This window comes from Paenirhizobium daejeonense (assembly GCF_014280875.1).
Classification (GTDB): Bacteria; Pseudomonadota; Alphaproteobacteria; order Rhizobiales; family Rhizobiaceae; genus Allorhizobium; species Allorhizobium daejeonense.
Genome location: NZ_JACLAL010000008.1, coordinates 154,979 through 212,649, shown reverse-complemented (window position 1 = coordinate 212,649; position 57,671 = coordinate 154,979). Strand labels below are relative to the sequence as shown.

Here is a 57,671-nt window from a genome sequence, read left to right as displayed (position 1 = left end):
TGCATTCGCGCGTCGCGCGCTCCAACATCCTGCTGCTGAACGCCATGGGCGCGCGGGTGCGGGTGGTGGCTCCGCCGACCCTGCTCCCGGCCGGCATCGCCGACATGAGTGTCGAGGTCTACCACGACATGAAGGAAGGCCTGAAGGACGCAGATGTCGTGATGATGCTGCGCCTGCAGCGCGAACGTATGTCCGGCGCCTTCGTGCCATCGGTGCGCGAATACTTCCACTTCTACGGCCTCGACGCCGAGAAGCTGAAGGTGGCGAAGGAAGATGCGCTGGTCATGCACCCCGGCCCGATGAACCGCGGCGTCGAGATCGCCTCTGAAGTGGCCGACGGCCCGCAGAGCGTGATTGAACAGCAGGTCGAGATGGGCGTCGCAGTGCGCATGGCCGTGATGGAAGCGCTGCTCATTTCCCAGAACCAGGGTTCGCGCACGGAAGGAATGGGCGCATGAGCAGGCCTCTCGTCTTGAAGAATGTCCGGATCGTCGATCCTTCGCGTGATCTCGACGAAACCGGCACGATCATCGTCGATGCTGACGGCCGCATCGCGGCCGCGGGCAGCGACGCGCTGAACCAGGGCGTGCCCACGGGTGCGGAGGTCCGAGATTGCACCGGCCTCACCGCCATTCCGGGTCTTGTCGATGCCCGTGTCTTCGTCGGGGAACCGGGAGCCGAGCACCGCGAGACCATCGCGTCGGCCAGCCGCGCGGCTGCCGCCGGCGGTGTCACCTCCTTCATCATGATGCCGGAGACCGATCCTGTGATCGACGACATCGCGCTGGTGGAATTCGTCCGCAAGACCGCCCGCGACAAGGCCGTCGTCAATGTCTACCCGGCAGCGGCCCTGACCAAGGGGCTCGACAGCAACGAGATGACGGAGATGGGCCTGCTGCGCGAAGCCGGCGCCGTCGTCTTCACCAACGGCCGCCACGGTCTTCACGACACGCAGGTTCTGCGTCGTGCGATGACCTATTCGCGCGAATTCGGTGCGATCATCGCGCTTGAAACGCGCGAGAAGTACCTCGCCGCAAACGGCGTAATGAACGAGGGGCTTCTGGCGAGCTGGCTCGGCCTTTCCGGAGTGCCGAAGGAGACCGAAGTCATTCCGCTGGAGCGTGATCTGCGGATTGCCGGCCTCACCCGCGCAAAATACCATGCGGCCCAGATTTCCGTGCCGGAATCGGTCGAGGCAATCGAGACAGCCCGCAAGCGCGGCACCATCGTCACCTGCGCGGTCTCGATCAATCACCTGACGCTGAACGAAAACGACATCGGCGAATACCGCACCTTCTTCAAGCTCTATCCGCCGCTTCGGTCCGAGGACGACCGGGTGGGCATGGTTCAGGCTCTGGCTGAAGGCAAGATCGACATCATCGTTTCGTCGCACGATCCGCAGGGTGTCGATACCAAGCGCCTTCCCTTCAGTGAGGCGGAAGACGGCGCCATCGGCCTCGAGACCATGCTGTCGGCTGCGCTGCGGCTGCATCACAGCGGACAGGTTTCGCTGATGCGGCTGATTGACGCAATGTCGACCCGACCCGCCGAGATTTTCGGCCTCGAAGCCGGCACATTGAAGCCCGGTGCACCCGCTGACATCACCCTTGTCGATCTCGACGAGCCTTGGCTGGTGTCCAAGGATCTGCTGTTGTCGCGCTCCAAGAACACGCCGTTCGAGGACGCCCGTTTCTCGGGTCGAGCCGTTGCGACTTATGTCGCCGGAAAGTGTGTGCATTCGCTCTAAGACGTAGCCAAGGGGGAGAAGAACGTGCCTGAAGTGAACTACCTCGCCATCGGCTGGCCAGCCCTCATCGCGGTGCTCAGCCTCGGCTATCTCCTAGGTTCCATTCCCTTCGGCCTCGTCCTGACGCGGCTCGCCGGCCTCGGCGATCTGCGCTCCATCGGCTCGGGCAATATCGGTGCGACCAATGTTCTGAGAACCGGAAACAAGAAGCTTGCCGCCGCGACGCTGCTGCTCGATGCGCTGAAGGCGACTGCAGCCGCGGTGATCGCGCAGGCCGTGTTCGGTCACAATGCCGGGCTGCTCGCGGGTTTTGCCGCCTTCATCGGCCACCTCTTCCCGGTCTGGCTCGGCTTCAAGGGCGGCAAGGGCGTCGCCACCTATATCGGCACCCTGCTCGGGGTCGCGCCGTTGATGGTGCTGGTGTTCGCCATCGTCTGGCTATCGATCGCCTATCTTTCCCGCTACTCTTCATTGTCCGCATTGGTTGCAACCCTTGTCATTCCGGTTGCACTGTGGATACTGGGCGCTTACGAAGCTTCCCTCGTTACCTCGGCCATGACCGTCATTACCTACTGGCGGCACAAGCCGAATATCGAGCGGCTGATCGCCGGCACGGAAAGCAAGATCGGGCAAAAGGGATGACTGCATGCCGGCCAGCAGCGCAAGACGAAAAGGGATTGCGCTGACAGACCGGCAAAGGATCGCCTGGTTAAGGCTGATCCGCAGCGACAATGTCGGGCCTGCGACTTTCCGTGATCTCATCAACCATTTCGGTTCGGCCGAAATGGCAATCGAGGCACTGCCGGAACTCTCACGCCGCGGCGGTTCCACCCGTTCAGTCCGGATCGCCTCGGAAGGCGAAGCCATTCGGGAACTCGAGACGGCCAGCCGCTTCGGCGCCCGTTTTCTCGGCATCGGCGAACCGGACTATCCTTTTGCCCTGAGACAGATCGACGCGGCGCCTCCCCTTCTCGCGGTCAAAGGCGACTTGACGACGGCTTCGTTGCCGAGCGTCGGTGTGGTCGGTTCCCGCAACGCCTCTATCAGCGGGGCGAAATTCGCCGCGATGATATCCCGCGATATCGGCCGCGCGGGTTACTCCATCATCTCGGGTCTGGCGCGCGGCATAGATACGGCTGCCCATCGTGCAACTCTCGAAACGGGAACGATTGCCGCCATGGCCGGCGGGCTCGATCAGCCCTACCCTCCCGAAAACCTCTCCCTCTACCGTGATATCTGCGACGGCCGGGGACTTGCAATCTCCGAAATGCCGTTCGGATGGGAGGCCCGCGCACGGGACTTCCCCCGGCGCAACCGACTTATCGCCGGAGTTTCCCTCGGTGTCGTGGTCATTGAGGCCGCGGCGCGCTCGGGTTCGCTCATAACGGCACGTCTGGCCGGCGAATTCGGGCGACTGGTCTTCGCCGTTCCCGGCTCCCCGCTCGACCCGCGATGCGAGGGCACCAATGGCCTGCTGAAAGACGGCGCCACGGTGACAACGCGCCCGGAAGATGTATTGCAGGCACTCGCCCCGATTTCGGAAATCGACTTGTTTACGCCACAGCAGGCAAATGAGCCCGATAATGGAGAGCATGACCGCCCCATGACACCGCCACCCAGTGAAAGCGATCGGACACGCATCATCGATGCGCTCGGACCGACCCCGGTGGAGGTGGATGACATCATCCGTCATACGGGACTGGCCGCCCAGTCGGTTTATCTGGTGCTTCTGGAACTTGATATTGCAGGCCGCCTACACCGGCATGCGGGTGGCCTTGTTTCCATTTCCATGATGGATTGACAGCGAACGGCGGCCGGCCTGCACGTCACCGGCCTCCACGTAGGCCATCTCGATAAGATAGCAAAGCATCTCGGCACCCTCGCTTTCAGCGACCGAGCGCAACTCGCCAAGCATCTGCCGAATATAAGCTATGTTTTCCCGTGTATCGGCGCCGCCTGCGCCGTTTATTTTCGAAACCATTCCATTGCTCGCAATTTGTGTCCGGAGCCCGCCGAACACCCTCAAATCATCTGGAGAAAACGATAGCCCATTTATCTTAAATTGCAATCTCAAGTTAATCCCTCATTGGTTGCATCGCGTTGCATACTGCAGAAAATATGCGTTACCTCTTGACCGCGACCGAATCCCTGTCCATTTCGGGGAACCGGTTTTCGAGGCGCAGTTCTCGAGACAAGGCAGCAAGAACGCTGCCGAATTAGAAGCACTGATTGAGGTGCAGAGAAAAACAATGAATGTCGTAGTCGTAGAATCTCCTGCCAAGGCCAAGACGATCAACAAGTATCTCGGTTCCGGATACAAGGTGCTGGCTTCGTTCGGCCATGTGCGGGATCTGCCGGCCAAGGACGGTTCGGTGCGGCCGGAAGAAGATTTCGAGATGCTCTGGGAGGTCGACAGTGCCTCACAGAAACGCATGAAGGACATTGCCGACGCGGTCAAATCGTCCGACGGCCTCATTCTCGCGACCGACCCGGATCGCGAGGGAGAAGCGATTTCCTGGCATGTGCTCGACCTGCTCAAGAAGAAGCGGGTTCTGGGCGACAAGCCGGTGAAGCGCGTCGTCTTCAACGCGATTACCAAGAAGGCCGTGCTCGACGCGATGGCGCATCCGCGCGATATCGACATTCCCCTGGTCGATGCCTACCTCGCCCGCCGTGCGCTGGACTATCTTGTCGGCTTCAACCTTTCGCCGGTGCTGTGGCGCAAGCTGCCCGGCGCCCGATCCGCCGGCCGCGTGCAGTCGGTGGCGCTTCGCCTCGTCTGCGACCGTGAAAACGAGATCGAGCTCTTCGTCGCGGAAGAGTACTGGAACATCTCGGCGCTGCTGAAGACGCCTCGCGGCGATGAATTCGAAGCGAAGCTCGTTTCCGTCGACGGCAAGCGCATCCAGCGCAACTCCGTTACCAACGGCACGGATGCCGGCCGGATCAAGGAAATGCTGGAAAGCGCGCGCTATGCCGTCGACAGCGTCGAGGCCAAGCCGGTCAAGCGCAATCCCGGCCCGCCCTTCACCACCTCCACCCTGCAGCAGGCAGCATCGTCGAAGCTTGGCTTCTCCGCTTCGCGCACCATGCAGGTCGCCCAGAAGCTCTATGAAGGCATCGACATCGGCGGCGAGACGGTGGGTCTCATTACCTATATGCGTACCGACGGCGTGCAGATGGCGCCTGAGGCCATCGACGCTGCCCGCGCCGCCGTCGCCGACCAGTTTGGTGCGCGTTACGTGCCGGATAAGCCGCGCCTCTATTCCACCAAGGCGAAGAATGCCCAGGAAGCGCACGAAGCCATCCGCCCGACCGATTTCAACCGGTCGCCCGATCAGGTGCGCCGCTTCCTAGACGCCGACCAGTTGAAGCTCTACGACCTCATCTGGAAGCGCGGCATCGCCAGCCAGATGGCTTCGGCCGAAATCGAGCGGACTACGGTCGAGATCCTCGCGACCCGCGACGGCGAGAAGGCAGGCCTTCGCGCCGTGGGTTCGGTCATCCGTTTCGACGGCTTCATCGCGGCCTATGTGGACCAGCGGGAAGATGGCGAAGGCGGAGATGACGACGAAGACGGCCGCCTGCCCGAGATCAATGCCCGCGAAGCGCTCGCCAAGCAGAAGGTCAATGCCAGCCAGCACTTCACCGAGCCGCCGCCGCGCTACTCGGAAGCCTCGCTGATCAAGAAGATGGAAGAACTCGGCATCGGCCGTCCTTCCACCTATGCCGCGACGCTGAAGACGCTTTCCGACCGCGAATACGTCGTGACCGAAAAGCGCAAGTTGATCCCGCATTCCAAGGGCCGGCTGGTGACGGCTTTCCTCGAAAGCTTCTTCACCAAGTATGTCGAATACGACTTCACTGCCGATCTCGAGGAAAAGCTAGACAAGATCTCGGCTGGCGAACTCGACTGGAAGCAGGTTCTGCGTGACTTCTGGAAGGACTTCTTCGCACAGATCGAGGACACCAAGGAGCTGCGTGTCACGAACGTGCTGGACGCCCTGAACGAGGCTCTTGCTCCGCTCGTCTTCCCAAAGCGGGAGGACGGCTCGGACCCGCGCATCTGCCAGGTCTGCGGCACCGGCAACCTCTCGCTGAAGCTCGGCAAGTACGGCGCCTTCGTTGGCTGCTCGAACTATCCGGAGTGCAACTACACCCGCCAGCTTTCCTCGGAAGGTGGGGCGGAAGCCGAAGCCGGTGGTGGCAACGAGCCGAAGGCGCTCGGCAAGGATCCCGTCACGGACGAGGAAATCACGCTGCGGACCGGCCGTTTCGGACCCTATGTGCAGCGTGGCGACGGCAAGGAAGCCAAGCGCTCATCCCTGCCGAAGGGCTGGACGCCGTCGATGATCGATCTGGAGAAGGCGCTCTCGCTGCTTTCGCTGCCGCGCGAGGTCGGGGCGCATCCCGAAAGCGGCAAGATGATCTCGGCCGGCCTTGGCCGCTACGGACCTTTCGTGCTGCATGACGGCACCTATGCCAATCTGGAAACGATCGAGGACGTTCTTTCGATCGGCCTCAATCGTGCTGTCACGGTTCTGGCTGAAAAGCAGAGTAAGGGCCCGGGTGGACGCGGACGGGCAGCCCCCGCCGCGCTGAAGGAAATGGGCGAGCATCCCGATGGCGGCGCGATCACCGTTCGCGATGGCCGTTACGGTCCCTATATTAACTGGGGCAAGGTCAACGCCACGCTGCCGAAGGGCAAGGACCCGCAGTCGGTGACGATGGAAGAGGCGCTTGCGCTGATCGCTGAGCGGGCCGCCAAGGATGGCGGCAAGCCGGCCAAGGCCAAGAAGGCTCCTGCCAAGGCGACAAAGGCCAAGGCTGCGGATGCCGACGAAGCCGCGCCGAAGAAGAAATCCGCTGCCAAGCCTAAGGCCAAGGCGGCACCGAAGACGAAGAAGAGCTGAAATTGACAAGACCACCGCGCGATACCGACACTGACACCGCCCCCCGCAACCGGCGGGAGCGGCGCGCGGAAAGGGCAGCAGGCGCTGCAAAGAGCGGCAAGCAACCCATCATCCATGGGGCTGTTCCGCCACGCGAGGTGCTGCTGGAATTCATCGCCGACAATCCCGACCGCGCCTCCAAGCGCGAAATCGCCAAGGCGTTCGGCCTGAAGGGCGATGCACGCGTCGAACTCAAGGACCTGTTGCGTGCGATGGAGGACGACGGCCTCCTGCAGAAGAGCCGCAAATCGCTTGCACGTCCCGGCTCACTGCCGCCGGTCACCGTTCTTGACATCACCACACGCGACAAGGACGGCGAACTGATCGGCCGGCCTGCGGAGTGGGACGAGGAGCTGGGTGTTGCGCCTGCGGTAGCAATCCGCCAATCGAGCGCGGACCGCGCCAAGGGCAAGGCCCCGGTCGGTGGTCTCGGCGACCGCGTTCTCGCCAAGATATTCCCGTCGAAGGATCGGGCCGGCCCTGCCTATACCGCCCGGATCATCAAGGTCATCGACAAGCATCGTAACGCCCTGCTCGGCGTCTACCGCGAAATGCCCGGCACCAGCGGCGGACGGCTGATGCCGATCGAACGGCGCGGTGAGGAATTGCAGATCGATGGAGCCGATCTCGGGGACGCCAAGGATGGCGATCTCGTCGAGGTGGAAGTGCTACGTTCCGGCCGCTTCGGCCTGACCCGTGCCCGCGTGCTTTCGGTGATCGGCTCGGTCGCGTCCGAGAAGGCGATCTCGATGATCGCCATCCATGCGCATGGTATCCCCTACATCTTCCCGCAATCGGTCATCGCCGAAGCCGAGGCGGCAAAGCCCGCGACCATGCCGCATCGCGAGGACTGGCGCGACCTGCCGCTGATCACCATCGACCCGGCGGACGCCAAGGACCACGACGACGCGGTCTATGCCGAACTGGACCCCTCTCCCGACAATCCGGGTGGCGTGATCGTCACCGTCGCGATTGCCGACGTCTCCTGGTATGTGCGGCCGAAATCCGCGCTCGACCGGGAAGCTGTGAAGCGCGGCAATTCGGTCTATTTCCCGGATCGCGTCGTACCCATGCTGCCGGAGCGGATTTCCAATGACCTCTGCTCGCTCCGCGAAGGCGTGGATCGGCCGGCACTCGCCGCCCGCATGATCTTCTCCAAGGAAGGCCGCAAGGCGGGTCATACCTTCCATCGCATCATGATGAAAAGTGCGGCCAAGCTCTCCTACCAGCAGGCTCAGGCCGCCATCGACGGCAAGCCCGACGACAAGACCGGCCCGCTGCTGGAACCGATCCTGAAGCCGCTGTGGCATGCCTATGAGATCCTGAAGCGCGGACGCGAACGCCGCCAGCCACTGGAACTCGACATGCCGGAACGCAAGATCATCCTCAAGGAAGACGGTACCGTCGACCGGGTGCATGTGCCTGAGAGGCTCGATGCGCACAAGCTGATCGAGGAGATGATGATCCAGGCGAACGTCGCCGCCGCGGAAACGCTGGAGAAGAAGCGCCAACCGCTGGTCTACCGTGTTCACGACGCGCCGACGCTCTCCAAGCAGGAAGCGTTGCGCGAGTTTCTCGGCACCATCGGGCTCTCGCTGGCCAAGGGCAACCTACGCTCCAATTCCTTCAACGGAATTCTCGCGAAAGCGCTCGACACGCCGCATCAGACCATGGTCAACGAGATGGTGCTGCGCTCCCAGAGCCAGGCGATCTACAGCCCCGAAAACATCGGCCATTTCGGTCTGAACCTCTTGAAATACGCCCATTTCACTTCACCGATACGCCGTTATGCCGACCTGATCGTGCATCGGGCGCTGGTGGGCTCTCTCGGGCTCGGCGAGGGCGGCATCACGCCCGAAGAGGAAGCAGCTCTCGACGATATCGCGGCGGAAATCTCGACCTTCGAGCGCCGCGCCATGGCGGCCGAGCGGGATACCATCAACCGTCTGATCGCCCATCATCTGGCTGGTCGCATCGGCGATGAATTCGCCGGTCAGGTTTCCGGCGTCACGAAGGCCGGCCTATTCATCGCCCTGCCGCAATTCGGCGCCGACGGCTTCATTCCGGTTTCGACGCTTGGGCGCGACTATTACATCTATGACGAGGCGCACCAGGCTCTGTCCGGCGAGAAGACGGGCACGGGATACCGTCTCGGCGATTCCGTCGAGGTGCGGCTTGTGGAGGCCATTCCGCTCGCCGGCGCTCTGCGCTTCGAAATGCTGAGTGAGGGCCGGCCCATGCCCGTTGCCGTGCGCTCCTTCCACAAGTCGACACGGCGCGGCGCGATGAAGAAGCCCGGGACAAGGCCCAACCGGCCACGGAGGTAAACACATGGAGGGTGTGAGGATGGAGGCAGGAAGCACACAGGAGCCGACGAGGTTCGGTGGAGAGGCATTGCCGGAGCGTCGTCTCGGACAGTCGATCAAACGTGGCCTTCTCAACACTTGCCCGGCCTGCGGTAGCGGCAAGCTTTTCCGCGCCTATCTGAAGCCGGTCGATAACTGCGCGGCTTGCGGCGAGGAAATGTTTCATCACCGCGCCGACGACCTGCCGCCCTATCTCGTCATCATCGTTCTCGGCCATGTCCTTCTCGGCGGTTTCATGATGACGGACCTCATATTCCCGGCATCCGACTGGGTGCATCTGACGATATGGGTGCCAATTGCGATCATCACCTCGCTGATCACCATCCAGCCGATCAAGGGCGGGGTCATCGGCCTGCAATGGGCGCTGAGGATGCACGGCTTTGGCGGAGACGCCAGCGAGCCGGGAGAATTCCGCCAGAAGACCGGCTCATGACATCCCATCCCTTCGAGGCGCAGGACAAGGCTTCCGCTTCGAAAGCGAAGCTGCGGCCCAGGGATGCGGCATCGCTGATCCTCATCGATCGTACCGGCAGCTGCCCGAGGGTGCTGGTTGGCAAGCGCGGCAGCAAGCATGCCTTCATGCCGGATCTCTATGTGTTTCCCGGCGGCAGGCGCGACCCTCAGGACCGCAACCTGCCCTTCATGCGCGACCTGCACCCCACGGTGCTGGCGCGGCTGGCGGGCGGCGCAACAGACCCGTCTCTCGCCGGACGCTGTCGCGCGCTTGCGCTGGCTGCGCTACGCGAACTCGATGAGGAGACGGGCCTCGTCATCGGCAGCCTCGAAACCGGCAGCAGCCGGCACAGCCGCTTCAGCGCCGATCTCGGCGCGCTCCGCTACGTGGCGCGTGCGATCACGCCGCCCGGCAATGTGCGCCGCTTCGACACCCGTTTTTTCCTGACTTTCTGCGACGAGACCGGGATCGACCCCGGTGCTATCCGCGATTCCGCCGAACTCCAGGACGTCCGGTGGCTTGACATGCACGATGTTTCCGGTCTGAACATGCCGGCCATCACCAGGACGATCCTGGAAGATGTCAGGACGCAGATGAAGGACGATCCGTCTTTACCTTTTGGAAGCGACGGACCGTTCTACTTCTCCCGGCGCGGGCGATTCTTTCGCGATACGATTTAAGGGCCAACTCATGACCAAGCCGTCCAACGGCGACAACTGCCATCGCGAAGAGATCCATTGGCCGTCTCTCATCGCTGCCGTCGTCTCCATTTCCTCGGTCGGCATCGCCATAGGTCTCGGACTGCCACTGCTGTCCATCATTCTTGAGAAGCGCGGAATTTCGTCCACCATGATCGGGCTTAATTCCGCAATGGCCGGCATTGCCGCCATGATCGCCGCTCCCGTGACCATGAAGCTCGCCCACAGCTACGGCGTTGCCAGGACCATGCTCTGGGCCGTCCTCGTATCTGCGCTAAGCGGTCTCGGCTTCTATTATGCCGAACAGTTCTGGATGTGGTTTCCGTTGCGACTGGCATTTCATGGCGCAACCACCACGCTCTTCATCCTATCCGAATTCTGGATCAATGCCGCCGCTCCTCCTCGACGTCGAGGCCTCGTACTCGGCATCTACGCCACGGTGCTTTCGGTTGGCTTCGCCACCGGTCCCTTGCTCTTCTCGCTGATCGGCAGCGAGGGCGTGCTGCCGTTCATGGTAGCAGCCATCGCGATCCTGGCTGCGGCAGTACCGATCTTCATTGCGCGCGGGGAAAGCCCTGCCCTCGACACCGAGCAGGAGCGCCACTTCTTCCGATACATTTTCTTGGTGCCCACAGCGACGGCTGCGGTCTTCGTCTTCGGCGCGGTGGAGGCCGGTGGCCTTTCGCTCTTCCCCATCTATGCCACGCGCTCCGGCTTCACCGAGTCACAGGCCGCGCTGCTGCTGACGGTGATGGGGGTCGGCAACATGATCTTCCAGATCCCGCTCGGCATGCTGTCCGACCACATGAAGGATCGTCGCATCCTGCTCGGCGTGATGGCCACAGTCGGCCTTGCCGGCTCACTCGCGCTCCCCTGGCTCTCCCAGAACTGGCTCCTGATGGCCGCCGTTTTGTTCTTCTGGGGCGGCAGTGTCTCGGGGCTTTATACGGTTGGCCTCAGCCATCTCGGCTCGCGACTCACCGGATCGGATCTTGCAGCCGCCAATGCAGCCTTCGTTTTCTGCTATGCAGTGGGCACCGTAGCCGGGCCGCAAGCCATCGGCGCTGCCATCGATATTTCGGGCAATCACGGATTTGCATGGGCGATTGCAGGTTTCTTTGCACTCTATGTGCTTGTTTCGCTGGGCAGATTGTTTTTTAAACCCAAACGGACTTGACTTTTCGGGCGCGATTTGTAGTTTCGCGCCAGATTTGCCGTGGGCCTTTGATCGTCCGCGGCTTCGTTTATTAAAGGCAGGACGACCATGGCCAAGGCTACAACCATCAAGATCAAGCTGCTGTCGACGGCCGACACGGGCTTCTTTTACGTCACCACGAAGAACAGCCGTACGATGACGGAAAAGATGACGAAGACGAAGTACGACCCGGTCGCTAAGAAGCACGTCGAATTCAAGGAAACCAAGATCAAGTAATCCTTGATCTGACCGGTTTCAGCGGAACAGGCGCGTTGCCAATGCAGCGCGCTTTTTTCGTTTGCTAGTTTGTCTGAAATTGGAAAAGGCGGCCCTTAGGAGATCCGGACCTTCCCACCCGAGCCGAGGGCTCCCGCGAAACACGTGCAACAAAAAAGGCACCGCGCCTGCCCGGCTGCGGTGCCTTCTTGTATTCGGGGGCCGGTCAACATGCAAAGACGGCACGAGGAACCGCTAAATATTGCATGTCAACCGACCGACCCCACGACCCAGGAGATGCGGCGGACCTGAGCATCATGGGGTATCACTTGCCTCTCTCGAAGGCGTTTTCTTTATTGAGTACAACTTCCCTCAAAACGAATTGAAAATCAACATTTTCTTAACCGTTTTACAGATCCGTTGCCGCTATGGTTAAGATCACCGTCGAACGCCTTGTTCTTCCGAACCACGAAACATCGGTATATTTGAAAAAATTCCAAATATTCTAAAAATTACTTCGACTTTAGCAAAATAAAACCAAGACCCACAGGGCTTCAGGCGCACGAGCACCGCAGGATTTCAATTACTCAACGCTCGATTCGAACCGTCGACAGCATGTAAAGACCGCCCGATCCCGAACAGCGCAAGACAAAGAAACTTTGGATTCGATCGAAATTGAAAATCAGGTCGCAAATCAACCTGAAAATGGCTTCATATTACTAGAGCCGTCAGATTCGCATGCGCGACAGCAAAAGCTGTGAAGCGCGAAACCGATAATGCCAAGGATAGTGTTTCAGGCCGCTATTTCGCGCAATCCCCCAATACGGGAGGTTGACAGCTTCGCATAAGTCAAATCCAGCGGGCAATCACGCCGATGGAACCACCCGTCTATCAGGCAGCAGAGGCCACCACGCGGTTCCGGCCGCCTTCCTTGGCCTGATAAAGAGCCCGGTCGGCCTGCTTCATCAACTGCTCAGGCGTATCGATATCCGGCCCCAGCGTTGCAATACCCATGGAGGCGGTTACCTCAAGGGCTCCCTCGGCCGATTTAAGGACGAAGGGCCGGGATTCTATGATTCCCCGTAGCCGCTCGGCGATCATCGACGCGATATCAGCCGAGGTATCCGGCATGACCACTACGAATTCCTCGCCGCCGTAGCGGCAGGCAAGATCCGCCCCACGAACAGTCGAACGAATTCTGGTGGCGAACTCCTTCAGGACGTCATCGCCGGCGTCATGGCCATTGCTGTCGTTCACCTGCTTGAAGCGATCGATATCGACCATGCAGACGGAAAGCGGGCGACCACGCGTCTTTGCCCGCGCGAAGAGCATCTTGAGATGGTTATCGAGATAGCGCCGGTTATGAAGGCCAGTCAGGCCATCAGTCACAGCCAGTTCGATCGTCTGCTTGACGCTGTTGCGAAGCCGGTCATTCAGGCGCTTGCGGCGGATCTGGGTCAGCGAGCGGGCCACGAGTTCGTTCGGGTCCAGCGGGCGCATGATGTAATCGTTCACACCGAGGTCCAGCGCGCGAATGACGGTCGCCTCATCGTTATGCTCGGTGATAAGCAGCAGCGGGATGAAACGGGTGCGCTCCAGCGAGCGAAGCTGCGAGCAGAGGCGCAAGGGATCGTAATCGTCGAGGTTTCCATTGACGATCACAAGGTCGAAGGGATTTTCCGCAGCCTCGAAGACGGCCGCCTGCGGGTCCGACATGGCGCTGACGACGGCAATCGGCTTCAGCGTCTTGATGATGCGTTCCTGGGATGCCGCGCGGCTGTCGACAAGCAGGATCTGAGCCGGCTCTTCCAGTCGTCCGTCAGTCAGGCGCATCGGATCTTCGACGCCGATATTATGTGCGGTCTCGGCACGAATCCGAAGTTCGTCGCTCAGCGTCTTCAGGCGTACGAGGCTCTTTACGCGGGAGATGAGCTGCAGGTCGTTGACCGGCTTGGTCAGGAAGTCATCGGCTCCGGCCTTCAGGCCACGTACGCGATCGGAGGGCTGATCGAGCGCGGTCACCATGACAACCGGAATATGGGCGGTGCGCGGATTGGTCTTCAGCCGCTCACAGACCTCGAAGCCGTCCATGCCGGGCATCATGATGTCGAGAAGAATGACGTCGACCTGAGTACGGTCGCAGATATCAAGGGCGTCGCGACCGTTATCGGCCGTCAGGACGTCGAAATACTCCGCGAGCAGCCGAGCCTCCAGCAGCTTGACGTTCGCAGGAATGTCATCGACGACAAGAATTCTCGCAGTCATCCCTTACCCTTCCCTCAAGCGTCGCCGAGATAGGTCTTGATCGTCTCGATGAATTTCGGCACCGAGATGGGCTTGGAGACATAGGCCTCGCAGCCACCCTGACGAATGCGTTCCTCGTCACCTTTCATGGCAAAGGCCGTGACCGCAATGACAGGGATCACATGCAGTTCCGGATCTTCCTTCAACCACTTGGTCACTTCCAGTCCGGAAACCTCCGGAAGCTGAATGTCCATCAGGATCAGGTCGGGACGGTGCTTGCGGGCGAGATCGAGCGCTTCCATGCCATTGCGCGTCTGGATCGTCTCGTAACCGGAGGCTTCGATAAGATCGCGGAAGAGCTTCATGTTCAGCTCATTATCTTCGACAATCATTACCTTCTTGGGCATAAACCAGTCCTTCGATCCCGTCCGGCGCCCCTGCAGGAGGTCAATTACCGACAGCAGTCTGCACTTTCCGTGTCATGGCATGCTAAGGTGATTTGGTTGAGAAATAGGTAACTCGGCACGGAAATACGGAAAGCCATGATGAAAAACAGTAATATAGGCGCAAACCCCGAAGAAACCGCGGTCTCGGTGCTAGCATGGCTCGCCAACGAGCCTGACATGCTCGGTCGGTTTCTCGCGCTTTCCGGCACGAGGCCAGACCAACTGCGCCAGTCGATGTCTGACCCCGCCTTTCTCGCCGGCATGCTGGATTTCCTGATGGCGCACGAACCGACGCTGATCGCCTTCTGCGAGGCGACGGGAACCGCGCCGGAAGATGTGGTAAGTGCCGCGTATCACTACACCGGTCCGACCCTCGGCTCGGGAGAATATTGAATGGATCCGGACCTCGGGACAATCCCCCTCACCGACCGCCCGCTCGTCGTCTGCGACGTGGACGATGTGGTGCTTGAATTCGTCACCCCGTTCGGGGCCTTTCTCGAGAGCCGTGGGCATCGCCTCATTCCCCGGTCCTTCCGACTGCATGGAAATATCGTCAATGTTACGGACGAGACCATCGTCGAGGCCGACGTCGTCACCTCCCTCATCGAAACCTTTTTCGCCCTTCAGGAAGAGTGGCAAACGCCTTTCGCCGAGGCCGTTGAAGCGCTCGGCAGCATCAGCCGGGAAGCTGACCTGGTGTTTCTCACTGCCATGCCGCCGAAACATACCCTCGCCCGCCGCCAACTGCTCGACCGGTTCGGCCTGTGCTATCCGATGATCGCGGCGGATCAGGCCAAGGGGCCTCTCGTCAATCGTCTGCATGGCGGTCGCCCCCTTCCGGTTGCCTTTATCGACGACATGGTGTCCAACCTCCATTCGGTCGGCGAACATGTTCCGGAATGTCTTCTCGTTCATCTGCCCCCGCCGGTTGAAATCCACAAATTCGCGCTTGCTGCCGGCGATCATGTGCGCAAGGCGCAAGGGTGGATGGAAGCCCGCGCCATCATCGGCGCTCACATCACCGGCTAAACCGCACCGCTGAGCGACAGCCGCATCAGCGGACGTCCGGCCTTGCGCTGGGCCACCTCCCTAAAGCCTGCTGCGGCAAAGATATTGCTCGGCCCTACGAAGAGACTGACCGACTTCGATTGCTTCGCCTGCTCCATGGGACAGCCCTCAAGAAGACGTGCGCCGCTTTCCCTAGCGAACTGCACGGCGGCACCCAGCAGGGCATGGCTCAGTCCCTGCCCTCTCCTCCTGTTCGTCATCATGAAGCAACTGACGGCCCAGACTGCGGGATCCTCCGCATCGGCCTCTTCCAGTGGACGCGACACGGTGCGCGGTGAATTCCAGTTTGGGACATCCGCCCTCGGGCCGACCTGTACCCAGCCGAAGGGCTCTCCATCGATATAACCGATGACGCCGGGTGGCCGTTGCCTCTCGACCCGAGCCTTCATGAAAGCCTTCTTTTCGGCAGCGGATGCCTCTTTCCGTTCCGCTGCCGGCATCCGGAAATAGGTACACCAGCAACCGTAACAGGCACCCTGAGGCCCCATGACGGCTTCGAAATCCGTCCAGAGATCCGGCGTCAACGGACGGGCCAAGAATTCTCCCTGCATAGTTCAGTCCCCTCACTTGTCAGGAGGAAAGCTAGCGCCTAATCTTGCAATGTTCAATCTTTGTTCTCAATCATGACGACCGAAAACGCAGAATTTCCGGGCTTTTGTCGCGACTGCCTGCGCGGGCAGCCGGAGGGATTAAGACGTTGCAGGGCATGTGGCAGCCCGAGGCTCGTCTATCATCGCGAACTCTACAACCTGACGCTCGCCCATATCGACTGCGATGCCTTCTACGCGTCGGTGGAGAAACGCGACAACCCGGAACTCGCGGACAAGCCGGTGATCGTCGGTGGGGGCAAGCGCGGTGTCGTGTCAACCTGCTGCTATATCGCCCGCATTCATGGCGTACGCTCCGCGATGCCGATGTTCAAGGCGCTGGAGGCCTGTCCGCAGGCTGTAGTCATCAAACCGGACATGGAGAAATATGCCCGCGTCGGCCGGCAGATCCGGGGAATGATGGAGGAACTGACTCCGCTCGTCCAGCCATTGTCGATTGACGAAGCCTTCCTTGAACTCAGGGGCACCGAGCGGCTGCATCACGACCCGCCGGCGCGGGTTCTGGCCCGCTTCGCCCGCAAGGTCGAGCAGGAAATCGGCATCACCGTTTCGGTCGGCCTCTCCTATTGCAAGTTTCTGGCGAAGGTCGCCTCGGACCTGCAAAAGCCGCGTGGTTTTTCAGTGATCGGCGAGGAGGAAGCTGTCTCCTTCCTGGCCCCGAGGCCGGTGACCACAATCTGGGGCGTCGGCAAGGCCTTTGCCGCCACACTGGAGAAGGACGGCATCCGCACCATCGGCCAGTTGCAGGAAATGGACGAGACCGACCTAATGCGACGCTACGGCACGATCGGCCAGCGGCTCTCACGCCTCTCACGCGGTATCGACGACCGGGAAGTCCACCTCAACGACCCGGCAAAGAGCGTTTCTGCCGAAACCACGTTCTTCGAGGATATCTGGCGCCACGACGACCTCGTCGTACATCTGCGCTCACTGTCCGAGAAGGTCGCATGGCGTCTCAAGAAGAGCGAGATCGCAGGCCAGACGGTGGTGCTGAAGCTGAAGACCGCCGACTTCAAGGGACGCACGCGTAACCGCCGGCTTGATGATCCCACCCAGCTTGCCGACAGGATCTTTCGCACAGGGCTTTCGCTGCTCGAAAGGGAAACCGACGGTACGCGCTACCGCCTGATCGGTATCGGCGTCACGGACCTCACCAGCGACGCAACCGCCGATCCACCGGACCTGATCGACCAACAGGCGGGCCGGCGCGCCAAGGCCGAAGCTGCAATGGACAAGCTTCGTGACAAATTCGGCAAGGGCGCCGTGCAGACGGGCTACACCTTCGACCGCGGAAACAAGTAGCCGCGCATGTAGATAATCCTCGGCCCTCTCTTTGGGTCATACTGACGATAGAGAGATGACCCGTAACGGTTCAAGCCGGGATGAAGGTCAGGCAGACCCCGGCTCGGCAGCCATACTGGGCTCCTCGCCGCGCTGCGTCGCGACGACTTGCTCCAGTACGGCACAAGCTGCAGCCGCGCCCGGATGGGATGGCTGGCGCGAAAGCAACGCTCGAAAGTCCCGTAACGCCTCATCCAACCGGCCAACGCTCTTCAGCAGGCCACCACGCCCGTAAAGGGAAGCGGCATGGGCGGGATCGATGGAAAGCGCTCGATCGTAGGTCTTTATCGCGGCCGGAAAATCCTTCAGCGCCATCAGGGCATTGGCATAGTTGCACAGTGCCGGCGCCGAGTCCGGCCGGATATCGAGCGCCTGCCGGATCCAGTCCCTCGCCACATGCGCCTCGCCGCGCTGTAGGCATACGACGCCGAGCTGATGTAGAGCGCCGAAATGACGGGGAACCAACGAGAGGATGTTGCGATACTCGCGCTCGGCCGCGTCGAGATGACCTTCGCGGTGCCGGGCCGAGGCATTTGCAAAATCACCGGCGTGGCGTTTCAGCGCCTCCAACCGCTCTGCCTGCTCCTTGAATACCGGCTCGGCGAGCCATCGCCGAGCTGCCTGCCGCAAGCCCAACTCCGCCTTTGCCATGTCGCCTGACCGCAGGAACCTCTCCACCCGCTCTTGGACAGCGGGCAGACTTGCGTCATCCAGCACCCGCTCAAGATCATCGCTCACAGGTGAAAGGATGCGGAACCGTTCGATGGTGCGTCGTCCCGCTCCCAGCCTGAATTTGTAGGCAAAATCACCTGTGCCGAGATCGTAAGAAACGAAACCCTCTGCAATCGCCTGACGGATGACGCAGGCATGCAGCAGGAGCCCTGGAGAGGGTTTCTGAAACGACAGATCCCGGCTCACCAGAAAGCAGACGAATTGCCGCCGTGGTACGTCGATGAGATAGATATGGACTGCTAGTGGCCTGCCGCCCTGCCACAGCGCGAAGACACGCAGAACGCCGGCGCGATAGCTGTTCGGAAGCATGTGACGTGCACATTCCAGAAGCCAGGTCGCATATTTCGGCTGGCCAGCCAGCCACTGTCTCCCCCAGAGATCGTAGAAGAATGCGAGGTGGGTATCGATCGTGTCGGCATCCGCCTCCATCACGCGCAGATCGTTGACCGGATCGTCGAGATCCCTGAGCGCGCGCCGCACATCCTGGCGCGTGCGGCTACCGAGCGAGGTCATGAGATAGGTTTCGAAGTCCTGCGGAAGATCAACATAGGCATAGACATCGTGATCGATCCGGTCCCCATTGTCGGTGACATGTCGCGGACGTTCGGCCTTGTCGATCGTGTAGCCCTTCTGCTGCAGACACCGGAACAGCAATTCGACGCGCTGCGAGGACATGAAGACATCATGGAAATCAAGCTGCCGCCATGGCGCCCGACACAGGGCCTCTGCCAAAGCCGGGATCGCGGTATCCTCGTGCTGCGGATCACAGAGAAACCCCGTGTATACAGCGAAATAGGACCCGCCCATAAGGAGGCTGGTGGAGAAGCCCGATTCTTCGGAAAAATCCGTGCGACGGCGAAGCGGGAGAAACGCGATATAGCGCCCGTCCGTGTTTTCCCTGACGGCAAGGACGCTCCATGCACCGGCACGCTCGAACCAGTGCGCCATCCAATTCCATGACAGAAAACAATGCGCATCGGGATCACGCGCGAACAGCGCGTCCCACGCCGACTTAACGTCCTCGAAACCCGACGGCGTATCGATCACCTCAACCTGCATGCCATCGCTCCCCCTCGACGCCTGCCGGAAAATGATTGCATGCACCCGGATTTACGACAAGCAGGAGCCGGCGGCGAACACTACTACATTCGAATAACCTCAAGGTCACCCGTGTCGCTTTCCACTTCCCCGAGCGCGTTTTCGCAGCCCGAACGACTTAGGTTGCCCACGTCGCAAACGGCTGGACGCGACAAAGGTTAAAACTTGAATTCGCGCAACTGCCCTGCTCGTATATCGTAGAAGACATCCTGCATCCGTTTCATCGACACGCCTGAGTCGGCAACCTGATCCTATGAACCAGCCCCTGCATCGCCATCCGCAGTTTCGCATCTTCCGAACCGTCGTCGCCCATGCCCGCACGGGGCCGAACGACCTTCTGCTCGGGGCGCTGCTGGCATTCGTGGCAGGCGCCACCAATGCCGGCGGCTTTCTCGCGATCGGGCAATACACCTCGCATATGTCAGGCGTCATCTCGTCGATCGCCGACAATCTCGCGCTCGGCCTATTCACACTGGTCGGAGCCGGATTAATGATGCTCCTGAGCTTCACCTCTGGGGCCGGAAGTTCAGCGATCCTGATCAATTGGGGCCGCAGGAATGCCCGTCGCAAACAATATGCCTACCCGATAGCGCTAGAGGCGGTGCTGCTGCTGAATTTCGGGGGCATAGGCTCCGTCATTAGCCACATCCCACAGGCGGGTGTGTGGGTGGCCGCATTGCTGTGCTTCATCATGGGCCTGCAGAACGCGACGATCACCAAGATCTCCGGCGCGCGCATCCGTACTACGCATATGACGGGCATGGTGACCGACATCGGCATCGAGCTCGGCAAGCTCGTCTACCGGCTGTTCGACCGGCAGTCCATACAGCCACCCGTGCAGCCCGACATGCGCAAGCTGCGGATCCTTCTGCGAGTCGTCGGCATGTTCCTGCTCGGTGGCCTTGTGGGCGCTCTCGGCTTCAAACATCTCGGCTACGGCTTCTGCATGCCGCTTGCAGCACTTCTTCTCGCGCTTGCAAGCCCCCAGCTCTTTCTTGCGAACAACCGACGCGGAAAAATCGCCTGAAACCGATCCTGCAGACAACCGTCGAGATCATGGCGGCAAGACACGGGCTGACCGTGTTCGTCAGACACAAGGTTGTGATGCACGATCGCTCTTCAAACTTTCCTTAAACTTCGGCAACTATTTTAGCCGTATCTGTATTGCGTATGGGATCGTTTAGTATGTTCAAGTCCCTTGCCGTTTCCCTCGGCCTTCTTTCTGCGTCCGCACTCATTTCCCCTGCCCTTGCAGGCAATGGCGGCACCCTCCAGATCTTCGTCTCCAAGACCGACCAGTCGCTTGTCGTGTACGATGGCGGCCAAATCGTGGCTACCTCGAAGGTCTCAACCGGCAAACAGGGACACACGACGCCGTCAGGGATCTTCTCGATCCTCGAAAAGCGCAAGTATCACGAATCCAATCTCTATTCGAATGCGCCCATGCCCTGGATGCAGCGAATTACATGGTCGGGTGTCGCCCTTCATGAATCGAACAGCGTACCAAACTACCCGGCCTCCCATGGCTGCGTGCGTCTGCCGGGCAACTTTGCCAAGGCGCTGTTCTCCATGACGGAGCGTGGTGCGCATGTGATCATCACAGATGATCCTGTGCGCCCCGAAAGCATCAGTCACCGTACACTGTTCTCACCGCGCATACCGGCATCGGATGGCATGCTGCTATCAGACGCGCAACTCCGTCCGACGACCATCGACGCTTCCTTCAAACCGGTCCAGGTGGCAATGGCGGACGTCATGCCGAAGGCCGGCGCCTCCGCCAAGGTTATCCTGGAAGAGCCGTCGCCCCTGAGGATTCTCATTACGCGTCGCGGCATGCGCGAAACCGTTCTGGATGCACAGCAAGTGTTGGCAGAACTTGGCTTCGACGCAGGCGTACCAGATGGTCACATCGGCGCGCTGACCATTTCAGCTGTCAACGGCTTCAAGCGTTGGAAAGGGCTTTCCACCAAGGGAGAACTCATCACGCCGGACTTCATCGAAGCTCTTTACAAGAGCGCGGGTCGCGGGGAACCTCCGCGCGGGCAGATCATGGTCCGGCAGGATTTCAAACCGGTCTTCGAGGCTCCAATCAGCATTACCAACCCGGAGATCGCTCTCGGGACGCATTTTCTCGAAGCCACGGACGTCAGCCGTCTTTCAGGTAAGGCCGAATGGCATGCGGTGACGCTTGAAAATGACCTACCGCCGAAAATGATGAAGCGCCTCGGCATTACCGAACCGGCAGGGGATCCCGCGCTTCACGGTGCCGCGAGCGCGCTCGACCGCATCCATATTCCGGAAGACATTCGCCACCGCATCGAAGGAATGCTGAGCGAAGGTAGTTCGATCACCATTTCGGACGATGGCATCAGCACGGAGACCGGCCAGGGCACCGACTTCATCACACTCACCCATCGGTCACGGAAAGGTTGATAGCGAAATCGCCGACAAGCTCTCTGCCTGTCGGCGTTACCGGAAACCTCGGGCGGTTCTTAATCGACGGAACGCACGAGCAATACTGATGGCGCATGGCCGGGCAATCCACCAGGCCACCATCAATCACACCAGCTCGACGTCCACCACGCCCGGGGCGGCCCGCATGGCAGCCGCAATTTCCGGCGAGATCCGGTACTTCTCAGTGAGCTCCACCTCGATCTCCCGCTTGCCGTCTTCCTTTATGACTATGAAGGAGACGAGACCGTCACCGCGCGTATTGAGATGCGCGGCGACGGTTTTCAGGGGGCCGCTGTCACGAACATAGACGCGCAATGCCTTCTGCATCTGGACCGATTTCTCCTCGAGCGACTGAGCCGTCTGGATACGCAGACCGATGCCCTCGGGGCGTTCATCCGCCTGAACGGTGATGACCAGCGACTTTCCCGCTTCGAGCAGATCGCGATACTGATTGAGCCCCTCGGAAAACAGCACAGCTTCATACTGGCCGGAGGAGTCCGACAGCGTGACGATGCCCATCTTGTTGCCGGTGCGGGTCTTGCGCTCCTGACGCGACGTGACCGTGCCCGCCAGACGTCCGGCGGTCGCTCCCTGCCGTACCGACTGGGAAAAATCCGCAAAAGTCTGCACGCGCATCTTTTCCAGGAGCGATCGATAGGAATCGAGTGGATGAGCGGTCAGGTAGAAACCGAGAACCTGAAATTCGCGCAGAAGCTTTTCTGAAGGGAGCCAGGCATTGTAAGTCGGGAAAGCAATCTTTTCCGGCCCGCTCGCCCCGCCCGAACCGAACATGTCCGATTGACCGCTAACGGCGTTTTCCTGCGCACGTTGAGCATAACCGAGGACGCGATCGAGACCGTTGACCAGTTCGGCGCGGTCATGACCGAAGCAATCGAAGGCTCCAGCCGAAATGAGGCTTTCAAAGACGCGCCGGTTGATCTGCTTCGGATCGATGCGCAGGCAGAAATCCTCGATGGAAGCAAATGGTTTGTCGCCCCTGACTTCGACGATGTGCTCTGCAGCGGAATCCCCCACACCCTTGATGGCGGCCAAAGCGTAATAGATACGGTTTTCACCAACCTCGAAGCGCCGGTAGGAGGTCTGTACCGAAGGAGGAATGACGGCGATGCCGAGACGACCCGCATCCTGACGAAAGTCGTTCAGCTTTTCGCTGTTCGCCATATCGTAGGTCATGGTCGCGGCAAGGAACTCGACAGGATAATGAGCCTTCAGATAGGCCGTCTGGTAGGAAACGATGGCATAGGCGGCCGCATGCGACTTGTTGAAGCCGTAATTCGCGAATTTGGCCAGGAGATCGAAGATGACATCGGCCTGGTTCTTCGACACGCCGTTTTCGACGGCGCCATCGACGAAACGGGCTCGCTGCTTGTCCATCTCCTCCTTGATCTTCTTACCCATGGCACGGCGCAGCAGGTCGGCTTCGCCGAGCGAATAGCCCGACAACACCTGTGCGATCTGCATGACCTGTTCCTGGTAAACGATAACGCCCTGGGTTTCCTTGAGCAGGTAATCGATCTTCGGATGGACCGACTCGATTTCCTCTTCGCCATGCTTGCGTGCGTTGTAAACCGGAATGTTTTCCATCGGACCGGGACGATAGAGCGCCACGAGCGCAATGATGTCCTCGATGCAGTCGGGTTTCATGCCGATCAGCGCCTTGCGCATGCCGGCACTTTCCACCTGAAACACGCCGACCGTCTCGCCGCGCGAGAGCATCTCATAGGTCTTCTTGTCGTCGAGAGGAATCGCCGAGAGATCAATCTCGATACCACGACGGCGAACAAAATCGACCGCAGTCTTCAAGACAGTCAGTGTCTTCAGGCCCAGAAAGTCGAACTTTACGAGACCCGCTTGTTCGACCCACTTCATGTTGAACTGGGTGACCGGCATATCGGAACGCGGGTCTCGATACATCGGCACGAGTTTCGACAAGGGACGGTCCCCGATCACGATACCTGCAGCATGGGTCGAAGCGTGGCGATAGAGCCCCTCGATCTTCTGGGCGATATCGAGAAGACGCGCCACAACCGGTTCTTCCTCAGCCGCTTCCTGCAGCTTCGGCTCCTCCTCGATCGCCTTGGAAAGCGGCGTGGGGTTGGCCGGGTTGTTCGGCACAAGCTTGCAGATCTTATCGACTTGACCGTAAGGCATTTCGAGTACGCGGCCGACGTCGCGCAAGGCAGCGCGCGCCTGCAGCGAACCGAAAGTGATGATCTGCGCCACCTGTTCGCGCCCGTACTTCTGCTGAACGTAGCGGATCACCTCTTCACGACGATCCTGACAAAAATCGATATCGAAGTCAGGCATCGAGACGCGTTCCGGATTGAGAAAGCGTTCGAATAGCAACGAAAAACGCAACGGATCGACGTCGGTGATGGTCAGCGCATAGGCTACCAGCGACCCTGCACCAGAACCTCGGCCAGGACCGACGGGGATGTCGTGCTGCTTGGCCCACTTAATGAAGTCCGCAACGATCAGGAAGTAGCCCGGAAATTTCATGCGCTCGATGATCGAAAGCTCGAACTCCAAGCGCTCGCGATAGTCCTTTTCCTCGAACCCCTCGGCCATGCCGAGGGCCGCCAATCGCCGGTCGAGGCCTTCGACCGCCTGACGACGCATCTCTTCGGCTTCGGCCCTCTCCGCCTCTTCCGGGTCAGAGCCGACGCCAGCAAAGCGCGGCAGGATGGGTTTGCGAGTATCGACGATGAACGAGCAACGCTTTGCAATCTCGATCGTGTTTTCCAACGCCTCCGGCAAATCGGCAAAAAGCTCGCACATTTCCTTGCGGCTCTTGAGATAATGATCCGGGGTCAGGCGGAAACGGCTGTCGTCCGACACGATCGCGTTATGGGCAACCGCCATCAGGGCGTCATGGGCCTCGTAATCAGCCTTGGTCGGAAAGAAGGCCTCATTCGTCGCAACCAGCGGAAGATCGTGCTCATAGGCAAGCGCCACCATGCGGCGTTCGTGACCCCGATCATATTCGCCGTGACGCTGCAGTTCGACATAAAGCCGATCGCCGAACAAGCGCTTCAACGTCAAAAGACGGGATTCCGCCTGCGGTCTATGCCCCTCCCTCAGAGCGACGTCTACCGGCCCCTTGGAGGCACCCGTCAGAGCAATAAGGCCTTCGGTCCCCCGTTCCTCCAGCCAGGAAACGCTGATATGCACAGCCTGACTTGAATCTCCGCCGAGATAGGCCCGGCTGACGAGATCGACGAGGCGTTCGGCCCCTTGGTCATCTGCCGCAAGCATCACGATGGATGGATATCCGGAGACCTGCCCCGGGCGCTTTTCACCCTCGGCATCTTCCATATCGATCGACATCTGGCAGCCGATAATCGGCTGAATCCCGTCTCCGATTGCCTTTTGCGAAAACTCAAGCGCCACGAACAGATTGTTAGTGTCCGTAATCGCGATGGCAGGCTGACTATCGGCAACGGCCTTGCCTAGGATTTTCTTGAGCGGCAGGGCGCCTTCGAGCAGCGAATAGGCTGAGTGCAACCTCAGGTGAACAAACCCCGGACTACCCCCGAAGGCATCCGATGCGGCTTCCTCAGCGGCAATTTCACCCATTCCGTACGACCCTCAACTTGCAAAGACTCGATGCAATTTTCGGACGACAGATCAATGAAGTCCAGACCGCATCGGCAAAGCCAAGATAATCTCTACAGAAATGCGATCGCCGTCAGATCGCCAGCAGAAGCACCGACACACTGGCGACGAACATCGTAATGGAGGCGAATGCGGCGACATCACGAAGAATTTCACTCATGGCTCTCTCCTTACTCTTTGTGTTCTTATTTTGTTCTATTCATGTTCTTATGTCAACCAAAAAAAAGCGGGGATAAATGAATGCAGGAAAGCTTCACCGCAAATTGGCGGTCCGAAGACAAGGCAATAGACCACCAAGCGAGCGACGGCGCCTGTGGCGGTCAATCCAAAGATAACCATCGATAGAACGGGAGTGGAGGGCGAAGAATGGCCTTTCCCTTCGCCAGATATCAGGCGGTGTAATCTACGACCTTACCGTCAATGAGGGTGACGCACCGGTCCATTCTAGCCGCAAGATCATGGTTATGCGTGGCGATCAGAGCGGCTAACCCCGATTGACGGACCAGCGCCTCCAATGCGGAAAAGACGTAGGAAGCCGTTTCAGGATCAAGGTTACCGGTCGGCTCGTCTGCCAGCAGGATAAGCGGCGCATTGGCAACGGCTCGGGCGATGGCCACGCGCTGCTGTTCACCGCCGGAAAGTTCAGCCGGACGATGATCGCCACGGTGACCGATACGCATGTAATCGAGGAGCTGTGAGGCGCGTTCACGCGCCTCCTGCTTGGAGAGGCCGGCAATCAGCTGCGGCATCATGATGTTCTCCAGAGCGGAGAATTCCGGCAACAGATGATGGAACTGGTAGACGAAGCCGACGGAATTGCGGCGGATGGCCGTGCGCCGGTCATCGGAGAGCCCCTGACAGGCGACACCACCAATCGTAACCTCGCCCGCATCCGGATGTTCCAGCAAACCGGCCACGTGCAGCAGTGTCGATTTGCCGGTTCCCGATGGCGCGACCAGCGCGACGGTCTCGCCGCGGCGAAGGCTGAAATCGGCACCCTTCAGGATGTTGAGAACGGTTTCCCCCTGCCCGTATTGGCGGTCGATACCGGTAAGCGAAAGAACGGTCTTGGAGGCCATCGGAACGGTTCCTTATTCGTAGCGCAGGGCCTGGACCGGATCGAGGCGCGAGGCGCGCCAAGCCGGGAAGATCGTCGCCAGGAAGGATAGGCTAAGCGCCATGACGACGACGGAAACCGTCTCGCCGACATTCATGTCGGCCGGCAACTGGCTGAGGAAATAGAGCTGGGGATCGAACAGGACCGTACCCGACACCCAGGAGAAGAACTGCCTGATGGACTCGATGTTGACACAGACGATCACGCCAAGAAGCACGCCGGCGAAGGTGCCGACAGTGCCGATCGCCGCACCGGTCATGAAGAAGATGCGCATCACCGAACCCGAGGTCGCCCCCATGGTACGCAGGATGGCGATGTCGCTCGATTTGTCCTTCACCAGCATGATGAGGCCCGAGATGATGTTGAGCGCGGCGACGAGCACGATCAGCGTCAGGATCATGAACATAACGTTGCGCTCGACCTGCAGGGCCGAGAAAAAGGTCTGGTTTCGCTGACGCCAGTCGGTGATGAAGATCTGCCGGCCGGCAGCCTCCTCGACCTTGGGACGCAGCTCATCGATGGCATCCGGATTGGAAACGAACAGCTCGATCGACTGAACGATGCCCTCGGCATTGAAGTAGAGCTGCGATTCCTCAAGTGGCATGTAGATGATCGAGGAATCGTATTCCGACATGCCGATCTCGAACACCCCGGAAACCGGGTATGACTTAACCCGCGGATTGACCCCGAGCGGAGTGACATCGCCTTCCGGTGAAACGAGCGTAATCGTGTCGCCTGCCCCGATGCCGAGTTCCGAAGCCATGCGTGAGCCGATCAGAACACCCTGCCCCGCCGCAAAGCCGACCAGATCGCCCTGACGGATATTGCTGGAGACTTCCGAAAGCTTGGTCAGGTCGTCAGGCCGGATACCACGCACGAGAGCGCCCGTTCCTGCGCCAGCGCGGCCAGAGGCGAGCGTCTGCCCCTCGACCAGCGGCAGCGCCATGGACACGCCGGGAATGGCGGAAAATTTCTGGGCGAGATCGGCATAGTTATCGAGCGGGCCGTCTACCGGCTGCACGATCATGTGACCATTAATACCGAGAATGCGGGAGATCAGTTCGGTACGAAAGCCGTTCATCACCGCCATGACGATGATCAACGTCGCAACACCGAGCATGATCCCGACAAAGGAGAAGCCCGCTATCACCGAAATGAAGGCTTCCTTCCGTCGGGCGCGCAGGTAGCGCCAGGCAACCATTCGCTCGAAGGCGGAGAACGGGCGACCGACGGAACCCTGTCCAGCCGCTTCCGTCGCGTTGCCGGCGACTGCACTCGTCATTTGGTCTCCTCGTCCCGGCCGTCAGCCGATCAGCTTGTTGATGGCCGCTTCGACGGTCATCGTCTCGCGGGCACCGGTCTTTCGGTCCTTCAGTTCGATTTCGCCATTGGCGACCGAGCGAGGACCGGCGATCACCTGGGTCGGCACGCCGATCAGGTCGGCAGTGGCGAACTTCGTGCCGGCGCGGTCGTCCGTGTCGTCGTAGAGCACGTCCTTGCCGGCATTGGAAAGCGCCTGATAGAGCCGCTCGCAGACCGCGTCGCACTGTTCGTCGCCGGCCTTCATGTTGATGACCACCGAATCGAACGGAGCGACCGAAGCAGGCCAGATGATTCCATTCTCATCATGCGATGCTTCGATGATGGCAGGAACAAGGCGGGTCGGGCCGATACCGTAGGAACCCATGTGGACAGGGTGTTCCTTGCCGTCCGGCCCCTGCACCTTGGCGCCCATCGGCTCGGAATACTTGGTGCCGAAATAAAAGATGTGACCAACTTCGATGCCGCGCGCAGAAAGGCGCTCGCCTTCCGGTATGGCATTGAAGGCCGCTTCGTCGTGCATTTCCGACGTGGCGGCATAGACCGATGTCCACTTGTCGAAAATCGTCTGAAGGCCCGCAACATCATCGAAATCGGTATTCTCAGCCGGGATATCGAAATCGACAAACGCCTTGTGGCTGAAGACTTCCGATTCACCGGTGTCGGCGAGGATGATGAATTCGTGGCTGTGGTTGCCGCCGATCGGGCCTGTGTCGGCGCGCATCGGAATAGCGCGCATGCCGAGCCGCGCGAAGGTGCGCAGGTAAGCGACGAACATCTTGTTGTAGGAGTGGATCGCATCCTCGCGGGTCAGGTCGAAGGAATAGGCATCCTTCATCAGGAATTCGCGGGAGCGCATGGTGCCGAAGCGCGGACGGATCTCGTCACGGAACTTCAGCTGAATGTGATAGAGGTTCAGCGGCAGGTTCTTGTACGACTTCACATAGGAACGGAAGATGTCCGTGACCATTTCTTCGTTGGTCGGGCCGTAGAGCATCGGACGATCCTGCCGGTCCTTGATGCGCAGCATTTCCTTGCCGTAGGCCTCATAGCGACCGCTTTCCTGCCAGAGTTCGGCCGACTGCAGCGTCGGCATCAGAAGCTCGATCGCGCCTGCCCGGTTCTGCTCTTCGCGGATGATGCCGTTGACCTTGTCGAGGACCTTCTTGCCGAGCGGCAGCCAGGAGTAAATGCCCTGGGACTGCTGACGGACCATGCCCGCGCGCAGCATAAGACGGTGAGAGACAATTTCGGCTTCCTTCGGGTTTTCCTTCAGGATCGGCAAGAAGTAGCGCGACAGACGCATAACAGGGTTCCAGACGTTGGTTTTCCCGCCAAACTGGCGGAATCAGCGATGACGAGGGTGTTTCCCGAAGCGTACATAGCGGTTTCCTCACCCGAAGAAAACCCGCATCGGGCGAGGCAACGGGTCGGCTCCACGACCATCCCCGAACATCGCGTTGGCGCTTCGAAACGGCAGGCGGACGCAGGTTTTATGTCAAAGCTGCGACATTTGCGTCCGGGGAGATTTTTTTTGGTAACTGTAGCAAAATTGCAAAAAATATAGTGACAAGGCGCACTTCTTGAGCTAATTTCAGCTCACAAAAGAGGCAGGAAGCTTAAATTCTTGTCGACTTCGCGGTCAAGTCTTGGGAGGATCAGATCTTAGGCGCGCTAGTTCGCAGCCCCTTAATTGGTGAAGGATCACGCGATAATTGAAACAAGGTCTTCGGACCTTGTTTTTTTTTGCCTTTCACCGACATCAGACGACCACGCCATTGATGGCCCGCACTCTCTCATCAATCGAATTTGGGAACAATGTTCGGCAGGCTGTCCATGCCAAGGCCGAACCAGGTAGAGGCCGCATACCAGCCTCCGAAGATCAGGCCCGAAACCAGCGTCGTCCACAGCACGACCCTGCCGCCGCGAAAATGAGCCGGCGCGCTTTCGATGCTGCCGGGAACCACTTCTTCGGCTTCGGCCTGCGTCTTCATGCCGATCGGCAGGATGGCAAAAAGCGTAATCCACCAGATGACGAAATAGACGGCGAAGGCAGACACGAACTGCATCGATGGGGCTCCCGTTTTTATCCGGGCTCATCAGGTCGACCCGGCTGCCAACGAGATATAAGCCAGCGCGGGCCTTCGGGCAAACGGAAGAGGCTCGATCAGATCTGCTCGAGCTCGATCAATGTGCCGAAAAAGTCTTTTGGATGCAGGAAAAGCACGGGCTTTCCATGGGCACCGATCTTCGGCTCGCCACCACCCAGAACACGCGCGCCGCCTGCGGCAAGCTGATCACGCGCGGCCACAATGTCCTCGACCTCATAGCAGATGTGATGCATGCCGCCGCCGGGGTTCTTTGCGAGGAAAGCCGCGATCGGTGAATCCGCGCCGAGCGGTTCCAGCAGCTCGATCTTGGTATTCGGCAGTTCTACGAAGACAACCGTCACGCCATGTTCAGGCAAAGCCTGCGGTTCGGAGACGCGGGCTCCGAGAGTATCACGATAGGAAGCGGTTGCGGCTGCCAGATCCGGTACGGCGATAGCGACGTGGTTTACTCGTCCGAGCATGACAATCTCCTGAAAGTGAAGCGGCGCGAACCTATACCAGCGCGCCGCCGCCCGTCACTCAGACTTTCGTCACGAACACGGTGACGATCGGCTTTTTGCCCCATGCCTCGTTGGCGGTTCCACGCACGGCACGACGAATCGCTTCGCGCAGGGTGTCGAGATCCTTGCGGCGCGCTCTCGGAATGCTCTCCACCGCGCCGAGAACGGCGTCATAGAGCGTATCCTCCATGGATTCACCCTCGTCGTCGTATTCCGGCAAACCGAAAGGAACGACGTCAGGATCGCCCACGAATTCATAGCGGCTGTCGAGCAGCACGTTGACCGCGACATGACCGACATAGGAAAGCTTGCGACGACCCGAAATGCCCATTTCGTCGAGATCGCCGAGCAGCTTGCCATCCTTGTAGATGCGGCCGAACGGCGCCTGATCGATCACCTCAGCGGGACCGGGCGCGAGGCGCAGGACATCGCCGTTGCGAACGCGCGGCACGGTCTTGATGCCGGACTGAAGGCCGAGTTCCATCTGAGCCATGAGATGCGCGGCTTCGCCATGAACCGGCACGAGGATCTGCGGCCGCGTCCATTCGTACATCTGCTGAAGCTCGTTGCGACGCGGATGTCCCGAGACATGCACCAGCGCTTCGCTGTCGGTTACGATATGGATGCCCTGCTCCACCAGACCGTTCTTGATCTCAAGGATCGCCTTCTCGTTGCCGGGAATGGTACGCGAGGAGAAGACGACGGTGTCGCCCGATGTCAGCGCAACATGCCGCATCTCGTCTCGCGAAATCTTTGCGAGCGCTGCACGCGACTCCCCTTGGGAACCAGTCAGGATAATCACAACCTTGTCGCGCGGGATGAAACCGAACTCGTCCTCCGCGATGAAGGGCTTGAGGCCTTCCATCAGCCCGAGATCGTTGGCGACCGCGACGACGCGCTTCAGCGAGCTGCCGAGCAACAGTACTTCGCGGCCGGCAGCCTCCGCAGCCTGCGCGATGGAGCGGATACGGCCGACATTGGACGAGAAAGTGGTGATCGCCACCCGGCCCTCGGCTGTCTCGATGATCTTGCGCAGGCCCTCTGACACTTCCTCTTCCGAGGGGGAAACGCCGTCACGCATGGAGTTGGTGCTGTCGCATAACAGGGCCAGAACGCCCTCGTCGCCAATGGCGCGGAACCGGGCTTCGTCGGTCAGCGGACCGAGCGACGGATTGTGGTCAATCTTCCAGTCGCCGGTATGGACGACATTACCCAGCGGTGTGCGGATCACCAGCGACATCGGTTCGGGGATCGAATGGTTGACGCCGACGGCTTCGATGGAGAAGGGACCGACATTGATGACATCGCCCGCCTTGAACGGCGTGACGGGAATATCGGCGCGGGAGCCCTCGTAGTCGCGCTTGGCTTCCAGCATGCCCGCTGTGAAGCCAGACGCGTAGACCGGCACGTTGAGGCCCGGCCAGATGTCGTTCAGGCCACCGTAATGGTCCTCATGGGCGTGCGTGATGATGATCGCCTTGAGGTTCCTCTTCTCCGCCTCGATATAGCTGATATCGGGCAGGACGAGATCGACGCCCGGCAGTTCCGGTCCGGGAAAGGTGACGCCGCAATCGACCATGATCCACTGCCGGTTTGACGGCGTTCCATAGCCGTAAAGCGCCAGGTTCATGCCGATTTCGCCAACACCGCCCAGCGGCAGAAATACCAGTTCTTCGTTCTTCGCCATTACTCTTCTAATTCCATCTCACCCGAAAAAAACATCGCCGGCGGCGATCGCCATGTGCCCGTCGGGGCCGCGGTCGAGTATCAACATTCCCTTATCATCGATTCCGGCAAAGTGGCCGGAAATCGAACGGTCCGGCAGGTTTACCGTGATTTTTTCACCGATACCGCAAGCGACCTTGCGCCACAGCGCGACGACATCGGCGATGCCGCGCCCCCGGTCCCAGATCGACAAAACATCCGCCATTTCCGAGAAGAGATGGGCAAAGAGCACTTGCGGCGCGACAGCCGCGCCATTCTCGGCCAGACACGTCACCGGATAGGCCGGGGCATCCGGCTTGTTGGCGATATTGATTCCTATTCCGATCACCAGCGCCTGCCGGCCATCGGTCAGCCTCTCGCTCTCCAGGAGAATGCCGCAGGTCTTCTGCCGGCCGATCAGGATGTCGTTCGGCCACTTGACCTCGAGCGGCGGCGCATCCGCTGGCAGCACATGACGGATCGCACCATGCACGGCGAGCGCGACCGCAAGCGGCAGCGATGTCAGCCGCTCCATGGGTGCGGGATCGATCAGCAGCAGGGACGCATAGAGATTACCGGGTTCGGACATCCAGGGCCGGCCCCGGCGTCCACGTCCGCCGCTCTGGCTTTCCGCGGTGATCCACAGAAAACCGAAATCGCCCGCGCGAGCGCGGGCGAGACATTCCGTATTGGTCGACGCAACGGCGCCCAGCGCTTCGTGCCGGAAATCGTCGAGCGAAATCCGGCCCTCTTTGCCAGCCACGCTCAATTAAAGAGCGTCTTGGCTGCAGCCTCCGCGGCGGTGCCGAGCGGACCACCGAAGAGAACATAACCGACGACGAACAGGCCGGAGAGACCGAAGACGAGACGAAGCTCGCCGGCGATCCGGGTGAACTCACCCTTGGCCTCGTCGAACCACATGACCTTCACGACGCGGAGGTAGTAGAAGCAGCCGACGACCGAAGACAGCACCCCGATGATGGCGAGAGCGTAGAGCTTGGCTTCGATGGCGGCGACGAAGACGAAGTACTTCCCGAAGAAGCCTGCCAGCGGCGGGATACCGGCCAGCGAGAACATCAGGGCTGTCAGCACAAAGGCCATGAAAGGCTTGGTGGTCGAGAGGCCAGCGAGATCGTCGATGTTCTCGACATTGCCGCCTTCCTTGCGACGCATGGCCATGATGCAGGCGAAGGTGCCGAGCGTCATGAACAGGTAGATCATCATATAGACGATAACGCCGGTCACACCGGTCTCGTTGCCTGCAGCGAGACCAACCAGTGCGTAACCCATGTGACCGATGGACGAATACGCCATCAGTCGCTTGATGTTGCGCTGGCCGATCGCGGCGAAGGAGCCGAGGAGCATGGAGGCAATCGAGATGAAGACGATGATCTGCTGCCACTGGTCGAAGATCGGCTGGAAGGCATCGATGACGATACGCACCAGGATCGCCATGGCACCGATCTTCGGGGCTGCGGCCAGGAATGCGGTGACCGGGGTCGGCGCGCCTTCGTAAACGTCCGGCGTCCACATGTGGAACGGCACGGCAGAAATCTTGAATGCGAGACCAGCGAGCACGAAGACGAGACCGAAGACCACGCCGAGCGAAGCACCGCCGTTTGCCAGCACGCCGGCGATTTCGGCGAAGCCGATATTGCCGGTGAAGCCGTAGACCAGCGACATGCCGTAGAGCAGCATGCCCGAAGACAGCGCGCCGAGAACGAAGTACTTCAGGCCGGCTTCCGTCGAGCGCAGGCTGTCACGGTTGATCGCAGCGACGACGTAGAGCGCCAGCGACTGAAGCTCGAGCGACAGGTAGAGCGAAATCAGGTTGCTGGCGGAGATCATCAGCATCACGCCGAGTGTCGCCAGAACCAGCAGAACCGGGAACTCGAACTTGTCGAGGTGATCGAAGCGGGCGTGGCCTACGGCCATGATCATTGCAGTGATCGAACCGATCAGCGCCAGCACCTTCATGAAGCGGGCATAGCCGTCCGCGACGTAGGCGCCGCCGAAGGCGGAACCTTCTGCCGGCACGAGCACCAGCCAGACGCCGGAGATGATGAGCAATGCCACGGCAAGGCCGGTTACCGTCGTCGCCGACTTTTCGCCGGCGAAGACGCCAATCATGAGCAACGCCAGCGCGCCAACCGCGAGGATCAGTTCCGGCGTGACCAGATGCAGACTTGCAAGGAGTGTTTCAGCGGTCATGTCCAAGGGATCCTGTCGTCAGTTCACTGCAAGCGCCACGTTACGTGCCGCCTCGATAGCCGTGGAATAGTTGTTCACCAGAAGCTCCACCGACGCAGCCGTCGCATCGAAGATCGGAGCCGGATAGACGCCGAAGAAGATGGTGAGCGCGATCAGCGGATAGAGGATCAGCTTCTCGCGAAGCGAAAGGTCCAGCATAGCCTTCAGGCTGTCCTTCTCAAGCGCACCGAAGACGACCCGGCGATAGAGCCAGAGCGAGTAGCCAGCCGAGAGAATAACACCAGTGGCGGCAAACAAGGCAACCCAGGTGTTGGCGCGGAAGACGCCGATCAGGGTCAGGAATTCACCGATGAAACCGGAAGTACCCGGAAGGCCGACGTTCGCCATGGTGAAGATCATGAACGCGACGGCGTATTTCGGCATGTTGTTGGCAAGGCCGCCATAGGCCGCGATTTCGCGGGTATGAAGACGGTCGTAGATCACGCCGACGCAGAAGAAGAGCGCGGCCGAAACGAAGCCGTGGCTGATCATCTGGAAGATCGCGCCCTGCACACCCTGCGTGTTGGCGGCAAAGGTACCCATCGTCACATAGCCCATGTGCGCAACCGACGAATAAGCGATGACCTTCTTCATGTCTTCCTGCATCAGCGCCACCAACGAGGTGTAGATGATAGCAATGACAGAAAGCGTGAAGACCAGCGGCGCAAAGTAGTCGGATGCGAGCGGGAACATCGGGAGCGAGAAGCGCAGCATGCCGTAGCCGCCGAGCTTCAGCAGGATACCGGCCAGGATCATCGAGCCTGCGGTCGGCGCCTGAACGTGCGCATCCGGAAGCCAGGTGTGAACCGGCCACATGGGCATCTTCACGGCGAAGGATGCGAAGAAAGCAAGCCATAGCCATGTCTGCATGCCGGCCGGGAACTTGTGGCCGAGGAGCAGCGTGATGTCGGTCGTGCCGGCATCCCAGTACATTGCCATGATGGCGAGCAGCATCAGCACCGAGCCGAGCAGCGTGTAGAGGAAGAACTTGTAGGATGCGTAGACGCGATCCTTGCCGCCCCAGACGCCGATGATGATGAACATCGGGATCAGGCCTGCTTCGAAGAACACGTAGAAGAGAACGATGTCCAGCGAGACGAACACGCCGATCATCAGCGTCTCGAGCAACAGGAAGGCTATCATGTATTCCTTGATGCGCTTCTCGACCGAGAGCCAGCTTGCCAGGATGCAGAACGGCATCAGCAGCGTGGTCAGGATGACGAAGAGCATCGAAATGCCGTCGACGCCGACATGATAGGAAATGCCGGTGGCAAGCCACTCATGCTTCTCGACCATCTGGAAGCCCGGGTTCGAATTGTCGAAACCGATCCAGATGAAGAGCGAGACCACAAAGGTAAATACCGTGGTCAGCAACGAGACATTGAGAATGTTGCGGCGACCCTGGGCAGAATCCTGACGCGTCAGGAGGAGGAGCACAATGCCGACAAGCGGCAGAAAGGTGACCGTCGAGAGAATAGGCCAGTCGGTCATCAGAAGGAACTCCCGAGCATCATCCAGGTAACGAGGGCGGCGATACCGATCAGCATCGCGAAGGCATAGTGGTAGAGGTAGCCCGACTGCAGCCGGACGACCTTCTGGGTTACGTCAGCAACCCCGGCAGCAACGCCGTTCGGGCCGTAGGTATCGATGATCCCGATGTCACCCTTCTTCCAGAGGAAGCGGCCAAGAGCCTTGGCGGAGCGAACGAAGAGGAAGTCGTAGAGTTCGTCGAAGTACCACTTGTTGAGCAGGAACTGGTAGAGAACGCGATGCTGTTCGGCCAGTTTCTTCGGGGTCGAAGGCGACTTGATGTACATGTACCAGGCGGTAACGAAGCCAAGGACCATCGCGATGAACGGGCTGAGGGCAACCCAGGCCGGCACGTGGTGGAACTCGTGCAGCAGTTCATTGTGTTCCGCAGTGAACAGTGCGCCCTTCCAGAAATCGAGATACTCCTCGCCATAGAAGCGGCCTTCGAAGATCCAGCCTGCCAGAACTGCACCGATCGCCAGAAGGTAGAGCGGTACGAGCATGACCTGCGGCGATTCATGCACATGGTGCATGACGTCGGCAGATGCGCGCGGCTTGCCGAAGAAGGTCAGGAACATCAGACGCCAGGAATAGAAGCTCGTGAACAGAGCGGCGATGACCAAAAGCGTGAAGGCAAAACCCGAGAGCGGCGAATGCGAAGCATAAGTCGCCTCGATGATCACGTCCTTGGAGAAGTAACCGGCGAAGCCGATCGGAGTGAACGGAATGCCGACGCCGGTGATAGCCAGCGTACCGATCAGCATCATCAGGAAGGTCACCTTGATGTGCGGACGCAGACCGCCCATGTAACGCATGTCCTGCTCGCCATCGACGGCATGGATGACCGAGCCGGCGCAAAGGAACAGGAGGGCCTTGAAGAAAGCGTGCGTGAACAGGTGGAACACGGCGGCGCCGTAGGCCCCTACTCCAAGCGCCACAAACATGTAACCAAGCTGCGAACAGGTCGAATAGGCGATGACGCGCTTGATGTCGTTCTGAACCAGACCGACGGTCGCGGCGAAGAAGGCGGTGATCGCACCGATCAGTGTGACGACCGTCAGCGCATCCGGCGACAGTTCGAACAGCGGCGACATGCGGGCGACAAGGAAGACGCCGGCGGTAACCATGGTTGCGGCATGGATAAGTGCCGAAACCGGGGTCGGGCCTTCCATCGCGTCCGGCAGCCAAGTGTGCAGCAGAAACTGAGCCGACTTACCCATCGCGCCCATGAAGAGCAGCAGGCAGACGGCGGTGATGGCGTGGCCCTTGTCGAGGTTCATGCCGAAGAGGTTGATCACGGCTTCGCTTGCTTCCGCGCCCTCGTGCGGCAGATAGGTCTGCGCGGCGGCGAAGATGGTTTCGAAATTGATCGAGCCGAAGAGAACGAAAAGGCCCGAGATGCCGAGAATGAAGCCGAAGTCGCCGACACGGTTGACGATGAAGGCCTTCATGGCAGCAGCATTGGCAGATGGTTTCTTGAACCAGAAACCGATCAGCAGATACGATGCCAGACCCACGCCTTCCCAGCCGAAGAACATCTGCAGCAGGTTGTCGGACGTCACCAGCATCAACATGGCGAAGGTGAAGAGCGACAGGTAGGAGAAGAAGCGCGGACGATGGGGATCGTGGTGCATGTAGCCCATCGAATAGATGTGCACCAGCGTCGATACCGAGTTGACGACGACCAGCATGACGGCGGTCAGCGTGTCGATGCGCAGCGACCATTCGACGTCGATGCCGCCGGACTGGATCCAGCGAAGCACCGAAACCTTGATCACTTCCTGGCCTTCGCCATGGGCGAGCGCGACGTTGAAGAAGACGATCCACGAAAGGATGGCAACGATCACCATCAGGCCGCTGGTGATGTATTCCGAAGCCTTGGCGCCGATCTGGCGGCCAAACAGGCCAGCGATGATCGAACCGATCAGCGGAAGAAAGACGATAGCCTTATAGAGAAGCATAGCCGTATCAGCCCTTCATCATGTTGATGTCTTCAACTGCGATCGAGCCGCGGTTGCGGTAGAAGACAACGAGGATTGCGAGGCCGATCGCGGCTTCCGCAGCCGCCACCGTCAGGATGAACAGGGCGAAGACCTGTCCGACCATGTCGTTCAGGAAGGAAGAGAAGGCCACCATGTTGATGTTGACCGCCAGCAGGATCAACTCGACCGACATCAGGATAATGATGACGTTCTTGCGGTTCAGGAAGATGCCGAAGACGCCGAGCGTGAAAAGGATGGCACTGACCGTCAGGTAGTGGGAAAGACCGATTTCCATAATATTGTTTCCTTGACCTCTCTAGCCTCAGACGCCCTGACCCGGCTTGACCTTGACCACCTTGACGGCGGTCTCGGGCGTACGGGCAACCTGGCGGGAGATATCCTGCCGCTTGATGTTTTCGCGGTGGCGAAGCGTCAGCACGATGGCGCCGATCATGGCCACCAGAAGCACCAGGCCGGCGATCTGGAAGAAATAGACATAGTTCGTATAGAGCACGTCGCCGAGGGCGGCAGTGTTAGTGCGCTCCGTCAGTGCCGGGATCGGCATGGTGATCGCTTGCTTGGCAGCCGGCGAAATCGCCGTACCACCGATCACGATGACCAGTTCAGCCGCAACGATCAGACCGATGAGCGCGCCGATCGGGGCGTATTTCAACACGCCCGACCGCAGCTCGGCGAAGTCGATGTCGAGCATCATCACCACGAAGAGGAAGAGAACCGCGACCGCGCCGACATAAACGACCAGCAGGATCATGGCGAGGAATTCAGCGCCCGTCAGCAGGAACAGCCCCGCGGCGTTCACGAAGGTCAGGATCAGGAACAGAACCGAGTGAACCGGGTTCCGTGCCGATATGACCATGAACGCGGAAGCCACCGCGACAAACGCGAAGAGATAGAAAAAGAGAGCCTGAAGACCCATGTTGGTGCCTTTTCATCTTCCCCCGGACGAGGGCCCCTGCCCTTCGCCCGATAAAGCGCCACCGGCATCCCCACCGGCGCGCTCCGTTTCAAATCTGTGCCATGGCGGCTGGCCCATCGGGTTCCCGCCAAGGCGTCGTCATGCCGCCTGTCAGCGGTACGGTGCATCAAGCGCAAGGTTCCGCGCGATTTCCCGTTCCCAGCGGTCGCCGTTGTCGAGCAGCCGCTGCTTGTCGAAGTAAAGCTCTTCGCGGGTTTCGGTTGCGAACTCGAAGTTCGGCCCTTCGACGATCGCATCCACCGGGCAAGCTTCCTGGCAGAAGCCGCAGTAGATGCACTTCACCATGTCGATGTCGTAACGCACCGTGCGGCGGGTTCCGTCGTTGCGGCGCGGCCCGGCTTCGATGGTGATCGCCTGGGCGGGACAGATCGCTTCACAAAGCTTGCAGGCGATGCAGCGTTCCTCACCGTTCGGATAGCGACGCAGGGCATGTTCGCCGCGGAAACGCGGAGAGACCGGACCCTTTTCGAAAGGATAGTTGATGGTCGCCTTCTGGCGGAAGAAATAGCGCATCGACAGGAAAAAGGCGCCGACGAACTCTTTCAGGAACAGGGAACTGACAGCCTGGGAAAGACCAGCCATCTCAACCTCCAAATCTGCCGAGTGAACGGATGGCCATGATCATGCCCATCCCATAAACTTCAGCACGAATGCAACGATGACCACCATGGCGAGCGAGATCGGAAGGAAGACCTTCCAGCCGAGACGCATAAGCTGGTCGTAGCGGTAGCGCGGAACGAATGCCTTCACCATGGCGAACATGAAGAATACCAGCGTCGCCTTGATGATGAACCAGATGATGCCCGGTACCCAGTTCAGGAACCATACGTCGACCGGCGGCAGCCAACCTCCGAGGAACAGGATGGTGGTCAGCGAGCACATCAGCACGATGGCGGCATATTCGCCAAGCATGAACATCATGTACGGGCTGGAGCCGTATTCGACCATGAAGCCGGCAACCAGCTCAGATTCAGCTTCTGGCAGGTCGAAGGGCGGACGGTTGGTTTCCGCAAGTGCCGAGATGAAAAACACCACGAACATCGGGAACAAGGCCAGCCAATGCCAGTCGAGGAAGGAATTCGGCAGGCCGATCATGGTGCCGAGACCGTCCTTCTGCGCATAGACGATGTCCGACAGGTTCAGCGAACCGACGCAGAGCAGAACGGTGACGATGACGAAGCCGATCGAGACTTCGTAGGACACCATCTGCGCCGCCGAGCGAAGCGCGCCGAGGAACGGATACTTCGAGTTCGAAGCCCAGCCGCCCATGATGATGCCGTAGACTTCGAGCGACGAGATCGCGAAGACATAGAGGACGCCGACATTGATGTTGGCGATCACCCAGCCGTCTGCGACGGGCACCACGGCCCAGGTGGCCAGTGCCAGCAGCACGGTGACGAGCGGAGCGAGAAGAAACACGCCCTTGTTCGCGCCTGCCGGAATGATCGGCTCCTTGAACACGAACTTCAGAAGGTCGGCGAAGGACTGGAACAGACCCCAGGGACCGACCACGTTCGGGCCGCGGCGCAGCTGAACGGCTGCCCAGATCTTGCGGTCTGCAAGCAGGATGTATGCGATGAAGACCAGAAGGCAGACCAGGAGCAGCAGCGACTGGCCGATCATGATGGCCGCCGGCCAGACATAAGTGGAAACGAAGTTGTCCATGATCCCCTGCCCTTACTCTGCCGCAGCCTTGAAGTTGTTGCGGGCCAATGCCGAGCACTCGGCCATGACGGCCGACGCACGTGCAATCGGGTTCGTCAAATAGAAGTCTTTGACCGGCGACGCAAACACGGATTTCGTCATCTGCCCGGCTTTTTTCGCAATTGCGGCAATTTCGCTGCTGGCGCCCGGAAGGATCTCATCAAGGTCGGCGAAATGCGGGTATTCCGCATAAAGCTTGGCGCGAAGCGCGGTCAGCGAGTCGAAGGGCAGCTTCTTGCCGAGCACGTCGGAAAGCGCACGGATGATGGCCCAGTCTTCGCGGGCGTCGCCCGGCGCGAAGCCGGCACGGTTGCCCATCTGGACGCGTCCTTCGGTGTTGACCCAGGTCCCCGACTTCTCGGTATAGGTCGCGCCAGGAAGGATGACGTCGGCGTGATGTGCACCGTTGTCGCCGTGGCTGCCGATATAGATGGTGAACTTCGAGCTCTTGCGGGTGAAGTCGAGTTCGTCAGCGCCGAGAAGGAAAAGAACATCCGCGGAAGCCAGAAGATCGGCCGCAGCAACACCGCCCTCACCCGGTACGAAACCGAGATCGAGGCCACCGACGCGCGAAGCGGCGGTATGAAGTACGGAGAAGCCGTTCCATTCTTCGGTGAGCGCGCCGACAGCTTCAGCAAGCTTTGCAGCATTTGCCAGAACCGCCGCGCCCTCAGCACCTACCAGAGCCCCCTGCCCCACGATGATGAGCGGGTTCTTGGCAGCCTTCAGCTTTTCGCCGAAGCCGTTCTTTCCAGCGACGAGGTCGGCCAGCGTCTCGGTGCCCGCACCGAGATATTCATAGGGATAACGCAGCTCGCCGCCTTCGCCGATAACGCCGATCGGCAGGCCGCCGCGACGCCAGCGCTTGCGGATGCGGGCGTTGAGCACGGCAGCCTCGTAGCGCGGATTGGCGCCAACAATGAGGATCGCGTCGGCAGCTTCGATGCCTTCGATCGTTGCGTTGAAGAGGTAGCTTGCGCGGCCGAGCGACGGATCAACTGCCGTCCCATCCTGGCGACAGTCGGTATTGACTGAACCGAGTGCATTGAGAAGCGCCTTCAGCGCATACATTTCCTCTACAGAGGCGAGATCGCCGGCGATGGCGCCGATCTTCGAACCGGAGGTGGCGGCAACTGCCGTCTTAATGGCGGCGAAAGCTTCGGCCCACGTGGCCGGCTGCAGACGACCGTCACGACGGACATAGGGGCGATCGAGACGCTGGGTCTTCAGGCCGTCCCAGATGAAGCGGCTCTTGTCGGAGATCCACTCTTCATTGATCTGCTCGTTGACGCGGGGCATGACGCGCATGACTTCGCGACCACGGGTATCGACGCGGATTGCCGAACCAAGAGCGTCCATGACGTCGATCGATTCGGTCTTGTTGAGTTCCCACGGGCGGGCCGTGAAGGCAAAGGGCTTGGAGGTCAGCGCACCAACCGGGCAGAGGTCGACGACGTTGCCCTGAAGCTCCGAAGTCATGGCCTGCTCGAGATAAGTGGTGATCTCGGCATCCTCGCCGCGACCGATCAGGCCGAGCTCGGCTATGCCGGCAACTTCGGTGGTGAAGCGGACGCAACGCGTGCAGTGAATGCAGCGGTTCATTACGGTCTTGACCAGCGGGCCGATATACTTGTCTTCGACCGCGCGCTTGTTTTCCGAGTAGCGCGACGAGTCGATACCGAAGGCCATGGCCTGGTCCTGAAGGTCGCACTCACCGCCCTGGTCGCAGATCGGGCAATCCAGCGGGTGGTTGATCAGCAGGAATTCCATCACGCCTTCGCGGGCCTTTTTGACCATCGGCGTGTTGGTGAAGACTTCCGGCAGTTCGCCGTTCGGACCGCCGCGGATATCGCGCACGCCCATAGCGCAGGATGCTGCCGGCTTCGGCGGGCCACCCTTTACCTCGACGAGGCACATACGGCAGTTGCCGGCGACCGACAGTCGTTCATGAAAACAAAAGCGCGGGACTTCAGCGCCGGCTTCCTCGCACGCCTGCAACAGCGTGAAATGATCCGGGACCTCGATCTCTTTACCGTCGACTTTCAGCTTTGCCATATTCGCCTTCCTGCCTCACGCATAGTGCGCATTGCACCGAAGCTTTCGCTCCGGCAAGCGGGACCATCCAATTTCGACTGGCGTCCCGCCGTTTATTTCCGATTCCCGCTCTTTTCGGAGCCGGATATTCTTCATTCTCACCGGACTTCGAGACGCCCTTACGAAGGGCGTCCCATAATCCTCAATTCATTGCGCCCGCGAGCTTGCGCGCCTGACCAGACCAGTCGTCGCGCACTGCCCGGCCACCCAGGCCGATTTCCTTGTCCAGCGCCTCTAACGCCTCAGCATCCAGCGCCGCAAGATGGGCGAAGCGGCGGATGCCTTTTTCGTTCAGAACCTGCTCCAGCTTAGGACCAATACCCTCGATCTTTTTCAGATCGTCGGGCTTGCCAGAGGTCCGCGCCGCCTTCGTCGCCTTTGCTACCGGTTCGACGGCTTCGGGCTTTTCAGCCTTCACCACCTTGGCAGCAACCTTGCGTGCCTTCGGAGCGGGAGCCGCCGCCACTTTCGCCTCAGCCGGCTTGACCGGAACCTTGCGTGGCTTGCGCGCAACGACAACGGGTTCCGCAGCCTCCGAGGCATCCCCGGTCGGCTCGGATGGAGCTGCCGGTGGAGCCTCAGCCGCCAGCTTTTCTTCCTCAAGCTTGCGGGCCAGCTTGTTGGTCGCTTCCACCGCCCCCTGCAGAGAGCCGAGAAACACGCTCGTCATGTGCGTGGCCAGACCGAAACCGATTGCGGTTGCCGCCGCAAGCGCTGCGGCCGGATGGGCCATCAGCGGGTGCAGCGGAACATGCGGCATGTCTTTCAAGGCATCGGCGACACGGCTGAAGTCAGCCGGAGCTGCGGCATGCCCTTCCCCATTCTTGTCCGATGCCTTGGCCATAACCGCCTCTTCCCTATTCGGCCGCTTCCATGACAACGCCATGCGCCATGGCGTTGCGGGTATACTGATCGATACGAGCCTCGATTTCCGGACGGAAATTCCGGATGAGACCCTGGATCGGCCATGCCGCGGCGTCGCCGAGCGCGCAGATGGTGTGGCCTTCAACCTGCTTGGTCACCTGGAAGAGCATGTCGATTTCGCGCTTCTGGGCGTTTCCCTTCACCATGCGCTCCATGACCCGCATCATCCAGCCGGTGCCTTCACGGCACGGTGTGCACTGGCCACAGCTCTCATGCTTGAAGAAGGCTGCGATACGCCAGATGGCCTTGATGATGTCGGTGGACTTGTCCATGACGATCATGCCGCCGGTGCCGAAGGAAGACTTGACCTCACGCAAACCGTCGAAATCGAGAGTGACGTCCATCATGTCCTCGGCCTTGACGACCGGGCACGATGCACCGCCAGGGATGACGGCAAGGAGGTTGTCCCAACCACCACGAATACCGCCGCCGTGCTTTTCGATCATCTCACGGAACGAGATGCCCATGCTTTCCTCGACCGTGCACGGCGTGTTGACGTGACCCGAGATCATGAAAAGCTTGGTGCCGACATTGTTCGGACGGCCAAACGAAGAAAACCAGCCCGCGCCGCGACGCAGGATAGTCGGGGTAACAGCAATCGATTCGACGTTGTTGACCGTCGTCGGGCAGCCATAGAGACCCATGTTCGCCGGAAACGGCGGCTTCAGGCGCGGCTGGCCCTTCTTGCCCTCAAGGCTTTCGAGCAGCGCGGTCTCTTCGCCGCAGATATAAGCACCGGCGCCGTGATGAACGATGATGTCGATATCGTAGCCGAGCTTGTTGTTCTTGCCGAGAAGGCCAGCGTCGTAGCACTCGTCGATGGCAGCCTGAAGGGCTTCACGTTCGCGCATGAACTCGCCGCGCACGTAGATGAAGGCATGGTTTGCGCCCATGGCGAACGACGCGATCACGCAGCCTTCGATCAGCGTATGCGGATCATGGCGCAGGATATCGCGGTCCTTGCAGGTGCCGGGCTCGGATTCGTCGGCGTTGACAACGAGATAGTGCGGACGGCCGTCGGATTCCTTCGGCATGAACGACCACTTCAGACCGGTCGGGAAGCCCGCGCCGCCACGGCCGCGCAGACCCGAAGCCTTGATCTCATTGATGATCCAGTCGCGACCCTTTTCGAGGATCTGCTTGGTTCCATCCCAGTGGCCACGGCTCATGGCGCCTTTCAGCGACTTGTCCTTAAGGCCGTAGATATTGGTGAAGATACGATCCTGATCCTTCAACATGTCCTACCCCCTTACCGCGGCTTCTTGCCGAAAACTTTGATGTATTCGGCTTCGCCACCCTTAGCGAGCGCCTTGGCCTGCTTGACCCAATCGTCACGCTCGATGCGGCCGGAGAATTTCAAATAACCATCGACCCATTCGCGTTCAGCCTTCTTCCAGCCGGAAATCTGGGCAAAGGTGTAGATGCCGATGGTGTTCAGAATGCCCTCGATTTTCGGACCGACGCCGGAGATCATCTTGAGATCATCCGGAACCTCGGGCTTCTCGATACCGGCCGGACGGTTCTTGTCATCCAGCGAGGGCTGGCTGGCAGCAACATTTTCAGCCTTCGCAGGCTTCGCCTTGGGGCTTGCTTCCGGAAGGGCCGTTTCACCGTCTGCCGGGCTCTTGATGGCCGGGTTGGTCTCATCCGTCGCAGTCACCGGCTTAGCCGCATTCGACGGCGGGACAGCCACCGTTTCGGCATCCAGCGGAAGGGCCTTCGGCTTTGCCGCCGGCTTAACATCGGCGTCAGTCAGGGCAGTCAAACCGCCGGCCGGAGCCGAATGGAAGCGATCAATCTGCGGACCCGGCTTGATGTCGGAGCCCTTGCCAGCCTGGAAACGGTCGATGATATGCTCAAGCTGGGTCGGCGTCAGGTCTTCGTAGCTATCCTTGAAGATCATCACCATCGGCGCGTTTACGCAGGCGCCCTGACACTCCACCTCTTCCCAGGAGAGCGTGCCGTCGGCATTGCGCTCGAAGGGCTCGGCGTGGATTCGGCTCTTGCAGACCTTGATGAGATCCTCCGCGCCGCGCAGCATGCACGGCGTGGTGCCACAGACCTGAACGTGGGCGCGCGTACCGACCGGCTTCAGCTGGAACTGCGTGTAGAAGGTCGCGACTTCCAGAACCCGGATATAGGGCATGGAAAGCTTTTCAGCGACGAATTCGATGGCCGCTCGCGTCACCCAGCCGTCCTGCTCCTGAGCCCGCATCAGAAGCGGAATGACCGCCGACTGCTGGCGGCCCTCGGGATATTTGCGGATGGTTGCCTCAGCCCAGACCGAATTTTCCTCGTTGAAGGAAAAGCCTGCCGGCTGGAATTGCTCTTCGGCTAGTCGACGAACGGACATACTTCCTCGCCCCTTGTCTCAGTTTATGGATCCACACCGCGAACGCGTCAGAGACGTGAATTCGCAGGCATAGGCCGTCTTGTCTTTTTGCAGGAACACGATGATCTTCGAACCGCTTTCGCTGGAGGTTCTGATCTCGTAGCCCTGCTTGATGAGATCCGCCATGGTGGTGGTCGAGCTGCTCGAAGAGACGGCCGCTTCCTGAGCCTGCGCCTGAACGGCGGAGGCCAGAGCGAGAACCGTGAGCAGCCACACCTTCATCAGCGGTCAACCTCTCCGAACACGATGTCGAGCGAGCCAAGGATTGCCGAAACGTCGGCGAGTTGATGCCCCCGACAGATGAAATCCATGGCCTGCAGGTGCGCGTAACCCGGAGCGCGAATCTTGCAACGATAAGGCTTGTTCGAGCCGTCGGAGACGACGTAGACGCCGAATTCACCCTTGGGGGCTTCAACTGCGGCGTAAACCTCGCCCTCAGGCACGTGATAGCCTTCGGTGTAGAGCTTGAAGTGGTGGATCAGCGCTTCCATTGACCGCTTCATCTCGCCACGCTTCGGCGGCACGACCTTGCCGTCGAGCGAGGAAACCGGACCGGTCTTCGCATCACCGAGCAGACGATTGACGCACTGCTTCATGATCTTCACCGATTCACGCATTTCGATCATGCGGATCAGGTAACGGTCGTAGCAGTCGCCGTTCTTGCCGATCGGAATATCGAATTCGAGTTCCGAATAGCATTCGTAGGGCTGTGAACGACGCAGGTCCCAGGCAGCGCCGGAACCGCGAACCATGACGCCCGAGAAGCCCCAAGCCCATGCGTCTTCAAGAGCCACGACGCCGATGTCGACGTTACGCTGTTTGAAGATACGGTTGCCGGTCAGAAGCGCGTCGATATCGTCGAGCGTCTTCAGGAACGGATCGCACCACTTGCCGATATCCTCGACGAGTTGGTGCGGTAGGTCCTGGTGAACGCCACCCGGACGGAAATAGGCCGAGTGCATGCGCGCGCCACAGGCACGCTCATAGAACACCATCAGCTTTTCACGCTCTTCGAAGCCCCAGAGCGGCGGCGTCAGCGCACCGACGTCCATGGCCTGGGTGGTCACGTTCAGAAGATGCGACAGGATACGGCCGATTTCCGAGTAGAGAACACGGATCAGTTGACCGCGAATCGGGATCTGCACACCCAGCAGCTTTTCCACTGCCAGCGAATAGGCATGCTCCTGGTTCATCGGCGCGACGTAGTCGAGACGATCGAAATAGGGCAATGCCTGCAGGTAGGTCTTGGTCTCGATCAGCTTCTCGGTACCGCGATGCAGCAGGCCGATATGCGGATCGACGCGCTCCACGATTTCGCCGTCAAGCTCCAGCACCAGACGCAGAACGCCGTGAGCCGCCGGATGCTGCGGGCCGAAGTTGATGTTGAAGTTGCGGACGTTATGTTCAGTCATGGTAACAAACCTTCCGCCGTCTTACTGGGCCGCTTTCTCATCGCCGGGCAGCACGTAATCCGTGCCTTCCCAAGGCGAGAGAAAGTCGAAGTTCCGGAATTCCTGCTTCAGCTCGACAGGTTCGTAGACCACACGCTTGGCGTTGTCGTCGTAGCGAACCTCGACGAAACCGGTGGTCGGGAAGTCCTTGCGGAGCGGATGCCCCTCGAAACCGTAGTCCGTCAGGATGCGGCGCAGATCCGGGTGATCGGTAAAGAGCACGCCATACATGTCCCAGGTTTCGCGTTCGAACCAGTCGGCGCCCGGGAAAACCGAACAGGCCGATGGTACCGGCTTGTCTTCGCCCGTTGCGACCTTGACACGGATGCGCAGGTTCTGACGCGGGGACTGCAGGTGATAGACCACATCGAAGCGATCTTCCCGCTCCGGATAGTCTACGCCGCAGATATCGATCAGATTGACAAAACCGCACTGCACGTCGTCACGCAGGAAAGTCAGCAATGCAATGATGTTTTCCGGCGCCGCAGTCAGATTCAGTTCGCCGAAACGAACTTCCGAAGAGGCAATGAGCGCACCACGCACCTCGGTAAGGTAGGATGCAAGCTCGTTCAGGGCTTCACTCATCTTGTCGCGTCCCTTGACTTAGCGCTCGATCGTTCCGGTGCGGCGGATCTTCTTCTGCAGCAGGAGTACGCCGTAAAGCAGCGCCTCTGCCGTGGGGGGACAGCCGGGAACATAAATATCGACAGGCACGACGCGATCGCATCCGCGCACCACCGAATAGGAATAGTGATAGTAGCCACCGCCATTGGCGCAGGAGCCCATCGAAATGACGTAACGGGGCTCCGGCATCTGGTCGTAGACCTTCCGGAGCGCGGGCGCCATCTTGTTGGTCAGCGTGCCGGCGACAATCATCACGTCCGACTGACGCGGGCTGGCACGGGGAGCAAAACCGAAACGCTCGACGTCATAACGCGGCATGGAGAGCTGCATCATCTCGACCGCACAGCAGGCAAGACCGAATGTCATCCACATCAGTGAGCCAGTACGGGCCCAGTTGATCAGCTCGTCCGTAGAGGTAACGAGAAAGCCCTTATCGGCGAGTTCATTGTTGATCTCACCGAAGAAAGCATCATCGCTGCCGATCGGTTTGCCGGTATTGGGATCGATGATCCCCTTGGCCTGCGGAGCGACGAGCGTCGTGTTGGACTGGACTACTCCCATTCGAGTGCCCCCTTCTTCCATTCATAGATAAAGCCGATGGTGAGTACACCAAGGAACACCATCATCGACCAGAAGCCGAACCAGCCGAGCTCACCGAAAGACACTGCCCACGGGAACAGGAAGGCAACTTCGAGGTCGAAGATGATGAAGAGGATCGACACCAGGTAGAAGCGGATATCGAACTTCATGCGGGCATCATCGAAAGCATTGAAGCCGCATTCGTAAGCCGACAGCTTTTCCGAGTCGGGAGCCTTGAAGGCGACGGCAAACGGCGCAATCAAAAGCGCGAGGCCAATCACAAGGGCGATACCGATAAAGATGGCGATCGGAAGGTAGGAACTGAGCAGTTCAGTCATCATATCCATCCCTGCTTGTCTCGAATGCCGGGCGGCATTTTTGGCGCTGGGCCGACAAGCCGAAAGAAGAGTTGCAACGAGCCGTCGTTAACGCAGCCTGCACGCTTGTGCAAGCCCGAGCGCCAGCTTTTCACGCGATACATCATGCGGCTTACCGAGGTGTAAATCGGCAGCACAATAAAGTCCATAGAGCCACATTGCAAAGCAGCATAAAGTTATGATGGAAAACTAAAAATGGCGCGAGTGACGGGGCTCGAACCCGCGACCTCCGGCGTGACAGGCCGGCACTCTAACCGACTGAGCTACACCCGCGCATAAATGGATTAACCGTTGGTCAATCCGGGCTTGCTGTTGGCGTTTCCGCTTCGACAAGCAGGATAATTTTCAAGAATGGCGCGAGTGACGGGGCTCGAACCCGCGACCTCCGGCGTGACAGGCCGGCACTCTAACCGACTGAGCTACACCCGCGCATTTCTTGAAAGGCGTCTCCGCCTTCCCGAACCGGCCGAGGCCCGTTCGATGAGCGGCTAACTACGGGGTTCGGTTATTGGTGTCAAGCAGGATCGAAGACAAATCCATGACAGATCGAATTTTATCTGCACCGACAATTCGCCCGCCTGTGGACGAAGAAAACGACGGCGGCACCACCCAAAAGAAAAAGCCCCGAAATTCAGGCCGTTTCGCCCCTCCCCTCAAAATGGTACGCAAAAAAAGCAAAAAAACTTCACAAACACTCTTGCGGTTTCTCTGCGATCCGCATAGATCACGGCCACCGACGCGGCGGGCACTGACCCAGTCAGCGAAGGGCGATTAGCTCAGTTGGTAGAGCGCCTCGTTTACACCGAGGATGTCGGGAGTTCGAGTCTCTCATCGCCCACCATTTTCTCCCATGTAACGTTTAATAGGCTGTTGTAATCGCTATCCACGAGGGAGCGGGTGGGACGGGTTGATTTCGTCATGGGCATTGAGGGCTATAGTCGTAGCAGCGGCACAAGTAGAGCCTTGGCCTGCTTCGGGACGCATTCGGCGACCTGGACGGGACAGGAAAAGATCTCTGCGGCACGGATATTCTGAGCTGGACAATAGTGCAGATCCTGTTTATACGCCCTCTCACACCGCCAAACGGTGCCTTCGGGTGATTAGCTCAGTTGGTAGAGCAGCTGACTCTTAATCAGCGGGTCGTAGGTTCGAGCCCTACATCACCCACCATTTCCCTCTTTGAAAATACGTTATTGCCTGATCTTCGTTGTGTTCTGGCGACAGAACCGTCGGTTCGGCCGATATGCTGACGATTGGAAGCTCCCTGTGGATGGCCACCAACCATAACAGGATATCCGCAGCCTTTTCGCCTGCCCATCGGTCAAAGGAACAATGAGGGCACCGACAGATTTCCCATTAGGGAATCAGAGACATCTTCGACGAGTGATGCGCGCCCTACCCTCAAAATTTCGGCGGAAAATAATTCGTGGGCATCTATCTCGGCGAATCGGCTCGCTACGCCTGATTCTGCCAATTCGGATTCGTCGACAGTGATCCGAGTTCCCACGCATCGCATCGAGCAAAAGTTCGACAGGCCTTCTTTCTCAGGCAGCCTCGGGTGAGTTTCTATCATCCCGTGGTATCCTGTCGGACCATGCGATGAGTGCGGCATGGCCGGCGGAGTTCAGGCCATAAACACCGCGCTCGATTCGATCGAACCAGCCATAGACATTGGACTGCAGGATCCTGGCGACCTCTGGAGCAATTGGCTTAAGGTCGCGCGGACGGGCGGGACCGTTTGCGAGGGCTTCCGCGATCACGAGCGCCTGCTGGCGGTATGCCGTCATCTGCGGAATACGGGTCGAGCCACCCGCCATCGGATCGCCCCGGCGGCGGCGAAACTCTTCAACGATCCGCGACCGGCGCTTGCTGTTGCGCCGGGGCTTCCAAGGTCCCGGCTCTACGATCACATCGACACGGCCCGTGGCGGCGACCGTCAGCAGGCCGAATCCCAGGAAGTGGCAGAGTTTCTTCACCCGGGCATCGCCTTCCCGTCCACGCCCCTTCTTCGAAGCCTCGACAGCGAGCCAGACTTCATCGCAGACGGCCGTGCGCTCCACCGCCTGCAGGACGAGTTCCAGAGTGAAGCTGCGCTTCAGCTCACCGATGACGACGAGTTCCGTCACATCCTGCGAAATCGCCACGACATCGCAGCTTCGTATTTCACCCTTCACCTCGAATCCCAGGCCTTCGAGGAATTGCTTTACGGGGGGATAGAGGTCTGCTTCCAAGTCGAAGGTCTCGTCGTGGGAAAGTTGGTCGTAAAACTACCGAGTGCACGTTAATAAAGCGAAGGATTTTCGCTGGGTCTGTGGATGTACGGGTGATCTGCGTTGGATGCCAGCCTTGTTGCGCTCACCGCAGGCGCCTATTGCAGGATGAGCAATTCATGGGCAATTTTCGGACCTATCTATTTTATAGTCACCTTCACCGTTGCCATGCATTGGTGCGTTGCAATAGCCTCCCGTTCCAACCAGCGCCCACGCCTCCCCAAAAAAGTCGGCGCGAACTCGGCCAGGAGAGATATCCATGAACGCATCCATGCTCGGCGCGCGCTCCGTAGAAGCAGTAACGCTTCCGGTCATCGACATTTCCGGTCTCTCCTCGTCATCTCTGGAAAAACGCGCAGCCGTCGGCGAAGCGTTGCGACAGGCCTGCCTCGACAAGGGCTTCTTCTATTGCGCCGGCCATGGCATCCCCCAGGGACTGATCGATGCGGCCTTTGCCGAATCCAGAGTATTCTTCAATCGGCCCATCGAGGAAAAGCTGACCGTCGACAAGGTGCATTCCTTCTGTAACCGCGGCTACGAGCACATGCGTGGCCAGACGCTCGAGGCGGGCGCACCCGCGGATCTCAAGGAGGGTTACTACATTGGCCCGGACCTGCCTATGGACGATCCGCGCGTCGTGGCCGGACGGTTCAATCGCGGGCCGAACCAGTGGCCCGCCGATCAGCCAGGTTTCAGACCCGTGATGATGGCCTATTTCGCGGCGATGACCGACCTCGGAGAGCGGCTGATGCGCGGCATGGCTCTTTCGCTGGGCCTGCCGGAGAATCACTTCGATGCATTCGTGCGCGAGCCGCTCGGAACGCTCCGCCTGCTGCACTACCCTCCGCAGCCGAAGGATGCCGCGCCCAATGAAAAGGGTGCCGGCGCACATACGGATTTCGGCGGGCTGACGCTGCTTCTGCAGGATGATGCCGGCGGACTGCAGGTGCATGATTCCGCGAGCGACAGCTGGATTCATGCCGATCCCATTCCCGGCACTTTCGTCGTCAATCTCGGCGACATGATCGCTCGCTGGACCAATGATCGCTATCGCTCGACGCTTCACCGGGTGGTCAACGAGAGCGGCCGCGAGCGTTATTCGATTCCCTTCTTCTTCGTCGGCAATCCCGATCACGTGGTCGAGTGCCTGCCGAACTGCCTCAGCGCCGGCGAGCAGCCGAAATACTCTGTCACAACGGTAGAGGACCACCTGAAAGCCATGTACCAGCGTACCTATACACCCGCCCCAGCACCGGCATCGGCGGGCAAGGCATGAGTCGGAAGCTTCCCGTTCTTCTGATTCACGGCGCATGGCAGGGTTCCTGGGTATGGGAGGCGTTTTCACCCCTGCTCGAAGAATCTGGCTTCCAGCCGATCCCGGTCGACCTGCCCGGCAACGGCGTGGACGATACGCCGCCGGAAGCCGTCAATCTCGATCTCTACATTTCCCATCTGCGCTCGCTCATCGAGGCTGCCGGTGCGCCTGTGGCGGTGATCGCCCATTCCGGCGGCGGCAACGCCGCTTCCGCCCTTGGCGAGGCCATGCCGGAAGCCATTACGGGGATCGTCTATGTGGCAGGCATGATGCTGCCCTCGGGCATGGGATTCGGCGATATCGTGAAGGAAGCCCTTCCCACACATCCCGAGGCGGGCGGTATCTCACCCCATCTCGTATGGTCGCAGGATGGGATTGTAAGCACCGTTCCGCCGGAAGCCGCAGCACGGCACTTCCTCAACGACCTGCCGCTTGAGACGGCGCTTGCCGCGGCAGCAAGGCTCACTCCACAGCCGGAAGGCGGGCGAGCGTCGGCCCCTTCGCTCACGGCAGAGCGATTCGGCCTGATACCACGTCTCTATGTCGAGGCGACCGACGACCAGTCGGTGTTCATCTACCTGCAACGGCGGATGCAGGAACTGGTGCCCGGTGCCGAAGTGGTGACGCTGAATACCGGCCACGCCCCGCATGTCTCAGCTCCCGGTTTGCTGATCGGACCCGTTGCCGAATTCCTGGAGCGGAGAAGCGCATCGAATTCGTGCGTGTGAAATTCAGGACCGCATAATTGAGAAAGGCCGGGCGATCATTCGCCCGGCCTTCCTGATTCTTCGCATTTCGATGCCGATGGATCAGTTGGTGCCCTTCAGATCGACAGGGAAGAACAGGGTCTCTCCCGAGCTGTCGTCCACGCCATCGTTGTCGGTGACGGCGAAGGCCTTGCCAGCGGCGTCGAAGGCGAAGCCTTCCAGCTTGTCGACGACATAGCCGTTCGTGGCGTTCTTCAGGTCCGGAATGAAATCATGGACTTCTTCCTTCTTCACCAGTGGCAGCTTGTCGCCGAGCTTTGCAGGCTTCAGGTCGGCAATGGCAACGCGGTAGAGCTTCTTGAGCTTGGCGTTGTCGCCCACCTGGTTGTCACGTTCGACGATGTAGACGTAGTCGCCATGGGCGGTGATTTCGGAAAGGCCGACCCAGCCGTCTTCAGCCTTGTCGAGCGGATAGCTGACGGCGCCCCATTCCTTGGCCTTCGGCTTGTAGGAAACGAGCTTGACGGTGCCCTTCTCGTCGTCCTTCCATTCGCGCTGAACGGCCATCCAGAGCGTCAGCTCGTCGCCCTTGCCAATCGAGGTGATGCCTTCTAGGCCGAAGCGGGTCTGTCCTGCGAGAAGTTCGACCGGGAAGCCGATCTCGGACTTGATCTCGCCCTTGGCATCGACATTGTAGATGCCGTGGCCGACGAGCTTGGCCGGATCGCCTTCGGAAGCGAGCCAGAAGCCGCCCTTGCCATCCAGCGTGATGCCTTCGATGTCGAGCTTCTGGGCTGCGGCACCGCCACGGGTGACCGGCAGAGCCGTCGTGATGACAGCCGGCTTCTGCGTCGCGTCGATCGTGAAGATCGTCGGCTGCGAAGAATAGAAGCTGTCATTGACCGCATAGAGCGTACCAGCCTTTTCGGCATCGCCAACGAGACCGGAGAGAGCGCCCCAGCCGATCGGTGCGCCGTCGACGATGTCGGAACGGATCATCGGATAGGCGGGCGTGCCTTCGGCAAGTTCATAGATCATGACATGCGAGCGCGGGCCGCCGTCCTCACCGAGATCTGCTTCGTTGGCGGTTGCCAGCAGGTTGCGGCCGGGAATGGCAACGGCGCCTTCCGGCGAAACGCCGGACGGCAGGAGCTGCACGAGTTCCGGCTCGGCACCGGTATCCTTGTAGACCGCAGCGATGGAGGCGCGCTCGGAAAGGACGAAGAAGTACTTCTGGCCGTTGAAGGTTGCGGCTTCCAGGCCTTCGAGCTCGACGCCCTTGGACTTGGCGCGCTTGTCCGGGAAGTGACCGATCTGGGCGATCGCGAGTTCCAGAGACGGGCCGGACTCGTAGAGTTCCTTGCCGGTTTTGTCGAAAATGGTGAAGCTGCGCGAACCGCCTTCATAGTCACCTTCGTTGGCGATCACGAGACGGTTGTCGTCCAGCCACTTCAGGGCGTCGGGCTCGCGCAGGACGCCTTCCTTCTTGCCGGTGAACTTCAGCGCGCCATCGCTCTTGGTGTCGATGCCTGCGAGATCGACCTTGCCGGCCGAGAAGTGGTTCTTCACTGCGCCGGTCTTGCCGTCGATGATGACGATATGGTTGTTCTCCTGAAGCGTCAGGCCGATTTCGCCGAGATTGTTGATCGAGACGAATTCAGGTTCCGGATCTTCCGGCGCGATTTCGGCAAGACCGGTCAACGTGACGTGCTTGATCGAAGCGCAATCGGCAACGCCGTCCTTCAGCGAGACGATGACGAGATCGCCGGCCGGCATCTGCGGCAGCTTGCCTTCGTTGAACTCTTCGTCACGCTCGTTTTCGATGGCGATGGCAGCGAAGGTCTTATCCGGCGAAATCGCGACAGAATCAGGCTGACCGCCGAGATCGCAGGTCGCGTCGATCTTCTTGGAGGCGACATCGACGATGGCGAGCTTGCCGGAAGGCTTCTGCCTGTTCTCCGAGGTGTTGACGGCGACAAGGGCCTTCGCACCGACGACGGCGACGGAGGTCGGCTCGCCATCCATCATCAGCGCGCTGCCGGCCTTCGGAGTCTTGGCGTCGGTGATGTCGATAAAGCCGATCGCGCCGAGCGGACTGTCGGAATAGATCAGCGTATTGCCGTCTTCGGTCGCCGTGATGATTTCAGCCGAAGTCGTGGAGAGCTTCTCCTTGTCGGCCGGCAGGTTGGTGGCGACGGGGAAGGATGCGATACGGTTGAAAACCTGGTCAGCCGCGGCCGGTGCCGCAACAGAAGCCAGCAGCGCGGCCGTCAACGCGGCGCGGGAAATGGAATACTTCATGGGGGAGGCCTCCTGTTTCCATGAGTAAGGAACAGGAGGCTTTTGCGTCACGTCCATGACACCCACATGACATCTGGCGAATTTTGTCAGGATTGGGGCAAAGGCAGCGAACCGCCCTCTTCTTCCTTCTCTTCCCCATACGGTTCCCGCTCCCGACGCATCTCGCTAATCATCAGGAAAAGCGAGGCGCCGAGGATCAGGATTGCCCCGAGCCAGAGGTATCCGGCGGGCGCATAGCCAAAGACCAGCCAGCCCGCGAGTACGTTGAGTGGCAGCTTCAGGTCGTCGAATGGCTGCACGTAGGCCGCATCGACGGTGCTGTAGGCAAGCGTCAGGAAATGCTGTCCGACCACGGTCAACAGACCGGCCAGCAACAGAAGTGCCAGCACCATTCCACCGGGGACAACAAAGCCTGAGGCTGCGGCAAGGCCGGCATTGATCGGTGTCAGCAGTACAAGCAACCAGACCGTAATCGTCTCCGGCCTCTCATGAGCGGTGAGGTTCTTCATCATCAGGGACGCCCCGCCCCAGAGCAGGGCCGACAGCACCGGCAGGAAGGCCGTGGGAGAAAATGCATCCGACCATGGCTGCAGGATAATCATCGCCCCGCAGAAGCCAGCGAGCGTCGCCAGCCATCGATTGCGGCCAACCGTTTCGCCAAGGAAGACGCGTGCGCCGACGATGATGAAAAACGGCGAAGTCATCACCAGCGCGATGGCCTGCCAGATCGGCACGCTAGCAAGACCGATCACCCAGGCCTGTACTCCAAGTGCTGCGAGTATAACCCGCACCAGATGACGGCCGGGATACCGTGTCTTCAACGATCCGAGGCCAAGCCGGAAAAGTAGTGGCAGAGAGAAAACGAGGGCAAAGGCATATTGCCAGAAGGCGGCGGAAACCGCCGGGAAGCCAAGGGTCATTGCCAGCCATTGGGTAGCGACGTTGAGAATGGCGAATGCGATACCTGCAAGCACCATAAATGCCGCACCAGCGACTGCGCGGGAACGATAAGGAGCAAGGAAGCTCTGATTCATGTCTTTCTTCCTTTGAGAAAGAGACCAACACAAATCAGGACGCATGAGGACAATGCGCGGGGAGCGACAAGGCATTCCCCTCACCTGCCGCGCCGAGGCCGGGGCACACGGCAACAGCCGATCATGAGCCAAGACCCCGGATCATCCATCCGAAGCAGGCACGCAACCGATACCTCATTCTCTTTCATCCGGACTATGACCGTCGGCTCCGGAGTTGCACCGGATCTGCTGACCCTTCCGATGCCTTTGGCTTCCGAAGGCGCTCGCGGGCTTGGGAACTGAACCCCTTACCGCCGGTGGGGATTTTCACCCCGCCCTGAGAACGAATGCAAACCTCCATTTGGAAGTCCGCAAAAAATCGATACGTCAACGCGTCACGGCAGGCAAGCCGCTGAAACGGAAAAGCCCGGCACGAGGCCGGGCTCAAATTGCGATGCCAAGCCTTCGCTCCATCCGAGCGAAGGTAGCCAGCTGATTAGCTGTTTACGGCGTCCTTCAGGCCCTTGCCGGCCGTGAACTTCGGAACGTTGCGAGCCGGGATATCGACTTCAGCGCCGGTCGACGGGTTGCGGCCCTTGGAGGCTTCGCGACGAGCAACGGTGAAAGCACCGAAGCCAGCGAGGCGAACATCGCCGCCGGTCTTCAGCTCTGCCTGAACCGTTTCGAAAACGGCGTCGACGGCGGAAGCTGCATCGGCCTTGGTGAGGCCGGCCTTTTCGGCGACCGCGGATACGAGTTCGTTCTTGTTCATGTTTCCACCCTTTCTGACTGGTATGAAACGACTCAATGGATAAGTCGGGCGGACAATACGTAAGCATCTGCCCTACGCAACTGAAAAGCACCGCAATCGCCCGGAAAACAAGACGTTTCAGGGAGTTTGCACAAAAAAGGCTGGCAAAAATGCCAGCCTTTTTCCGTTCGGTGTATCAATTTGGCAAGATTAAGGCAAAAGAACCTCAATGCGCCATGGAAGTGCCCGTTTCGTCGGACCCTTCGACAGTGCCGATTGCCGGAGTTTCAACGGTTCCGTCCCATTCAATCGGTTCAGGTACACGAACCAGAGCGTGCTTGATGACTTCGCCCATCCGCGACACCGGAACGATCTCAAGGTTGTTCTTCACGTTGTCCGGAAT

General features: G+C 59.9%; 51 protein-coding genes, 4 tRNA genes and 1 riboswitch (2 of these 56 running past the window's edge). Of the genes, 19 read left to right on the top strand and 36 right to left on the bottom strand.

Annotated elements, in window-relative coordinates; all coding sequences use genetic code 11:
- The 4 genes in view from H4I99_RS19660 to dprA are tightly spaced (at most 24 nt apart) and all read left to right on the top strand, a layout consistent with a single transcriptional unit that may run on beyond the window.
- Positions 1-458 carry the 3' portion of an aspartate carbamoyltransferase catalytic subunit gene (locus H4I99_RS19660; protein WP_163904906.1) on the top strand. 499 nt of this gene lie to the left of the window's left edge, so 458 of the gene's 957 nt are visible here — the last part of the coding sequence; its start codon lies beyond the left edge, outside the window; it ends in the stop codon at positions 456-458.
- Positions 455-1,747, top strand: a complete 1,293-nt coding sequence (locus H4I99_RS19655; RefSeq protein ID WP_163904904.1) for a dihydroorotase — start codon at positions 455-457, stop codon at positions 1,745-1,747. The genes H4I99_RS19660 and H4I99_RS19655 overlap by 4 nt, the downstream gene beginning before the upstream one ends.
- Before the next feature lie 24 nt (positions 1,748-1,771).
- A complete protein-coding gene (gene plsY, locus H4I99_RS19650; protein WP_099057506.1) occupies positions 1,772-2,389 on the top strand; it encodes a glycerol-3-phosphate 1-O-acyltransferase PlsY in 618 nt (205 codons plus the stop codon).
- Between the two features lie 4 nt (positions 2,390-2,393).
- On the top strand, positions 2,394-3,548 hold the full coding sequence (gene dprA, locus H4I99_RS19645; protein ID WP_163904902.1) for a DNA-processing protein DprA: 1,155 nt from the start codon (positions 2,394-2,396) through the stop codon (positions 3,546-3,548).
- Here dprA and H4I99_RS19640 read toward each other — a convergent pair.
- Entirely contained in the window at positions 3,501-3,728 is a 228-nt protein-coding gene (locus H4I99_RS19640) for a hypothetical protein (RefSeq protein ID WP_163906267.1), read from the bottom strand. The genes dprA and H4I99_RS19640 overlap by 48 nt on opposite strands.
- A 268-nt stretch (positions 3,729-3,996) precedes the next feature.
- On the opposite strand from H4I99_RS19640, the gene topA reads away from it, so the two are divergent.
- From topA to rpmG, 6 genes are all read left to right on the top strand, one after another.
- Positions 3,997-6,660 carry a type I DNA topoisomerase gene (gene topA, locus H4I99_RS19635; RefSeq protein ID WP_163904900.1) on the top strand — a complete coding sequence of 888 codons (2,664 nt, stop codon included), beginning with the start codon at positions 3,997-3,999 and terminating at the stop codon, positions 6,658-6,660.
- A gap of 107 nt (positions 6,661-6,767) precedes the next feature.
- On the top strand, positions 6,768-9,026 hold the full coding sequence (rnr, locus tag H4I99_RS19630; RefSeq protein ID WP_246225653.1) for a ribonuclease R: 2,259 nt from the start codon (positions 6,768-6,770) through the stop codon (positions 9,024-9,026).
- Between the two features lie 19 nt (positions 9,027-9,045).
- Positions 9,046-9,498, top strand: coding sequence for a DUF983 domain-containing protein (locus tag H4I99_RS19625; protein WP_163906266.1), 453 nt, complete (start codon positions 9,046-9,048; stop codon positions 9,496-9,498).
- Complete coding sequence (locus H4I99_RS19620) at positions 9,495-10,199, top strand: NUDIX hydrolase (RefSeq protein ID WP_186663368.1); 705 nt, start codon at positions 9,495-9,497, stop codon at positions 10,197-10,199. Before H4I99_RS19625 ends, H4I99_RS19620 begins: the two co-directional genes overlap by 4 nt.
- A 10-nt stretch (positions 10,200-10,209) precedes the next feature.
- Positions 10,210-11,394 carry an MFS transporter gene (locus H4I99_RS19615; RefSeq protein WP_163904896.1) on the top strand — a complete coding sequence of 395 codons (1,185 nt, stop codon included), beginning with the start codon at positions 10,210-10,212 and terminating at the stop codon, positions 11,392-11,394.
- Between the two features lie 87 nt (positions 11,395-11,481).
- Positions 11,482-11,649, top strand: coding sequence for a 50S ribosomal protein L33 (rpmG, locus tag H4I99_RS19610; protein WP_006727600.1), 168 nt, complete (start codon positions 11,482-11,484; stop codon positions 11,647-11,649).
- Positions 11,650-12,519: 870 nt separating this feature from the next.
- Here rpmG and H4I99_RS19605 read toward each other — a convergent pair.
- On the bottom strand, positions 12,520-13,893 hold the full coding sequence (locus H4I99_RS19605) for a PleD family two-component system response regulator (protein ID WP_163904894.1): 1,374 nt from the start codon (positions 13,891-13,893) through the stop codon (positions 12,520-12,522).
- A gap of 14 nt (positions 13,894-13,907) precedes the next feature.
- Positions 13,908-14,279 carry a response regulator gene (locus H4I99_RS19600; protein ID WP_099057498.1) on the bottom strand — a complete coding sequence of 124 codons (372 nt, stop codon included), beginning with the start codon at positions 14,277-14,279 and terminating at the stop codon, positions 13,908-13,910.
- Between the two features lie 138 nt (positions 14,280-14,417).
- On the opposite strand from H4I99_RS19600, the gene H4I99_RS19595 reads away from it, so the two are divergent.
- A complete protein-coding gene (locus H4I99_RS19595; protein ID WP_163906261.1) occupies positions 14,418-14,711 on the top strand; it encodes a DUF3572 domain-containing protein in 294 nt (97 codons plus the stop codon).
- Positions 14,712-15,347, top strand: a complete 636-nt coding sequence (locus H4I99_RS19590; protein WP_163904892.1) for a hypothetical protein — start codon at positions 14,712-14,714, stop codon at positions 15,345-15,347.
- Here H4I99_RS19590 and H4I99_RS19585 read toward each other — a convergent pair.
- Positions 15,344-15,937: a GNAT family N-acetyltransferase gene (locus H4I99_RS19585; protein WP_163904890.1), complete on the bottom strand. Its 594-nt coding sequence runs from the start codon at positions 15,935-15,937 to the stop codon at positions 15,344-15,346. The two genes, H4I99_RS19590 and H4I99_RS19585, sit on opposite strands and share 4 nt — an antisense overlap.
- 72 nt (positions 15,938-16,009) lie before the next feature.
- Here H4I99_RS19585 and H4I99_RS19580 point away from each other — a divergent pair, with 72 nt between their 5' ends.
- Positions 16,010-17,296, top strand: a complete 1,287-nt coding sequence (locus H4I99_RS19580; protein ID WP_163904888.1) for a DNA polymerase IV — start codon at positions 16,010-16,012, stop codon at positions 17,294-17,296.
- Positions 17,297-17,383: 87 nt separating this feature from the next.
- On the opposite strand, the gene H4I99_RS19575 is transcribed toward H4I99_RS19580, so the two are convergent.
- Positions 17,384-19,126 (bottom strand): GNAT family N-acetyltransferase, encoded by a 1,743-nt coding sequence (locus tag H4I99_RS19575; RefSeq protein ID WP_163904886.1) that lies wholly within the window; start codon positions 19,124-19,126, stop codon positions 17,384-17,386.
- A gap of 292 nt (positions 19,127-19,418) precedes the next feature.
- On the opposite strand from H4I99_RS19575, the gene H4I99_RS19570 reads away from it, so the two are divergent.
- Together H4I99_RS19570 and H4I99_RS19565 are read left to right on the top strand one after the other, a co-directional pair.
- A complete protein-coding gene (locus H4I99_RS19570) occupies positions 19,419-20,192 on the top strand; it encodes a YoaK family protein (RefSeq protein ID WP_163904884.1) in 774 nt (257 codons plus the stop codon).
- Positions 20,193-20,350: 158 nt separating this feature from the next.
- Positions 20,351-21,598, top strand: a complete 1,248-nt coding sequence (locus H4I99_RS19565; RefSeq protein ID WP_163904882.1) for a L,D-transpeptidase family protein — start codon at positions 20,351-20,353, stop codon at positions 21,596-21,598.
- A gap of 126 nt (positions 21,599-21,724) precedes the next feature.
- On the opposite strand, the gene dnaE is transcribed toward H4I99_RS19565, so the two are convergent.
- From dnaE to H4I99_RS19435, 26 genes are all read right to left on the bottom strand, one after another.
- The gene (dnaE, locus tag H4I99_RS19560; RefSeq protein WP_163904880.1) at positions 21,725-25,216 is read right to left on the bottom strand and encodes a DNA polymerase III subunit alpha; all 3,492 of its coding nucleotides are present in this window, start codon (positions 25,214-25,216) and stop codon (positions 21,725-21,727) included.
- Between the two features lie 428 nt (positions 25,217-25,644).
- Positions 25,645-26,334 carry an ABC transporter ATP-binding protein gene (locus H4I99_RS19555; protein ID WP_163904878.1) on the bottom strand — a complete coding sequence of 230 codons (690 nt, stop codon included), beginning with the start codon at positions 26,332-26,334 and terminating at the stop codon, positions 25,645-25,647.
- A gap of 12 nt (positions 26,335-26,346) precedes the next feature.
- The gene (locus H4I99_RS19550) at positions 26,347-27,654 is read right to left on the bottom strand and encodes a lipoprotein-releasing ABC transporter permease subunit (protein WP_163904876.1); all 1,308 of its coding nucleotides are present in this window, start codon (positions 27,652-27,654) and stop codon (positions 26,347-26,349) included.
- Between the two features lie 21 nt (positions 27,655-27,675).
- A complete protein-coding gene (gene proS / locus H4I99_RS19545; protein ID WP_163904874.1) occupies positions 27,676-28,998 on the bottom strand; it encodes a proline--tRNA ligase in 1,323 nt (440 codons plus the stop codon).
- 493 nt (positions 28,999-29,491) lie between these two features.
- Positions 29,492-29,761, bottom strand: a complete 270-nt coding sequence (locus H4I99_RS19540; RefSeq protein ID WP_163904872.1) for a DUF1467 family protein — start codon at positions 29,759-29,761, stop codon at positions 29,492-29,494.
- Between the two features lie 98 nt (positions 29,762-29,859).
- Positions 29,860-30,264, bottom strand: a complete 405-nt coding sequence (gene mce, locus H4I99_RS19535) for a methylmalonyl-CoA epimerase (RefSeq protein WP_163904870.1) — start codon at positions 30,262-30,264, stop codon at positions 29,860-29,862.
- Positions 30,265-30,322: 58 nt separating this feature from the next.
- The gene (locus H4I99_RS19530) at positions 30,323-31,990 is read right to left on the bottom strand and encodes a ribonuclease J (protein ID WP_163904868.1); all 1,668 of its coding nucleotides are present in this window, start codon (positions 31,988-31,990) and stop codon (positions 30,323-30,325) included.
- A gap of 18 nt (positions 31,991-32,008) precedes the next feature.
- A complete protein-coding gene (locus H4I99_RS19525; protein ID WP_425314395.1) occupies positions 32,009-32,770 on the bottom strand; it encodes a biotin--[acetyl-CoA-carboxylase] ligase in 762 nt (253 codons plus the stop codon).
- Between the two features lie 2 nt (positions 32,771-32,772).
- Positions 32,773-34,218, bottom strand: a complete 1,446-nt coding sequence (nuoN, locus tag H4I99_RS19520) for an NADH-quinone oxidoreductase subunit NuoN (RefSeq protein ID WP_163904864.1) — start codon at positions 34,216-34,218, stop codon at positions 32,773-32,775.
- A gap of 18 nt (positions 34,219-34,236) precedes the next feature.
- On the bottom strand, positions 34,237-35,748 hold the full coding sequence (locus tag H4I99_RS19515) for an NADH-quinone oxidoreductase subunit M (protein WP_163904862.1): 1,512 nt from the start codon (positions 35,746-35,748) through the stop codon (positions 34,237-34,239).
- Positions 35,748-37,748, bottom strand: coding sequence for an NADH-quinone oxidoreductase subunit L (nuoL, locus tag H4I99_RS19510; protein WP_163904860.1), 2,001 nt, complete (start codon positions 37,746-37,748; stop codon positions 35,748-35,750). The genes H4I99_RS19515 and nuoL overlap by 1 nt, the downstream gene beginning before the upstream one ends.
- 7 nt (positions 37,749-37,755) lie before the next feature.
- Positions 37,756-38,064 carry an NADH-quinone oxidoreductase subunit NuoK gene (nuoK, locus tag H4I99_RS19505; protein ID WP_099057480.1) on the bottom strand — a complete coding sequence of 103 codons (309 nt, stop codon included), beginning with the start codon at positions 38,062-38,064 and terminating at the stop codon, positions 37,756-37,758.
- 27 nt (positions 38,065-38,091) lie between these two features.
- Positions 38,092-38,706, bottom strand: a complete 615-nt coding sequence (locus H4I99_RS19500; protein ID WP_163904858.1) for an NADH-quinone oxidoreductase subunit J — start codon at positions 38,704-38,706, stop codon at positions 38,092-38,094.
- A gap of 150 nt (positions 38,707-38,856) precedes the next feature.
- Positions 38,857-39,348: an NADH-quinone oxidoreductase subunit NuoI gene (gene nuoI / locus H4I99_RS19495; protein ID WP_099057478.1), complete on the bottom strand. Its 492-nt coding sequence runs from the start codon at positions 39,346-39,348 to the stop codon at positions 38,857-38,859.
- 39 nt (positions 39,349-39,387) lie between these two features.
- On the bottom strand, positions 39,388-40,431 hold the full coding sequence (gene nuoH / locus H4I99_RS19490) for an NADH-quinone oxidoreductase subunit NuoH (protein WP_163904856.1): 1,044 nt from the start codon (positions 40,429-40,431) through the stop codon (positions 39,388-39,390).
- A gap of 12 nt (positions 40,432-40,443) precedes the next feature.
- Complete coding sequence (gene nuoG, locus H4I99_RS19485) at positions 40,444-42,525, bottom strand: NADH-quinone oxidoreductase subunit NuoG (RefSeq protein ID WP_163904855.1); 2,082 nt, start codon at positions 42,523-42,525, stop codon at positions 40,444-40,446.
- A gap of 181 nt (positions 42,526-42,706) precedes the next feature.
- Positions 42,707-43,408, bottom strand: a complete 702-nt coding sequence (locus tag H4I99_RS19480) for a helix-hairpin-helix domain-containing protein (RefSeq protein WP_163904853.1) — start codon at positions 43,406-43,408, stop codon at positions 42,707-42,709.
- A gap of 13 nt (positions 43,409-43,421) precedes the next feature.
- Positions 43,422-44,726: an NADH-quinone oxidoreductase subunit NuoF gene (nuoF, locus tag H4I99_RS19475; RefSeq protein ID WP_163904851.1), complete on the bottom strand. Its 1,305-nt coding sequence runs from the start codon at positions 44,724-44,726 to the stop codon at positions 43,422-43,424.
- A gap of 11 nt (positions 44,727-44,737) precedes the next feature.
- The gene (nuoE, locus tag H4I99_RS19470) at positions 44,738-45,841 is read right to left on the bottom strand and encodes an NADH-quinone oxidoreductase subunit NuoE (RefSeq protein ID WP_163904849.1); all 1,104 of its coding nucleotides are present in this window, start codon (positions 45,839-45,841) and stop codon (positions 44,738-44,740) included.
- Positions 45,842-45,859: 18 nt separating this feature from the next.
- Positions 45,860-46,102 carry a hypothetical protein gene (locus tag H4I99_RS19465; protein ID WP_244625187.1) on the bottom strand — a complete coding sequence of 81 codons (243 nt, stop codon included), beginning with the start codon at positions 46,100-46,102 and terminating at the stop codon, positions 45,860-45,862.
- Positions 46,102-47,292 (bottom strand): NADH-quinone oxidoreductase subunit D, encoded by a 1,191-nt coding sequence (locus tag H4I99_RS19460; protein ID WP_163904847.1) that lies wholly within the window; start codon positions 47,290-47,292, stop codon positions 46,102-46,104. Before H4I99_RS19460 ends, H4I99_RS19465 begins: the two co-directional genes overlap by 1 nt.
- 21 nt (positions 47,293-47,313) lie before the next feature.
- Positions 47,314-47,916, bottom strand: a complete 603-nt coding sequence (locus H4I99_RS19455; protein ID WP_163904845.1) for an NADH-quinone oxidoreductase subunit C — start codon at positions 47,914-47,916, stop codon at positions 47,314-47,316.
- A gap of 18 nt (positions 47,917-47,934) precedes the next feature.
- The gene (locus H4I99_RS19450; protein ID WP_099057469.1) at positions 47,935-48,516 is read right to left on the bottom strand and encodes a NuoB/complex I 20 kDa subunit family protein; all 582 of its coding nucleotides are present in this window, start codon (positions 48,514-48,516) and stop codon (positions 47,935-47,937) included.
- Positions 48,507-48,872, bottom strand: coding sequence for an NADH-quinone oxidoreductase subunit A (locus H4I99_RS19445; protein WP_099059973.1), 366 nt, complete (start codon positions 48,870-48,872; stop codon positions 48,507-48,509). The genes H4I99_RS19450 and H4I99_RS19445 overlap by 10 nt, the downstream gene beginning before the upstream one ends.
- Positions 48,873-49,107: 235 nt before the next feature.
- Positions 49,108-49,184, bottom strand: a tRNA-Asp gene (locus H4I99_RS19440).
- A gap of 79 nt (positions 49,185-49,263) precedes the next feature.
- Positions 49,264-49,340 (bottom strand) — tRNA-Asp (locus tag H4I99_RS19435).
- A gap of 336 nt (positions 49,341-49,676) precedes the next feature.
- Here H4I99_RS19435 and H4I99_RS19430 point away from each other — a divergent pair.
- Positions 49,677-49,752: transfer RNA gene (locus H4I99_RS19430), tRNA-Val, on the top strand.
- A gap of 253 nt (positions 49,753-50,005) precedes the next feature.
- Positions 50,006-50,081: transfer RNA gene (locus tag H4I99_RS19425), tRNA-Lys, on the top strand.
- A gap of 374 nt (positions 50,082-50,455) precedes the next feature.
- On the opposite strand, the gene H4I99_RS19420 is transcribed toward H4I99_RS19425, so the two are convergent.
- Positions 50,456-51,142: a DUF2161 domain-containing phosphodiesterase gene (locus H4I99_RS19420; protein ID WP_163904843.1), complete on the bottom strand. Its 687-nt coding sequence runs from the start codon at positions 51,140-51,142 to the stop codon at positions 50,456-50,458.
- Positions 51,143-51,440: 298 nt separating this feature from the next.
- Here H4I99_RS19420 and H4I99_RS19415 point away from each other — a divergent pair, with 298 nt between their 5' ends.
- Together H4I99_RS19415 and H4I99_RS19410 are read left to right on the top strand one after the other, a co-directional pair.
- Positions 51,441-52,457: an isopenicillin N synthase family dioxygenase gene (locus tag H4I99_RS19415; RefSeq protein WP_163904841.1), complete on the top strand. Its 1,017-nt coding sequence runs from the start codon at positions 51,441-51,443 to the stop codon at positions 52,455-52,457.
- Positions 52,454-53,224 (top strand): alpha/beta fold hydrolase, encoded by a 771-nt coding sequence (locus H4I99_RS19410; RefSeq protein ID WP_163904840.1) that lies wholly within the window; start codon positions 52,454-52,456, stop codon positions 53,222-53,224. Before H4I99_RS19415 ends, H4I99_RS19410 begins: the two co-directional genes overlap by 4 nt.
- Before the next feature lie 81 nt (positions 53,225-53,305).
- On the opposite strand, the gene H4I99_RS19405 is transcribed toward H4I99_RS19410, so the two are convergent.
- From H4I99_RS19405 to lon, 4 genes are all read right to left on the bottom strand, one after another.
- A complete protein-coding gene (locus tag H4I99_RS19405; RefSeq protein ID WP_163904838.1) occupies positions 53,306-55,504 on the bottom strand; it encodes an esterase-like activity of phytase family protein in 2,199 nt (732 codons plus the stop codon).
- Positions 55,505-55,590: 86 nt separating this feature from the next.
- Positions 55,591-56,538, bottom strand: coding sequence for a DMT family transporter (locus H4I99_RS19400; RefSeq protein ID WP_163904836.1), 948 nt, complete (start codon positions 56,536-56,538; stop codon positions 55,591-55,593).
- 172 nt (positions 56,539-56,710) lie between these two features.
- Positions 56,711-56,866, bottom strand: a riboswitch (FMN riboswitch).
- Between the two features lie 147 nt (positions 56,867-57,013).
- Positions 57,014-57,289 (bottom strand): DNA-binding protein HupB, encoded by a 276-nt coding sequence (gene hupB, locus H4I99_RS19395; protein WP_163904834.1) that lies wholly within the window; start codon positions 57,287-57,289, stop codon positions 57,014-57,016.
- A gap of 205 nt (positions 57,290-57,494) precedes the next feature.
- Positions 57,495-57,671, bottom strand: the 3' end of a protein-coding gene (gene lon / locus H4I99_RS19390; protein WP_163904832.1) for an endopeptidase La. It continues 2,241 nt past the right edge of the window; 177 of the gene's 2,418 nt are visible here — the last part of the coding sequence; the start codon falls outside the window, past its right edge; it ends in the stop codon at positions 57,495-57,497.

Excerpts from the sequence above, each read along its gene's own strand:
- H4I99_RS19655 (WP_163904904.1), top strand. The coding sequence starts at position 455 with ATGAGCAGGCCTCTCGTCTTGAAGAATGTCCGGATCGTCGATCCTTCG.
- dprA (WP_163904902.1), top strand. The coding sequence starts at position 2,394 with ATGCCGGCCAGCAGCGCAAGACGAAAAGGGATTGCGCTGACAGACCGG.
- H4I99_RS19640 (WP_163906267.1), bottom strand. The coding sequence starts at position 3,728 with ATGGTTTCGAAAATAAACGGCGCAGGCGGCGCCGATACACGGGAAAAC.
- topA (WP_163904900.1), top strand. The coding sequence starts at position 3,997 with ATGAATGTCGTAGTCGTAGAATCTCCTGCCAAGGCCAAGACGATCAAC.
- H4I99_RS19625 (WP_163906266.1), top strand. The coding sequence starts at position 9,046 with ATGGAGGCAGGAAGCACACAGGAGCCGACGAGGTTCGGTGGAGAGGCA.
- H4I99_RS19620 (WP_186663368.1), top strand. The coding sequence starts at position 9,495 with ATGACATCCCATCCCTTCGAGGCGCAGGACAAGGCTTCCGCTTCGAAA.
- H4I99_RS19615 (WP_163904896.1), top strand. The coding sequence starts at position 10,210 with ATGACCAAGCCGTCCAACGGCGACAACTGCCATCGCGAAGAGATCCAT.
- rpmG (WP_006727600.1), top strand. The coding sequence starts at position 11,482 with ATGGCCAAGGCTACAACCATCAAGATCAAGCTGCTGTCGACGGCCGAC.
- H4I99_RS19605 (WP_163904894.1), bottom strand. The coding sequence starts at position 13,893 with ATGACTGCGAGAATTCTTGTCGTCGATGACATTCCTGCGAACGTCAAG.
- H4I99_RS19600 (WP_099057498.1), bottom strand. The coding sequence starts at position 14,279 with ATGCCCAAGAAGGTAATGATTGTCGAAGATAATGAGCTGAACATGAAG.
- H4I99_RS19595 (WP_163906261.1), top strand. The coding sequence starts at position 14,418 with ATGAAAAACAGTAATATAGGCGCAAACCCCGAAGAAACCGCGGTCTCG.
- H4I99_RS19590 (WP_163904892.1), top strand. The coding sequence starts at position 14,712 with ATGGATCCGGACCTCGGGACAATCCCCCTCACCGACCGCCCGCTCGTC.
- H4I99_RS19585 (WP_163904890.1), bottom strand. The coding sequence starts at position 15,937 with ATGCAGGGAGAATTCTTGGCCCGTCCGTTGACGCCGGATCTCTGGACG.
- H4I99_RS19580 (WP_163904888.1), top strand. The coding sequence starts at position 16,010 with ATGACGACCGAAAACGCAGAATTTCCGGGCTTTTGTCGCGACTGCCTG.
- H4I99_RS19575 (WP_163904886.1), bottom strand. The coding sequence starts at position 19,126 with ATGCAGGTTGAGGTGATCGATACGCCGTCGGGTTTCGAGGACGTTAAG.
- H4I99_RS19570 (WP_163904884.1), top strand. The coding sequence starts at position 19,419 with ATGAACCAGCCCCTGCATCGCCATCCGCAGTTTCGCATCTTCCGAACC.
- H4I99_RS19565 (WP_163904882.1), top strand. The coding sequence starts at position 20,351 with ATGTTCAAGTCCCTTGCCGTTTCCCTCGGCCTTCTTTCTGCGTCCGCA.
- dnaE (WP_163904880.1), bottom strand. The coding sequence starts at position 25,216 with ATGGGTGAAATTGCCGCTGAGGAAGCCGCATCGGATGCCTTCGGGGGT.
- H4I99_RS19555 (WP_163904878.1), bottom strand. The coding sequence starts at position 26,334 with ATGGCCTCCAAGACCGTTCTTTCGCTTACCGGTATCGACCGCCAATAC.
- H4I99_RS19550 (WP_163904876.1), bottom strand. The coding sequence starts at position 27,654 with ATGACGAGTGCAGTCGCCGGCAACGCGACGGAAGCGGCTGGACAGGGT.
- proS (WP_163904874.1), bottom strand. The coding sequence starts at position 28,998 with ATGCGTCTGTCGCGCTACTTCTTGCCGATCCTGAAGGAAAACCCGAAG.
- H4I99_RS19540 (WP_163904872.1), bottom strand. The coding sequence starts at position 29,761 with ATGCAGTTCGTGTCTGCCTTCGCCGTCTATTTCGTCATCTGGTGGATT.
- mce (WP_163904870.1), bottom strand. The coding sequence starts at position 30,264 with ATGCTCGGACGAGTAAACCACGTCGCTATCGCCGTACCGGATCTGGCA.
- H4I99_RS19530 (WP_163904868.1), bottom strand. The coding sequence starts at position 31,990 with ATGGCGAAGAACGAAGAACTGGTATTTCTGCCGCTGGGCGGTGTTGGC.
- nuoN (WP_163904864.1), bottom strand. The coding sequence starts at position 34,218 with ATGACCGCTGAAACACTCCTTGCAAGTCTGCATCTGGTCACGCCGGAA.
- H4I99_RS19515 (WP_163904862.1), bottom strand. The coding sequence starts at position 35,748 with ATGACCGACTGGCCTATTCTCTCGACGGTCACCTTTCTGCCGCTTGTC.
- nuoL (WP_163904860.1), bottom strand. The coding sequence starts at position 37,748 with ATGCTTCTCTATAAGGCTATCGTCTTTCTTCCGCTGATCGGTTCGATC.
- nuoK (WP_099057480.1), bottom strand. The coding sequence starts at position 38,064 with ATGGAAATCGGTCTTTCCCACTACCTGACGGTCAGTGCCATCCTTTTC.
- H4I99_RS19500 (WP_163904858.1), bottom strand. The coding sequence starts at position 38,706 with ATGGGTCTTCAGGCTCTCTTTTTCTATCTCTTCGCGTTTGTCGCGGTG.
- nuoI (WP_099057478.1), bottom strand. The coding sequence starts at position 39,348 with ATGGCTGGTCTTTCCCAGGCTGTCAGTTCCCTGTTCCTGAAAGAGTTC.
- nuoH (WP_163904856.1), bottom strand. The coding sequence starts at position 40,431 with ATGGACAACTTCGTTTCCACTTATGTCTGGCCGGCGGCCATCATGATC.
- nuoG (WP_163904855.1), bottom strand. The coding sequence starts at position 42,525 with ATGGCAAAGCTGAAAGTCGACGGTAAAGAGATCGAGGTCCCGGATCAT.
- H4I99_RS19480 (WP_163904853.1), bottom strand. The coding sequence starts at position 43,408 with ATGGCCAAGGCATCGGACAAGAATGGGGAAGGGCATGCCGCAGCTCCG.
- nuoF (WP_163904851.1), bottom strand. The coding sequence starts at position 44,726 with ATGTTGAAGGATCAGGATCGTATCTTCACCAATATCTACGGCCTTAAG.
- nuoE (WP_163904849.1), bottom strand. The coding sequence starts at position 45,841 with ATGTCCGTTCGTCGACTAGCCGAAGAGCAATTCCAGCCGGCAGGCTTT.
- H4I99_RS19465 (WP_244625187.1), bottom strand. The coding sequence starts at position 46,102 with ATGAAGGTGTGGCTGCTCACGGTTCTCGCTCTGGCCTCCGCCGTTCAG.
- H4I99_RS19460 (WP_163904847.1), bottom strand. The coding sequence starts at position 47,292 with ATGACTGAACATAACGTCCGCAACTTCAACATCAACTTCGGCCCGCAG.
- H4I99_RS19455 (WP_163904845.1), bottom strand. The coding sequence starts at position 47,916 with ATGAGTGAAGCCCTGAACGAGCTTGCATCCTACCTTACCGAGGTGCGT.
- H4I99_RS19450 (WP_099057469.1), bottom strand. The coding sequence starts at position 48,516 with ATGGGAGTAGTCCAGTCCAACACGACGCTCGTCGCTCCGCAGGCCAAG.
- H4I99_RS19445 (WP_099059973.1), bottom strand. The coding sequence starts at position 48,872 with ATGACTGAACTGCTCAGTTCCTACCTTCCGATCGCCATCTTTATCGGT.
- H4I99_RS19415 (WP_163904841.1), top strand. The coding sequence starts at position 51,441 with ATGAACGCATCCATGCTCGGCGCGCGCTCCGTAGAAGCAGTAACGCTT.
- H4I99_RS19410 (WP_163904840.1), top strand. The coding sequence starts at position 52,454 with ATGAGTCGGAAGCTTCCCGTTCTTCTGATTCACGGCGCATGGCAGGGT.
- H4I99_RS19405 (WP_163904838.1), bottom strand. The coding sequence starts at position 55,504 with ATGAAGTATTCCATTTCCCGCGCCGCGTTGACGGCCGCGCTGCTGGCT.
- H4I99_RS19400 (WP_163904836.1), bottom strand. The coding sequence starts at position 56,538 with ATGAATCAGAGCTTCCTTGCTCCTTATCGTTCCCGCGCAGTCGCTGGT.
- hupB (WP_163904834.1), bottom strand. The coding sequence starts at position 57,289 with ATGAACAAGAACGAACTCGTATCCGCGGTCGCCGAAAAGGCCGGCCTC.